The organism is Paraburkholderia sp. BR10882 (assembly GCF_040948855.1).
GTDB classification, from domain to species: domain Bacteria; phylum Pseudomonadota; class Gammaproteobacteria; order Burkholderiales; family Burkholderiaceae; genus Paraburkholderia; species Paraburkholderia nodosa_A.
In genome coordinates this window covers 56822-112067 of sequence record NZ_JBFPKP010000012.1, presented here as the reverse complement: position 1 = coordinate 112067, position 55246 = coordinate 56822, and the positions used below count along the sequence as shown (strand labels likewise).

Annotated in this window: 57 protein-coding genes (2 of these 57 cut by a window edge); 35 read left to right on the top strand and 22 right to left on the bottom strand. The window is 64.1% G+C overall.

Annotation, left to right across the window (positions count from 1 at the left end; all coding sequences use genetic code 11):
- The 3 genes in view from AB3X99_RS27135 to AB3X99_RS27125 are tightly spaced (at most 9 nt apart) and all read left to right on the top strand, a layout consistent with a single transcriptional unit that may run on beyond the window.
- Positions 1–293, top strand: the 3' portion of a protein-coding gene (locus tag AB3X99_RS27135) for a hypothetical protein (protein ID WP_256094619.1). It extends 193 nt beyond the left edge of the window; only the last 293 of its 486 coding nucleotides appear in the window; its start codon lies off the left edge, out of view; it ends in the stop codon at positions 291–293.
- 9 nt (positions 294–302) lie between these two features.
- Complete coding sequence (locus tag AB3X99_RS27130) at positions 303–995, top strand: P-loop NTPase (RefSeq protein WP_069263679.1); 693 nt, start codon at positions 303–305, stop codon at positions 993–995.
- Positions 988–1713: a hypothetical protein gene (locus AB3X99_RS27125; RefSeq protein ID WP_368618653.1), complete on the top strand. Its 726-nt coding sequence runs from the start codon at positions 988–990 to the stop codon at positions 1711–1713. The genes AB3X99_RS27130 and AB3X99_RS27125 overlap by 8 nt, the downstream gene beginning before the upstream one ends.
- Before the next feature lie 647 nt (positions 1714–2360).
- Here the strand turns inward: AB3X99_RS27125 and AB3X99_RS27120 are convergent.
- A complete protein-coding gene (locus AB3X99_RS27120) occupies positions 2361–2531 on the bottom strand; it encodes a hypothetical protein (RefSeq protein ID WP_368618652.1) in 171 nt (56 codons plus the stop codon).
- Positions 2532–2731: 200 nt separating this feature from the next.
- The gene (locus AB3X99_RS27115; protein WP_368618708.1) at positions 2732–3565 is read right to left on the bottom strand and encodes a DUF932 domain-containing protein; all 834 of its coding nucleotides are present in this window, start codon (positions 3563–3565) and stop codon (positions 2732–2734) included.
- 910 nt (positions 3566–4475) lie between these two features.
- On the opposite strand from AB3X99_RS27115, the gene AB3X99_RS27110 reads away from it, so the two are divergent.
- A complete protein-coding gene (locus AB3X99_RS27110; RefSeq protein WP_069263688.1) occupies positions 4476–4925 on the top strand; it encodes a hypothetical protein in 450 nt (149 codons plus the stop codon).
- 112 nt (positions 4926–5037) lie between these two features.
- On the opposite strand, the gene AB3X99_RS27105 is transcribed toward AB3X99_RS27110, so the two are convergent.
- From AB3X99_RS27105 to AB3X99_RS27095, 3 genes are read right to left on the bottom strand one after another with little or no spacing between them, the layout of a single operon-like run.
- Positions 5038–5265 (bottom strand): porin, encoded by a 228-nt coding sequence (locus tag AB3X99_RS27105; RefSeq protein ID WP_256094620.1) that lies wholly within the window; start codon positions 5263–5265, stop codon positions 5038–5040.
- A gap of 10 nt (positions 5266–5275) precedes the next feature.
- Positions 5276–5620, bottom strand: a complete 345-nt coding sequence (locus tag AB3X99_RS27100) for a porin (protein WP_256094621.1) — start codon at positions 5618–5620, stop codon at positions 5276–5278.
- The gene (locus AB3X99_RS27095) at positions 5502–6101 is read right to left on the bottom strand and encodes a porin (RefSeq protein ID WP_256094622.1); all 600 of its coding nucleotides are present in this window, start codon (positions 6099–6101) and stop codon (positions 5502–5504) included. The genes AB3X99_RS27100 and AB3X99_RS27095 overlap by 119 nt, the downstream gene beginning before the upstream one ends.
- Before the next feature lie 226 nt (positions 6102–6327).
- Between AB3X99_RS27095 and AB3X99_RS27090 the strand changes: the two genes are divergently transcribed.
- A complete protein-coding gene (locus tag AB3X99_RS27090; protein WP_368618651.1) occupies positions 6328–6999 on the top strand; it encodes a hypothetical protein in 672 nt (223 codons plus the stop codon).
- Here the strand turns inward: AB3X99_RS27090 and AB3X99_RS27085 are convergent.
- The 12 genes from AB3X99_RS27085 to AB3X99_RS27030 all read right to left on the bottom strand — a co-directional run bounded on the left by AB3X99_RS27085 (position 6972) and on the right by AB3X99_RS27030 (position 19224).
- Positions 6972–7772 (bottom strand): acyl-homoserine-lactone synthase, encoded by an 801-nt coding sequence (locus AB3X99_RS27085; protein WP_083245194.1) that lies wholly within the window; start codon positions 7770–7772, stop codon positions 6972–6974. The genes AB3X99_RS27090 and AB3X99_RS27085 overlap by 28 nt on opposite strands.
- Before the next feature lie 204 nt (positions 7773–7976).
- Positions 7977–8765 carry a LuxR family transcriptional regulator gene (locus AB3X99_RS27080; protein WP_368618650.1) on the bottom strand — a complete coding sequence of 263 codons (789 nt, stop codon included), beginning with the start codon at positions 8763–8765 and terminating at the stop codon, positions 7977–7979.
- A gap of 354 nt (positions 8766–9119) precedes the next feature.
- Positions 9120–10046 carry a 3-oxoacyl-[acyl-carrier-protein] synthase III C-terminal domain-containing protein gene (locus tag AB3X99_RS27075; protein ID WP_069263690.1) on the bottom strand — a complete coding sequence of 309 codons (927 nt, stop codon included), beginning with the start codon at positions 10044–10046 and terminating at the stop codon, positions 9120–9122.
- Positions 10043–11104, bottom strand: coding sequence for a 3-oxoacyl-[acyl-carrier-protein] synthase III C-terminal domain-containing protein (locus AB3X99_RS27070; RefSeq protein WP_368618649.1), 1062 nt, complete (start codon positions 11102–11104; stop codon positions 10043–10045). Before AB3X99_RS27070 ends, AB3X99_RS27075 begins: the two co-directional genes overlap by 4 nt.
- Positions 11101–11700 (bottom strand): GNAT family N-acetyltransferase, encoded by a 600-nt coding sequence (locus tag AB3X99_RS27065; RefSeq protein ID WP_368618648.1) that lies wholly within the window; start codon positions 11698–11700, stop codon positions 11101–11103. The genes AB3X99_RS27070 and AB3X99_RS27065 overlap by 4 nt, the downstream gene beginning before the upstream one ends.
- Positions 11697–12809 (bottom strand): acyl-CoA dehydrogenase family protein, encoded by a 1113-nt coding sequence (locus AB3X99_RS27060; RefSeq protein ID WP_368618647.1) that lies wholly within the window; start codon positions 12807–12809, stop codon positions 11697–11699. Before AB3X99_RS27060 ends, AB3X99_RS27065 begins: the two co-directional genes overlap by 4 nt.
- Positions 12810–12833: 24 nt before the next feature.
- Positions 12834–13994 (bottom strand): pyridoxal-dependent decarboxylase, exosortase A system-associated, encoded by a 1161-nt coding sequence (locus AB3X99_RS27055; protein ID WP_368618646.1) that lies wholly within the window; start codon positions 13992–13994, stop codon positions 12834–12836.
- A 44-nt stretch (positions 13995–14038) separates the two neighbouring features.
- Positions 14039–15649, bottom strand: a complete 1611-nt coding sequence (locus tag AB3X99_RS27050; RefSeq protein ID WP_368618645.1) for an acyl-CoA ligase (AMP-forming), exosortase A system-associated — start codon at positions 15647–15649, stop codon at positions 14039–14041.
- Between the two features lie 25 nt (positions 15650–15674).
- Entirely contained in the window at positions 15675–16622 is a 948-nt protein-coding gene (locus tag AB3X99_RS27045) for a 3-oxoacyl-[acyl-carrier-protein] synthase III C-terminal domain-containing protein (RefSeq protein WP_368618644.1), read from the bottom strand.
- A complete protein-coding gene (locus tag AB3X99_RS27040; protein WP_368618643.1) occupies positions 16619–17512 on the bottom strand; it encodes a 3-oxoacyl-[acyl-carrier-protein] synthase III C-terminal domain-containing protein in 894 nt (297 codons plus the stop codon). Before AB3X99_RS27040 ends, AB3X99_RS27045 begins: the two co-directional genes overlap by 4 nt.
- A 118-nt stretch (positions 17513–17630) precedes the next feature.
- Complete coding sequence (locus AB3X99_RS27035) at positions 17631–17912, bottom strand: acyl carrier protein (RefSeq protein ID WP_368618642.1); 282 nt, start codon at positions 17910–17912, stop codon at positions 17631–17633.
- Positions 17899–19224, bottom strand: coding sequence for an acyl-CoA dehydrogenase family protein (locus tag AB3X99_RS27030; RefSeq protein ID WP_368618641.1), 1326 nt, complete (start codon positions 19222–19224; stop codon positions 17899–17901). Before AB3X99_RS27030 ends, AB3X99_RS27035 begins: the two co-directional genes overlap by 14 nt.
- A gap of 235 nt (positions 19225–19459) precedes the next feature.
- On the opposite strand from AB3X99_RS27030, the gene AB3X99_RS27025 reads away from it, so the two are divergent.
- Positions 19460–20326 carry a FadR/GntR family transcriptional regulator gene (locus AB3X99_RS27025; RefSeq protein WP_368618640.1) on the top strand — a complete coding sequence of 289 codons (867 nt, stop codon included), beginning with the start codon at positions 19460–19462 and terminating at the stop codon, positions 20324–20326.
- 23 nt (positions 20327–20349) lie between these two features.
- Here AB3X99_RS27025 and AB3X99_RS27020 read toward each other — a convergent pair whose 3' ends face one another.
- Together AB3X99_RS27020 and AB3X99_RS27015 are read right to left on the bottom strand one after the other, a co-directional pair.
- Positions 20350–21774 carry an amidase family protein gene (locus tag AB3X99_RS27020; protein ID WP_368618639.1) on the bottom strand — a complete coding sequence of 475 codons (1425 nt, stop codon included), beginning with the start codon at positions 21772–21774 and terminating at the stop codon, positions 20350–20352.
- Between the two features lie 311 nt (positions 21775–22085).
- The gene (locus AB3X99_RS27015) at positions 22086–22325 is read right to left on the bottom strand and encodes a helix-turn-helix domain-containing protein (RefSeq protein WP_368618638.1); all 240 of its coding nucleotides are present in this window, start codon (positions 22323–22325) and stop codon (positions 22086–22088) included.
- Positions 22326–22571: 246 nt separating this feature from the next.
- Between AB3X99_RS27015 and AB3X99_RS27010 the strand changes: the two genes are divergently transcribed.
- From AB3X99_RS27010 to AB3X99_RS26875, 28 genes are all read left to right on the top strand, one after another.
- Positions 22572–23447, top strand: a complete 876-nt coding sequence (locus AB3X99_RS27010; RefSeq protein ID WP_368618637.1) for a branched-chain amino acid ABC transporter permease — start codon at positions 22572–22574, stop codon at positions 23445–23447.
- A 4-nt stretch (positions 23448–23451) separates the two neighbouring features.
- On the top strand, positions 23452–24522 hold the full coding sequence (locus tag AB3X99_RS27005; RefSeq protein WP_368618636.1) for a branched-chain amino acid ABC transporter permease: 1071 nt from the start codon (positions 23452–23454) through the stop codon (positions 24520–24522).
- Positions 24522–25256 (top strand): ABC transporter ATP-binding protein, encoded by a 735-nt coding sequence (locus AB3X99_RS27000; protein WP_368618635.1) that lies wholly within the window; start codon positions 24522–24524, stop codon positions 25254–25256. The genes AB3X99_RS27005 and AB3X99_RS27000 overlap by 1 nt, the downstream gene beginning before the upstream one ends.
- A complete protein-coding gene (locus tag AB3X99_RS26995) occupies positions 25243–25986 on the top strand; it encodes an ABC transporter ATP-binding protein (RefSeq protein WP_368618634.1) in 744 nt (247 codons plus the stop codon). Before AB3X99_RS27000 ends, AB3X99_RS26995 begins: the two co-directional genes overlap by 14 nt.
- A gap of 26 nt (positions 25987–26012) precedes the next feature.
- The gene (locus AB3X99_RS26990; RefSeq protein ID WP_368618633.1) at positions 26013–27191 is read left to right on the top strand and encodes an ABC transporter substrate-binding protein; all 1179 of its coding nucleotides are present in this window, start codon (positions 26013–26015) and stop codon (positions 27189–27191) included.
- Positions 27192–27244: 53 nt separating this feature from the next.
- Positions 27245–28657 (top strand): amidase family protein, encoded by a 1413-nt coding sequence (locus tag AB3X99_RS26985; protein WP_368618632.1) that lies wholly within the window; start codon positions 27245–27247, stop codon positions 28655–28657.
- Positions 28654–29199 carry an amino acid synthesis family protein gene (locus AB3X99_RS26980; RefSeq protein ID WP_368618631.1) on the top strand — a complete coding sequence of 182 codons (546 nt, stop codon included), beginning with the start codon at positions 28654–28656 and terminating at the stop codon, positions 29197–29199. The genes AB3X99_RS26985 and AB3X99_RS26980 overlap by 4 nt, the downstream gene beginning before the upstream one ends.
- A 72-nt stretch (positions 29200–29271) precedes the next feature.
- Complete coding sequence (locus AB3X99_RS26975; protein WP_368618630.1) at positions 29272–30324, top strand: porin; 1053 nt, start codon at positions 29272–29274, stop codon at positions 30322–30324.
- Positions 30325–31085: 761 nt separating this feature from the next.
- The gene (locus AB3X99_RS26970) at positions 31086–31328 is read left to right on the top strand and encodes a helix-turn-helix transcriptional regulator (protein WP_368618629.1); all 243 of its coding nucleotides are present in this window, start codon (positions 31086–31088) and stop codon (positions 31326–31328) included.
- Entirely contained in the window at positions 31325–31648 is a 324-nt protein-coding gene (locus tag AB3X99_RS26965) for a hypothetical protein (protein ID WP_368618628.1), read from the top strand. The genes AB3X99_RS26970 and AB3X99_RS26965 overlap by 4 nt, the downstream gene beginning before the upstream one ends.
- An 890-nt stretch (positions 31649–32538) precedes the next feature.
- A complete protein-coding gene (locus tag AB3X99_RS26960) occupies positions 32539–33117 on the top strand; it encodes a hypothetical protein (protein WP_368618707.1) in 579 nt (192 codons plus the stop codon).
- On the top strand, positions 33114–33761 hold the full coding sequence (locus AB3X99_RS26955) for a lytic transglycosylase domain-containing protein (protein WP_368618627.1): 648 nt from the start codon (positions 33114–33116) through the stop codon (positions 33759–33761). The genes AB3X99_RS26960 and AB3X99_RS26955 overlap by 4 nt, the downstream gene beginning before the upstream one ends.
- 36 nt (positions 33762–33797) lie before the next feature.
- Positions 33798–34139, top strand: coding sequence for a TrbC/VirB2 family protein (locus AB3X99_RS26950; RefSeq protein WP_368618626.1), 342 nt, complete (start codon positions 33798–33800; stop codon positions 34137–34139).
- 13 nt (positions 34140–34152) lie between these two features.
- The gene (locus AB3X99_RS26945; protein ID WP_368618625.1) at positions 34153–34473 is read left to right on the top strand and encodes a type IV secretion system protein VirB3; all 321 of its coding nucleotides are present in this window, start codon (positions 34153–34155) and stop codon (positions 34471–34473) included.
- A 1-nt stretch (position 34474) separates the two neighbouring features.
- Positions 34475–36946, top strand: coding sequence for a VirB4 family type IV secretion/conjugal transfer ATPase (locus AB3X99_RS26940; protein ID WP_368618624.1), 2472 nt, complete (start codon positions 34475–34477; stop codon positions 36944–36946).
- A complete protein-coding gene (locus AB3X99_RS26935) occupies positions 36943–38124 on the top strand; it encodes a type IV secretion system protein (protein WP_368618623.1) in 1182 nt (393 codons plus the stop codon). The genes AB3X99_RS26940 and AB3X99_RS26935 overlap by 4 nt, the downstream gene beginning before the upstream one ends.
- A gap of 59 nt (positions 38125–38183) precedes the next feature.
- Entirely contained in the window at positions 38184–38828 is a 645-nt protein-coding gene (locus AB3X99_RS26930) for a type IV secretion system protein (RefSeq protein WP_368618706.1), read from the top strand.
- A 190-nt stretch (positions 38829–39018) separates the two neighbouring features.
- Positions 39019–39732: a virB8 family protein gene (locus AB3X99_RS26925; RefSeq protein ID WP_368618622.1), complete on the top strand. Its 714-nt coding sequence runs from the start codon at positions 39019–39021 to the stop codon at positions 39730–39732.
- On the top strand, positions 39729–40565 hold the full coding sequence (locus tag AB3X99_RS26920) for a TrbG/VirB9 family P-type conjugative transfer protein (protein WP_368618621.1): 837 nt from the start codon (positions 39729–39731) through the stop codon (positions 40563–40565). Before AB3X99_RS26925 ends, AB3X99_RS26920 begins: the two co-directional genes overlap by 4 nt.
- Positions 40558–41775 carry a type IV secretion system protein VirB10 gene (virB10, locus tag AB3X99_RS26915; protein ID WP_368618620.1) on the top strand — a complete coding sequence of 406 codons (1218 nt, stop codon included), beginning with the start codon at positions 40558–40560 and terminating at the stop codon, positions 41773–41775. The genes AB3X99_RS26920 and virB10 overlap by 8 nt, the downstream gene beginning before the upstream one ends.
- Positions 41772–42899: a P-type DNA transfer ATPase VirB11 gene (virB11, locus tag AB3X99_RS26910; RefSeq protein WP_368618619.1), complete on the top strand. Its 1128-nt coding sequence runs from the start codon at positions 41772–41774 to the stop codon at positions 42897–42899. The genes virB10 and virB11 overlap by 4 nt, the downstream gene beginning before the upstream one ends.
- Before the next feature lie 14 nt (positions 42900–42913).
- Positions 42914–43309 (top strand): hypothetical protein, encoded by a 396-nt coding sequence (locus AB3X99_RS26905; protein WP_368618618.1) that lies wholly within the window; start codon positions 42914–42916, stop codon positions 43307–43309.
- A complete protein-coding gene (locus tag AB3X99_RS26900) occupies positions 43306–45087 on the top strand; it encodes a type IV secretory system conjugative DNA transfer family protein (RefSeq protein WP_368618617.1) in 1782 nt (593 codons plus the stop codon). Before AB3X99_RS26905 ends, AB3X99_RS26900 begins: the two co-directional genes overlap by 4 nt.
- Complete coding sequence (locus AB3X99_RS26895; RefSeq protein WP_368618616.1) at positions 45084–46949, top strand: PriCT-2 domain-containing protein; 1866 nt, start codon at positions 45084–45086, stop codon at positions 46947–46949. The genes AB3X99_RS26900 and AB3X99_RS26895 overlap by 4 nt, the downstream gene beginning before the upstream one ends.
- Positions 46950–47003: 54 nt before the next feature.
- Positions 47004–48518, top strand: a complete 1515-nt coding sequence (locus AB3X99_RS26890; protein WP_368618615.1) for an LPD7 domain-containing protein — start codon at positions 47004–47006, stop codon at positions 48516–48518.
- A 10-nt stretch (positions 48519–48528) separates the two neighbouring features.
- Positions 48529–49050, top strand: a complete 522-nt coding sequence (locus AB3X99_RS26885) for a plasmid stabilization protein (protein ID WP_368618614.1) — start codon at positions 48529–48531, stop codon at positions 49048–49050.
- 1 nt (position 49051) lies between these two features.
- The gene (locus AB3X99_RS26880; RefSeq protein WP_368618613.1) at positions 49052–50107 is read left to right on the top strand and encodes a relaxase/mobilization nuclease domain-containing protein; all 1056 of its coding nucleotides are present in this window, start codon (positions 49052–49054) and stop codon (positions 50105–50107) included.
- Positions 50108–50380: 273 nt separating this feature from the next.
- Entirely contained in the window at positions 50381–50542 is a 162-nt protein-coding gene (locus AB3X99_RS26875; protein ID WP_368618612.1) for a hypothetical protein, read from the top strand.
- A gap of 272 nt (positions 50543–50814) precedes the next feature.
- Here AB3X99_RS26875 and AB3X99_RS26870 read toward each other — a convergent pair whose 3' ends face one another.
- Positions 50815–52281: an MFS transporter gene (locus AB3X99_RS26870; RefSeq protein WP_069263694.1), complete on the bottom strand. Its 1467-nt coding sequence runs from the start codon at positions 52279–52281 to the stop codon at positions 50815–50817.
- A gap of 206 nt (positions 52282–52487) precedes the next feature.
- On the opposite strand from AB3X99_RS26870, the gene AB3X99_RS26865 reads away from it, so the two are divergent.
- Positions 52488–54092 carry an EAL domain-containing protein gene (locus tag AB3X99_RS26865; protein ID WP_069263696.1) on the top strand — a complete coding sequence of 535 codons (1605 nt, stop codon included), beginning with the start codon at positions 52488–52490 and terminating at the stop codon, positions 54090–54092.
- A gap of 168 nt (positions 54093–54260) precedes the next feature.
- Here AB3X99_RS26865 and AB3X99_RS26860 read toward each other — a convergent pair whose 3' ends face one another.
- Together AB3X99_RS26860 and AB3X99_RS26855 are read right to left on the bottom strand one after the other, a co-directional pair.
- On the bottom strand, positions 54261–54797 hold the full coding sequence (locus tag AB3X99_RS26860; RefSeq protein WP_069264152.1) for a hypothetical protein: 537 nt from the start codon (positions 54795–54797) through the stop codon (positions 54261–54263).
- A 347-nt stretch (positions 54798–55144) separates the two neighbouring features.
- On the bottom strand, positions 55145–55246 hold the final stretch of the coding sequence (locus AB3X99_RS26855) for a PLP-dependent aminotransferase family protein (RefSeq protein ID WP_368618611.1). Its footprint extends 1326 nt past the window's final position; 102 of the gene's 1428 nt are visible here — the last part of the coding sequence; the start codon falls outside the window, past its right edge; the stop codon is at positions 55145–55147.

The following is a 55246-nucleotide window of genomic DNA, read 5'->3' as shown; positions in this document are numbered from 1 at the left end:
CGCAGGCGAAGGGCTACACCCTGGAGCAGATTGCGGAGCAGGCAAAGCCGCACGGCATCGACATCACTGCAAGCACCATCCGTTACGCGTTGCGCGTGGCCGCGAAAGGAAGCGTATCTGCCAACGGTGCGCGCGCGCCTGGACAGACAGGCGGACCGACGGCGCGCGCACCGGATCCTGAGCCTCGCACGAATCAGGCCCGCAAGCAAGGGGGAAAGGCCGTACCGAGACAACCCATGCCGGTGCAGGGCGCGCTCGGATTTGCAATCCGGCCCGACACCGACGATCTGTAGGGAGTGGCAATGGACACGACAGTCAACCCCATCTATCTCGTCGGAGGTGGTAAGGGCGGTGTCGGCAAGAGCGTGGTCGCGCTTGCGCTCGTGGATCATCTGGAACGCCGGGGGTTGAATACCGTGCTGGTGGAAAGCGATACGTCGAACCCGGACGTGATGCGAGCGGTTCACGAGGAAATCGATTGTGCTTCATTCGATCTGGACAAAGCTGGTGGGTGGATCGACTTCGTGAACTACTGTGACGGGCACCGGGACGCCGTCGTGGTGGTCAGCACGGCGGCACGCAACCAGGATGGCGTCGCGCGGTACGGCGCGACACTCAGCAGTACGCTCGGTGAACTCGGACGGCGGCTCGTCGTATTCTGGGTCATCAACCGGCAGCGCGACAGTCTCGAATTGTTGCGACAGTTCAGTGAGACGTTCCCGGATGCAACGGTGCATGTCGTGCGCAACGGCTACTACGGCACGCCCGAGCGCTTCGTGCTCTATCAGGATTCGAAGCTGCGCAAAAGCGTTGAGGCAAAAGGCCGGTCACTTGATTTTCCGGAACTTGCCGACCGGGTCGCCGATGACCTGCGCAGCCAGCGTCTGTCGGTACGCAAGGCGGTCGAGACGCTGCCCATCGGCCAGCGCGCGGAACTGCTGCGCTGGCGAGCATGCTACGACGCGATGTTCACGCAGGTGACGGGCGATGCGTGAGCGGCGCTCGCAGCGTGCCGGCTCGCCAGATCCGCTCGCACGGCTTTTTCTCGAAGTAAGCGGCGAGCCACCCGACGACGGGAGCCTGCTGCGCATGCGCCGTGTGTCGACGGCGCTGAATCTGCGTGACAACGATGCCCTCTGGTCGGTGCTGGCGGTACTCGAATACTACTTGCGACTTTATGAAGCGATGCCTGAGCGCATCCGGGCGGCAGGCGCGGGCGGCGTCGATACGGTGCGGGCAGAGGCGCACGCGGCGACACAGGCTCTGATGATGCAGCATCGCGACGCGCTCACGCGTTGCAAGGAGACGATCAGGCTGGCGGAGAAAATGACCACCGAGCACGAGATGCGCTACCGGGCGGCGCTTGCGGCGCTAAACGACGAAGCACTGGCGGCGCTCACACAACGGGCGGCGAGCCGCATCGCGCGTGTTGCCGGAAACCGGCTCGTAGGGGCGATGCTGGTGACAGCGCGTGAACAGCGGCAACGGCTCGATGCGGCGCTCACATCGTTCGAGCAGTCCATCATGCGGCGGCTGATGCGAGCGTGCTACGGGCTGTTGGCGTGCGGACTGCTTGTGATACTGCCGGCGGCGGGCGCCGGCGGCGTGGTCGGTTGGTGGGCCTGTGCCCATTGGGGGGCGGCAGGGCGATCGTCGTCGTTCGGGCGCACGAACCATACCTCGATGGTATCGTCCTCGACCGCGGCGCGGTAAATCGCGAAGCACGTCTGCGGCCCACGCGGCCCAGGCGGGCCAAACTGCTGTGTCGTGGTGCTCCAGCCCGTCGGCATGCCAGGTCTCAACGGTGTCCACGCCGCGTGTGCTCGCGGCAACGCCGGCGAGCTGCTGGCTTGCGACACCTCTGTGGACCGGTGTGATCTTCGGGGTCGCCGACGACAGTGACTGCGCGGCTTCGCCTTCGGAAAAACCGGTGACGTTGCCACCATTCGCGTCGAGTCCGGCGCTGGTCGTGCGGCGCGCGATCGAGCCTGCGGGCAATGACGAGATGGCCTTGGGCCCGAGGATCACGAATGCGCCCGCCTCGGCCATCTGCTGCGAGTCCATGCCGCTGCGGCGCTGTCGAGCGCGATGAGGGCCGCATTGACGTGCCCGATTTTGTCGTTGAACCGGTCGCTTTCTTCCCAGGCGTTACTGTGGTCCTCCGGGAGCGCCACCAGCTTATCCGCCAGTGAGTCCTGCTCGCAGTGAGGGCGTCCGTCTGCTGCCGCACGTCGTCGGTGTACGGGGGCTGTATCGGGCGCAAGCTGCAGTAGCGGTCCAGTTCCGGAAAATCGCGCCTCGCACGTGTTTCTGATCCAGCTCCACCCTTCGGCGCGCACTTCCTCTGCGGCAGCGTTGAGCTACTGCGCGACGAGACGCGGCAACAGTTCGGCGTCGGCAATGGAACCGGTGTTTTTATCGTCGCTTGGCAGGTCGCGTCGCACGTACCCACCCACCGCTTCATAGGCTGCGAGGCCGATCAAGCGTACGAGGCGGCTGCGGCTCGGGTCGAACCGGATGTGTTCCTTCACGCTCAACCAGCTTGCCGCCCTGGCGCTCCTGGATCAGCCTGAAACGCAGCTGGCGAGCTTCATGGGCCGTTTGACTGTGAGCGGGGAGGTGGAAAAGAGTGCGGCGATGTAATCGACGCTGCAGCTCTCTTCGGCTGCCATCCGGAAAGGAATCCTGGACGAATGCAAGGGGGGCGGCGCAGGACGCCGCCCGTAGGTGGCTACGCCTTCATCTGGCGCATGGCGTCGGCGAGCATCCACAGCGAGCGGTTGAGTTTCACGTTCTGGTCGATGCCGGTGATGGGCCGGGTGGACATAGAGCGGCCACTGCGCGAGCGCCCGTGCAGACCGCCTCTGGTCAAGTTTTCCTGAACGCGGTTAAAGATCGTCCAGAGGTCGTCATGACGATCCTCGAAGCGGCGCGGAGCGAGCAACTGGCTTTCCGTCACCGGAGCGGGTGCTTCGGCGTCGGTCGGGTCATAGCGCAGCGCGAGTGCGGAGCGTGCAAACGCGTGCTGTTCTTCGCGGTTCAGTTCAACGGCGCGCATGCCGTCCTTCTGCTCGCGGATCAGCTCGAAGCCGTCGAGCACGTCGAACGCGCCGTCGATGACATTGCGCACAATGTTGCCCTTGTGGGGGATGCGGATATCGCGCACGTTGTCGCCGGCTACCATGCCGTTCTGGCAGACAAAGCGCAGCACGCCCGCGAGCATCTGATAGCTGCTTGTGCCATCGTGTGAATTGAGCAGCACGATTTCGTTAGCTTCGTCGCCGACGATCTGGTCGGCGTGGCGAAGGCGGAGCATGTGCTTCGTGTGCATGCGCTTGCCCTCGTCGCGCACGCGGGTCTGGCACACCATGAAGGGGTGGAAGCCTTCTTTGCGCAGGCCGCGCAGCACGTCAATGGTCGGAATGCAGGTGTAGCGTTCGGAGCGGCTTTCGTGCTTGCTGTCTGCGAAGATCGAAGGGGCGACGCGGCGGATCTGGTCGTCCTGGAGGGGCGAATCGGAACGGAGAATCGGCGAGCCGTAACGGAAGGAGGAAGCGAGTTGCATGATACTCTCCACAGCGAACGAGTTGAGGGGGTTGTGCTGACCGGGCTCCAAGATTCCGCCCGTCCCGTAGGGGGTGGGCTTGTCCCGGTGGAACCCGGTGCTGGCTGTGCTGCCGCCAGTCTCCTGAGTTCGCGCCCGTGCGACTGAAGGAGCCGGTGGCAGGCAGACGTCAAGGAAAAAGGCGAGGGAGGGGTGCGGGCAACACGGTCCCTTGCCCCTTGATGTCTGCCTGCCACCGGCTACGGTCGCGTGTTGGGCGGGAACCCAGGTGACTGGCGGATGAGAAGCGTCGGGTGTGACCGGGATGAGCCGCCGCGCGGCGAGCGCGATCGTGGAGGCCGTGAGCGGCCTCCACCTGACCGGGGTGTTAAGGGGTTCAGGTTTGTGCGTGGGGGGTTGACGCCCGCGGGGGGCGAGACGCGTCACGCGGCTCGACGCGAAGCGCGAAAGCCCGGTGCGCAGCGTCAGCGCAGGGGACCTGTCACATCGTTTTTCATCGGCCAGAACGTTATGCGTGGCGTGCCACACCGTCAGACGTGTTGCGGATGGAACTGTCACCGCTCAAGCGCAAGCCGCAGCTCATTTCATGTGATGGCGTTGCACCCGCGCGTTACGCTGTTATGGTGCTCGATCGTGGCGCCGTAGCGGCCAGTGAAAAGGCGAGCCGCTGGGCGACGACCGGTTCGTCCGTGAACGGGACCGCTGTTACAAAAATGTCCCAAGTTCCCGTGCGCGTCCTGTTGGCTGAGGAGATAACGATCGGGACAGGAAATGACTGGAAACTTCGAAATTGTGTCACGGCTGCTGATCGCGGCGCTGCCCGGCAGTGTGACCGGCTTCGAGCGTGAGAGACTGGGCTGGGCGGCTGAAGTACGTACGCCCATGCTCGTCTGTGTCGCATGCCGCGCTCATGATGCTGGTGTCGGTAATTGGCTTTGCCGATGCGCTGGGCAAGAAGAAGGTCGTACCTGTTCCATCGTGTCGGGGAGCGGCTTTCCCGGTGCGGGATCCATCCTCCTTCGTGGCGAAGTGCGTGCGTGGTATCACGACAGCTGCGGGACTTTGGTCAGTGGCCGGCAGCGGACTGGCAGAGAGTGGCGGCATTTACACCGTAGCGATCGGTGCCACTGCGATCATCCTGGCAGGCGTGAGGCCGCCGGAGCGACACTTTATCCCGGTGCGCCAGCAGCGCAATATCGAGCTCCTGGTCAAACGCAGTAGTGTCTCGCTTGATACCGTTCATCGTGCACCTCTCGCGGGTAGCGTACGGGCCGGGCAGGTCATCGTGCTGCAGTCCGAGGATGATGCCGATCGTGATGACGTGCAGATGGCTGCCCCGCTCCCAGAGATACTCACCTGAACCTACGAAGAGGAAGGACTCGACGCATGAGACTGACGTTCTGGCACATCACGGATGGGGAAACTTTAGGTGAAAAAGTGATAAGGATGCCGTGCAAATCAATAGTCCGCACTCAAAACTTGTGCGTCATGCCGATGATGCCGCGAGCGGTCGCACCCGGCGTGACCGGTACACCGGAGTATTGCGCACCGTTCAGCGAGAAGTCGGTCCGATTTCGGTTATCGAGCAGACCGGCCGCCACATAAATGCCCGAGCGTTTCGACAGGAAATACGAATAGGCGAGGCCGATCTGCTGCGCGTTGTTGCCGTTACCGCTACGGTCATGCAAATTGCCGTACATCACCGCGATTTCATTCGCCGGGTTGAACAGACGATGCCGACGCCGTGTACATCGCCACGTTCTGGCTATGGTCGGACCGCGTTTCCGTATGGTAGACGAGATAGAAGCGTGCAGCGCTCAGCCGCAGCGACGTCGCGACCGTGAACACCTTCTGCGTCGAGGTGCCTGTCGCATTGTCCTGCTGCTCGTAACCTGCGGCGAGGTGCCACGGGCCGTTGATGTACTTGAACACCGCGTTATAGAACTGAAGACCGTTGGAAGGTTTGGTGGTCGCATCGCGCATGCCGACCATGAATTGCACGGGAAGGCCGCGATAGGTCGGCGTGAAATAGGCGATTGCATTGTTCGAGCGCACGCTGACGTCGGAGAGATCGCTGCACGACGAAGCGATCGATTTGCCCGCAGGCGGATCGAGTTTCGCCGTCGATAAACAGATACTGCGGCTTCTTCTGCCGCCCGATCCGAAATTCGCCGAAGCTGCCCGACATGCCAACCCACGCGAGGCGATTGAACGCGTAGCCCGCGACTTGCGCGGCGCCGTTCACTGCGGAAAAGCCCTGTTCCAGCTGGAAGTTAACGTGGACGCCACCGCCTATGTCCTCGTGACCGATGAGTCCATAGACGGTCGCGAACATGCCACCTGATGACGTTCGCACCACGCCGCCTGAACCACCGTTCTGATATTCGATGCCGTTATCGATGACGCCGTAAAGCGTGACCGACGTTTGCGCCTGAGCACGCCACCCGACGTGATGCCGAAGTCCTTGGAAACCAGTTCGTTCACGGCGTCGTGCGCTTGCGCGACGTCCGAACCTGCCGCCGAAAATGAACGACAACCTCGATTGAGTTCCGCTTACCCAACTCTATACCCCTGGTGCTATGTGCCTTGATGCATCCCGGGATCTCCGAATCACCAGCATATCCGGTGCGAAGTCTCACACATGAAACGATCCTGGGGCGCCAGGAGGGACCCTACGTCATTTGGCAGTTGATGGATTGTCTGGGAAAAACGAAAAAGGAGACATGATCCGATTCCGAAACAGGTCGCCGCGGGGAGCCGTCATGAGCGAACTGTGGGGGAGTCACCCGATGCCTGACGCGTCGCGGTATCGCGGGAAAACACGGGGCTGGATCGACACCCGCACGTACATTGGGGCAGGGAACATGATGAAAGAACTCGATCCATCGACGGCGGGCGGCGGCAACAGCGCTCCCCTGGCGCCATCTCCCCTGGCAGATCCAGACCCGCGATTGCAGCGTGCCGAAACCGAAGTCCGTCGGCTGACCCGATGTATGGAGATCAGGGACCGGCAGCTCGGTGAGTTGCGCAAGGCGCTTGCGCATTCGGCGACCGTGCACTACCGGGTTGAGGACCGCCTGCAGCGCGAACTGGATTGCCTGCGGATCATGATGCCGGCCGAAGCGTTCCGGATGCCGTCCGGCGAGTCAGGTAGCGGGCGGTCGGACCATGGCATCGCAGTGCGACTGCCCTATGTGACGTCAATACTGTCAGTGCTGTTCGATGCGATGTGCGTGTTCTGGGCAGACTGCGATCACGATCATCCCCCGAAGTCAGCGACCGTCGCGCACGCGATCGATGAGCGGCTGGGCCTGAGCTCGCAACCGAATGGCGAGGCCTCACGCAGTGCCCAGGCCTATGCGTCTGCGATCCGGCCGGACTGGATGAAGGAGGCCGACAACCGGCATCACAGTCGGCCGGCGATGATGCGCTGATGTGAAGAGGCAGTCATCTGGATTAAACCTTGCGTGCGCCCTGCGCCATTGTCGCAAACCAGGGTGGGCGCTTCGGTCGTGACCTCTGCAGGGCGCACACGCGCTGTTTCAGACGCATCTGGAAAACCCGGGGCGTCAGCAGCGGGGAGTGGGAACTGTCCGAAGCGGATGATTGAGTTCTGCAGCGTGTCGGGATCGCACTGGAGTTTCTGAAACGTAGCAGAATCCAGATCGATTGCACACGCAACGACGTCGGCATGGCCCCGGGGCGCTTCTCTGCCGATATTGTGCAGCTCGAGGCCGAAGCGGCGGTACAGGCGCGCAACGGCGTGCGAGACGACGCCGATCACGCGTGTCGCGCCACATGAGAGGGCGAGCGAGATGACGAAGGGAAACAACGACATGCCTGAGGTCGAGCCGGTGCGGTGGTCCGGCAGCCCGGATCCCGCAAAGCGCGACATCTCCCATATCGAGGATGAAGATGGCAGGATATCGCCCGGGCGTGCCAGTTCCGGGAAGACGTCACGGAGCAGGTAAGGTCCTGTGGTGGGCATCAGTCGGGCGCATCCACAGACTTCGCCGTCTGGCGAGAATGCGACCAGATGCAGCGTAGGGTTTCCATCGAAATTATCCCACTCGCTCGTGGCGTCGTGGGCCACGCCAGGTATTTCCCAGTGCAGGCGCTGCACGAAGACTCGGTGGCGGAAGGTTCCGAGGCGGCGACGAATATGGGGTGGCAGGTCGTCGAGTCTGCCCGCAACGATATATGGCACGGTTTCCTCCTGGCATTGGGCATTGGGCGTTGGGCTTTGGCCGTTGAGCGTTGAACGCGAAGCTATCAGCGGGTCGGCGGTTCTGAAACCCGGAACTTTGGGAGGGTGCAGTGGCCGGCGCGCGGGCAGGCAAGTGCCGGTGGCCCTCGTCGCATATGCGCGGCGAGGGGTCGTCTGTGTGGTTGTGCCGGGTGAAGGGACAGCTCAGGGCTCTACGAGCCCCTGCACGGTGGCATTGACGGCGGCGGCCGTCCTGCCGTAGCAGTTGAGGGCTTTCATCGCTTCTTCGAGGTGGTAGTTCACGGTGTAGTGAGAGATGCCAAGAATGGTGGCGATTTCAGCCGAGGTTTTTCCGCGTGCAACCCAGGTCAGGCATTCACGCTGACGCGGTGTCAGGAAGTGCGATGCCTTGATTGATGGCCTGAGCGTGAGTCGATGCAGTTCGAAGTGAAACTGTGTGCTGGCAAGGTACGCCAGCCGCGAGTTAGCCACGTCGTTCACGCAGTGCAGGGGCCCCGAGAGGTTGAACACCAGAATGCTGCCGCCGGGCTGGTGAACGGGAATGCTGAGTCCGCCGGCCAGTCCGGCCTCCCGTGCTTCGTCGAGCACACGGCGCTCGGCCTTGCTCAGACCGATGATGTCATGCCACCGGTAGGGGGCCGAGTGGGTAAAGGCGGCCCGGTGCACGGGATCGGTGGACGCGTAGTCGCGGCGCTGGTAGTGACGGACCCATTCGTCGGGGTAGTGGGCGTGCACCATCTCGAGTGCGGTTCGCTGGTGACAGGCTGAACGGCTTCGGGCAACGCGGCTGATGACGTAATAGGGGAATCCGAGCGTATCGACCGCGTTGCCGAAGGAGTCGACGAGGGTGGGTATGTCGGCGGCATATGCCAGACACATCAACGGTGCAGGCGTGGCAGCCTGAGCGCGGTCAGGCGTTGCGACGGGATGACGTGCGAGCCCGTTCGAGCGGCGTCGGGAGAGACGTTTCATGTTTGCTACCTCGGCGCCGCCCCACGGAGTCCGGAACACCAGGCGCGACATGAGAACGAAACCGCCGCACAACGACAGCGCGGTTCATCCGACGTGCGTTTCCGGGAGGGAGGGTCCAGTCAGAGGTCCGCATACGATAGCCGGGATGCGGCATCCGGCGCGGCTAACCGGGCAGCATCCGCAGATGTTACCGTTAACCGTTTCGTACATATTATAGTCAGCCAGTTAAAAATTCCACGGGCAATGACGTCGATCGTGATCGGCGCTTCGTTCCAGGGGACCTTCCCCGTTGCGTTGCGGCGGCGGCTACGTGCAAGGCCTGCTGTTGCCCTCGCAGTCAGACTCACGGTGACCTCAGGGGCACAGGAGTGCCGCTGCGGAAAACCCGCCCACGCCCCGTGCAAAGAGCAGGAGCGGCCTGCCGGGAACCAGCCCATCGCACTGCGCGAGATTGATGAACGCATCGCTGACGGTGACGTGACCGATCCGGCTGAAATTCTGCGCGAACAAGCGGTTGCGCGGGATCCGAAGCGAATCGAGCAGGCGATACCACGCAGGCAGATCCAGATGGTGGGGCAGGACAAGCTGGATATCGTCCAGTGACCGGTGCGCCTGCTGGAGCACATGACGGATCAGCTTGCGTGCCGTAAGGAAGGACTGCGCGGCCAGACGGGGATCGTTGTTTGCCAGCACGCCTGGCCATCCCAGGCCGCTGGCATGTGTCGCGATCGCAAGCAGTCGGTTCGCCACACCGCCGCGCTCGATGAATGCAGCAAAGGCACCATCACCGAGAATCCCCTCGTCCTGCATTAACCTTTCCGACTCGATTGGCATCGCATCGGCGCCGACAAGCAGCACCCGCTCCATATGCGGGCGGGCGATGAACATCGCGCGGATGATACGCAGTGCGCCAAGGGCGGATGCACAATGCTGCTGCGCGAACGAGAAGGCGTCGGCGTTGGCGAAACCGAACCGGTCACAGAGCAGGCCAGGCAGGGACTGCGGCGGCGGCGCAATGCTGCCCTGAAGCGTGTGCACGTAGACGAGGCCGTCCACTGTCTCGGGTGCGGCGCCGGAGGCGAGCAGGAGCCGCTGGATTGCACTGGCGGCGAGCCCGATTGCGGTTTGCCCATCCGCGTTGCGGAAGTGGCGCATCCCCGCGTGCTCCAGGTTCCGCGCGGTCGCGGTTTTCTGCCGGGTCCGCTTTGCCCAGCTGCGGACTTCGTCGACGCGATCGGGAAGATGAAAGGCGACGTGCGGTATGCCGAGATCGGGGATCATGGCACGCACCGGATGTCGTCCTGCTGATGGAGAGTCGGTGCGCTGTGCGCCTTCAGCAACGCTGTGCCCACAAACCCCCCCATCCCGTAGCCCCACAGCAATATGCGGTGCGTGCAGCAGTGGTTCGCATGCCTCAATGCCTGTGCAAGGCGTGCGAAAGATTCGGCTGCGCCGAGATGAACGCAATCCTGATGGGGTGCTTCGGTCCCCGGCCGGCCGAGCCGCTCGCAGACTGCGGTCGTGAGCGATGAGATTGCCGGGTGCCCCACAACCGTGTCGATTTCATCGCGGTGAAGGCCGTGTTGCGCGAGGAGGCAATCGATCATCGACAGCAGGGTGGACGCCAGCGCATCGGCGGCGCCTGCCGCAGGGCGCCTGATGTGAGCGGGAACGTGCCGGGTTGCAGCGTCGAGTAGCTGCAAGCCCGCGGTTTCGTGGCGGGTTCTCTCCACGAGGAGTGCAGCAGCGGCATCGCCGTGCACGATGTCAGCTCCGCATATTCTGGAAAACGGTGGACACCACTTTTCCGCCGCGACGATCAGTATCGTGTGCACCTCCGGTTCAGCGACGATCAGGTCAGCCGCAAGCCGCAATGCAGTGAAGGGTGTCACGCCGTGCTGCTGGGACACGGAAAAGGCAAGGCACGGGGTGCCGATTTCCGCGCGCAGCCGTCCGGCAATCGTGGTCGAAACGTGTTCATCCAGACTGCTGTGGCAGAACATCACGACGTCGACCGGACGTGCGTCCCACGCACGTGCGGCACCGATCGCCTTCGCCACTTTTGCGGCGAGCCCGGAAAGGTCGGTACCGGTTTCGACCGGCACCATACAGGTCATGTCCGGCGCTGCCAGACCGGGATTGGCAAGGCACGTACCAGCGATTTGCTCACCCGGTGATGCCTCCAGCCAGTGTGCGTGGTCGGGATGCCAGGATCTCACCCAGGCGTCCCACCCGGCATGCCCGCTTGCATGCAGTGCTGACTCCATCATCGTCCATTGCGCCAGCGGTATGGCCTCTGGCACCCACGCCGTAACCGCGGTGATGACTGGCAGGTTCATGCATCACCCCCAGGTGGGACGGGACCGCTGGCGAGATCGGCGGGCAGCAGATCATGGAGGACACGCCCAAACCGTGAACCATGCACAACGTGGCAATCCCGCTGCAGCCCGATTGGCTGAAAGCCGATGCGCTCGAGCAGGCGCCGCGAGCGCACGTTGCATTCCACGGCCCACGCCGTGACGCAGTGCAGCCGGTCCGTGTCGAATGCTTCGCGCAGCAGCCCGATCGAGGCGAGAAACGTCATGTCGCGACAAGCGGGCCGCCGGCTGTCCCGCAGCACCCAGAACGAGCCTGTGCCAAAGGCAGGTGCCAGATCGCTGAGCGCCACAAGGCCACTTGCCGCTTGATGGCCGCCCGGCCCGAACACACGCAGGCGGTGCCGCTCACTTTGCATCATGAGCCGTACGGTCAGCACGGGAAGCGTCTGGCGGCCCTGCCCAAAATCAAACCACTGGTTGATTTCCGGTTCGGCGAGCCAGGTTGCGACATCGTTCACGTCGTCGCTGTCAGGTTCACGAAGCCAGCAAGCACCGAAGTGTGTGCCGGTCTGGTCGGCGCCTTCAAGTCCGTGCGAGGCCGGCACTTCGCTGCTCACCGGGAAACTCCCGCTGGCAAATGGCCCGGGCCAGATGCGGTGAAATTGCGCAGCGCAGCCTCGACCTTCATTAGCAGCGCCGCAAACCAGTGCATCGTCTGGAACCGTGCCGCAGGTGGCAGACCTTCCACAAAGCCGTGGCCGCCGCACAGCTGGACAAGCTCTCGCACAACATCCATGGCTTCCGCGCACACGTGGCGAGCCATCTGTGGCACGAGCGCGGTCTGCGCGCGCATATCCTGCGTTGTCACTGACCGGAGAAAGAGATGGGCGGTGTGTGCGGACACGAGCATGTCGGCGAGGCGGGCCGCGACAAGCTGATGGGCGATGATTGGCTTGCGGAACGTCTGTCGGGTCACGCTGTAGGCAAGGGCGAAGTTCACGCTCTGCTGCACGGCGCCGCAAAGCAGCGTGCAGAGGTAGATGGCGGTGTCGATGAGCCACTGTCTTGCCGGATCACCGCCCGGGTTCACGCCCCAGGGCGCCACCAGGATCGGGGTATCACCTGCAGGCCGGGCTGGGTACCGCTCGATGGACAGCGCACCGAGTACGGCAACAGGCGCAACCCCATGGCTATGCTGCCCGGCAGGCAGCGTGGCGAGGCAGAGCCGCGGCCCCTCGTCGTCCATACGGATCATCATGACCGGCGAGACGGGGTGGTGACGCAATACCCAGAGGCTCGACGCATCGACGTCAGGGATACCCAGTGCGATCGATATCGTGCCGTCAAGGTAGTGCCGGATATCCCGATGAGGTAGCCGATCCAATGCATGGGACTTGCGCAGTGTCATCAGCGCGGGGCTGCTAAGGGTGAGCTCGGCGGCGCGCTCCAGCGGACCGGCTGCGAACTGTTCAATGACGAGTGACAGGTCGTGCTGGCTGACTTCCATGCCGCCCATCTCCTGCGGCAGGATCATGGTCGCGAGGTCGAGCGTCGCGGCGAGCCTGACCGTTTCGTTCCACCGGCAAGGCTCTGGCTGTTGCCCGAACAGTGGCTCGAGGCGTTCGTGCGCAAACTGGCGTGCGGCCGCACGCAACCCGCACTGATCGTCGTCGAGGGCCCACGACGCGGGTGTGAGACCCGCCGTGATGGATTCACGCGATGGCATGCTGTTTCTCCATGTCTCGTAGCGTCATACGAGTATTTCGACGGGTTCGGGGTGACTCAGGAAATGCAGCGGACTCGCTGAGCGTCCATATGCGCCGGACTGTTTCACCACGACGAAATCGCCGATGTGGACTTCGGGAAGTTCAATGTCGTCCGCCAGACGGTCGAGCGGCGTGCACAGGCAGCCCACCACGTGGCAGCGTTTGCGTGTCGCACCGTCGGGGCGATTTCCGATGACGACCGGAAAGTTACGGCGAAGGATCTGACCGAAGTTGCCGGAGGCCGCGAGGTGATGGTGCAGCCCGCCATCTGTGATGACGAACGTTCTGCCGCGCGAGATCTTGTGGTCGATCACGCGGCACACGTAGATGCCCGCTTCCCCGACCAGGTAGCGCCCGAGTTCCAGGATGGGCGTGACTCCAGGCAGATGCTCGTACAGCTGTGGCAGCCAGTCGTGCATCGCCTCGCAGACCGCCTTGATATCGAGCGATGTTTCGCCCGGGAAGTAAGGGATGCCGAAGCCGCCGCCAAGGTTCACGAACTGCGGTGGTTTGGTCAACCCGCCCGCCAGCCGCAGGACGAGCTCAACGCTGTGTCGCTGGGCTTCGATGACCGTTGCTGCGTGCAGACACTGCGAGCCCCAGAAGATGTGAAAGCCGGCGAGTGCAACCTCCCGCGCCTGGAGTTCATGCAGCAGCGCGGGCACCTGGTCAACATCGACGCCGAACGGCGCTGCACCGCCGCCCATGCGCATGCCGCTTTGTCCGACCTGGAAGTCGGGGTTGACGCGGATGGCCACGCTGGGCTGCACGCCGAGCTCCCAGCCGAGTGCGGTGACGAGCCGCAACTGGGTTTCCGATTCCACGTGCACGTTCACGCCGCAGGCGACGGCGCGCCGCAGGTCGTCATGCGACTTGCCTGGCCCGGCGAAGCCGATTGCGGCCGGCCTCGCGCCCGCATCGAGCGCGAGGGCCATCTCCTGTGCCGAGGCGACATCGAAGCCGTCGACCCGCGCGGCGAGGCAGTGAACCACGGCGGGCATCGGATTCGCCTTGATCGAATAGTGCAGGGATACGCCGCAGGGCAGCAGGTTGCGCACTTCCCGGATGCGGGCGTCGATTGCGCAGCGGTCGTACGCAAAAAAAGGTGTGCTCCCGGCGCGATCGGCCAGCTGTCTGACATCCATGTCACCGAACTGCATCCCGGGAGGCCGTCGATTGAGAGGCAAGCTCACGATGCCTTCTCCCCTGAATGGTGCGCGAGCGAGGCGAATCCAGACACGGCAACCGTACTGCGCAGCGCCACCCGGTCAAACTTGCCGTTGGGATTGCGCGGAATCCCGGGACAACTGATGATCTCCCGCAGAGCCATGTAACGTGGCAGGCGCTGCGCGCACCAGTGGCGCAGGTCATCGATATCCGAGTCACCGGCCAGGACCACGAGCAGCGCCACTGCTTCGCCTAGCGCGTCATCGGGGATGCCCAGCGCGACGGCTTCGATGACGAGGCCGCTTGCGTGAGCCGTTTCCTCGATTTCCTCCGGACTGATCCGGTAGCCGGAACTCTTGATCTGGGCGTCGTTGCGGGCAATGAAGTACAGAAAACCTTCGCTGTCGCACCGCACGAGGTCGCCGGACCAGACCGCCATGTCACGCGGCGCACCGCCCGGCTTCACTTCGGGCGAGGGGCGATAGCGTTGCGCAGTCCGCATGGCATCGTTCCAGTAACCGAGTGTGACGCACGCGCCCACGTGTACCAGCTCGCCGGGTTCGTCGGGCGCGCAAGGCGTACCATCCGCACGGACCACCAGGATCCGCGCATTGGGCACGGCCCTGCCGATCGAGTCTGGCCGCCGGTCGATCTGGACGGGATCGAGCCAGGTGGAGCGGAATGCCTCGGTCAGCCCGTACATCAGGTACGGCGCGGCACGGGGGAAGAGCGCCCTGAGCTTTTGCAGCACGGGCAACGGGAGGTGACCGCCAGTATTTGCGAAGTAGCGCACTGCATGGCGCGGCCCGTCTGGCCACGTTGCGCCCGCGAGCTGCATCCACAGCGGCGGTACACCGGTGATGGCCGTGATGCTTTCGCGCTCGCATGCGAGCACGGCATCCTGCGCTGTGAGGTAGTTCAGCAGGACAGCTGTTGCGCCAGCGGACCAGGCCGAGGTGAGCTGGCTCAGGCCGGCATCGAAGCTCAGTGGGAGCAGCGCAAGGATGCGGTCGGACGGCGTGTGACGCAGATACTGCGCGACGCTCCAGGCACCCTCAAGCAGGTTCCGGTGACTGAGCATTACGCCCTTGGGCAGCCCTGTCGAGCCGGAGGTGTAGAGCAGGGCAGCAAGGTCGGTGTCAATGCCGGGCGTGGACGACGCCGGCATCGAGGCGTTGCCGGGCGCGATGTCGTGATGCGGCCAGCGATGCAACCTGAGCGTTCCCGGGGCGCAGAACGCTGGCGGCTCGTCTACCACGATCAGGTCGGATACTGGCGCAAGGCCTTCTGCAGCCTGCGAGCGGGCGCGCAAGGCCGAGGTGACGAGACACCGCGCACCGCTGTCGTGTAGCACGTGGGCCACCTGTGTGGGTTTCAGTAGTGGATTGACCGGGACGAACACGCAGCCTGCTGCGCAGGCACCGAGCATCGAGACGACGGTCTCGATTCGCTTGTCGAGAAAGATCGCGACGCGTTCTCCCGGAGCGATGCCGAGTGAGGACAGGGCGCACCCGAACGCACGGCTGCGTTTTAGCAGTTCGAGATAGGACAGGCGGCTATCGCCGCACACGAGCGCCTGCGCGTCAGGTGTGCGGCAGGCTACGGACTGCACAAGGTCAAGGAGGTTTCTCATGGGCGGATTGCGACGAGGATGAGAGTCAATGGCGGATCACCATCGCGCCAAAGCAGCCGGCGAGTCCGCTAGAGAACAGCAGGGAGTGTGAGCCCGGTTGTGCGCGCGGCGCGGTGTGCAGGTTGATGAACGGATCGGCGCCGAACACGTGGCCAAGGCGTGCGAAATTTGCCGTGAAAAGCCGCTCCTGCGGCACGCCCAGCATGGCCATGAGACGTTGCCAGCCGCAGAGGTTGACGTGGTGAGGCAGCACATGGATGAGTTCACCGGCCGCAACGTCTGCCTGTCGCAGCGCCGTACGCATCGTCGTGAATGCCGACCAGTAGTAGCGCTCATCCGGCACGGGCTGCAGGTCATCGTCTGTGCCGCGAAAGTAACGGCCGTCCGTATACAGGTGTAGGCCCACGATGGCGTTGCAGCCTGCGCCGCGCTCGAGCAGGATTGCGCATGCGCCGTCGCTATGCAGCGCGAGGTCCTCGATAGCGCGTAGCGGGTCGCAGCCGGAGCCCACCACGTCCGAACAGACGACGATTGCCCGCTGGATGGGGCGACCTGCCACGGTGAGCACGCGAAGGACGCGGATTGCGGCCATCGGCGAGACACAGTTCTGCTGCATCACCGAGAACGCGAGCGCATGATCCAGTCCCATGCGGGACTGGATGAATGCCGCGGTACCGGCAGGCGGTGCCAGGACGCTGCTCTGGATGGTATGGGTGTAGACGAGCGCATCGATGCTTGCCGGTGTTGCGCCGGTGTCCTCGAGCAGGGCAGCAACCGCCTCACACGCGAAGGTCACGGGGGATGCCGACGCAGCGTCGTGGAACTGCTGCACACCGTTGCGCAGCAGCGCGCTCGCGCGTGCCTCGGGAAATCCGCAGCGACAGGCCCAGGTATTGGCATCAACCGTGCGCGCGGGCAGGCTGAACGCGATGCCGGACAGTGAGAGCCAGGAGCGGGTTGCCGGCCCGGTCATGACTGGCTCGCGCGGTACTGGAGGATCGCGCAGCCGGCCTGTCCCTGAAAGCCGGCTGACCACAGCAGGATGTGCTGTCCGTCTGACACAGCGGCCGAGCGCAGCAGTGCGTCGAGCTGTGCGGGTGTGTCGGCGGCACACAGGTATCCGGTGTCGTCCAGGCCCGGATACCACATCGGCTCGGGCAGGCGGGCCTGCGCGCTGACCCTGCGTGCGAGCGTCAGGTCGATGTGCGCAGGAACAATCCAGTCGATTACCCCGGCTGTCACGCCTGCCTGCATACACGTCAGCCCGATGAGTTCGGCCACGCGAGATTCATCGACACAGGCATCGTGGGGTGCCACGGGAGCCGAAGGCGTCTGCACGTTGACCGCGAGCACATCCCAGGCGGGACGAAGGCGTCGCCTGACGAGTACGGCAGCCGCACCGTCAGCCAATGCGGTTAGCGATCCGGCCAGCCGGGAAAACGGTGGCAGCCAGCGTTCGGCGCCCACGATCAGTGCACAGCGCATGTGCTCATCGCCGGCCATCATGTCGCACACCATCTGCAGCGCAAGAAAGAAGGAAACGCCCTGCAGCTGTCCAACCGCGAACGGTACACCCGTCGAACCCAGTTCGCCATGCAAGCGACCCGCACACGAAAGCGCAAGGTCCTGCTCGAAACTTGTCGCACAGACGATGACCTGGTCCGGAGCGACGGTCTTGCTGCCTGGACACTGCCCGAGCGCTTCGGCGGCTACCCTGGATGCCATTTCCGAGAGGAGCAGGTGGGGTTCGCAGGCGACATGCAGCGGCATTGCGGTGCGCGCTGTCGCCGACAAGTGTGCGACGGGACCTGGATCCGTCACCTCGCGGCTCCAGCGCAGCGTATCGGCATACACCGATTGCATGACGGTCTCCCGTGCGGATGAATGTGTGGCCGGCGGCTGCAACGCGAGATCGGGCCGAACGCGCGTCTGTGGGACATACCGTGCCGTGGCCGCGATGCATGCCTGCCCGCGGACGGTGTCAGTTACGGCGGACATGGGATTCCACGAAGGACACGAGGTTGCCAAAACGCAGGAACAGGTCGGCAGAGAGATCCTCCGGCGCGAGCGTGAAGGCGAAGCGCTGCTCGAGCTGCAGAAGCAGGTCTGTCATGTTCATGGAGTCGACACCAACGTCGAAGAGGTTCGTGTCGTCCGCGATCAACTCGGCAGGCATGGTGCTGCCGATAGCCGACAGCAGGCATGACCGGATAGTGGCGGCGAGTGCCTCGCGTGCGGGACCTTGCGTGTCAGACGTCGTCATGAGGTGTCTCCTGCCCGGATCGGTGGGCGGTGGCTTTGTCAGGCGAGAAGCCCGGTGATGAGTCGGGCGCGGTGCGGCACTCGCAAGTCGCGTTTGCGATGTCCCAGGGGCGAGCCGTTGATCGTTGCGCTGCCCGCGCGATCATGAGCCGCTGCAGATCGCCGGTACCTTCCATGATGTCGAATGCCCTGGCGTCCCGGTAACCCTGCTCTAGTGACGGACAGGCAGCGATACCCTCGATGCCGGCGAGATCCATCGCCGCGCGCGTCACCCGCGCGGCCACGCGCGAGGCAAACGCCTTGGTCATGGATGAATCCAGCGAGGTTGCAATGCCACGATCCGCTTTCCACGCCGTGCAGTGGCAGAGCAGCCACGCGGCCGCAATCTGGCGGTCGATGTCGAGCAGGCACCTTTCCACGCTCGCCACGCGGTGATGCCTGTTCGCGGGCGTGCCGCCTGCACCGAGCCAGGCGGCGAGCTCCGCGCGTACGCGCCGGCAGGTGCCGACCATGACCGCGGAAAGCAGTGGCCTGAAGTAGTCCCAGGCGCGCTGTGCACCGGCGAATGCGTCGTCGAGTGGCTTTTCGTCGCCACGGGCAAGCAGTGCGTCGTCGGTTACCTCGCAGTCCGTGTAGGAGAGGACGGCGAGCTGCGTGGCGCGCAAGCCCGCCATCCGATCAATGCGCGATACCGTGAATCCCGGCGAATCGCAGTCCACAACGAAGGCACGGATACCGTAGCGGCCCATCTGCCGGTTGATCGTCGCAAACGTGATCACGCAGTCGGCGCGTGCGCCGTTCGTGATGAAGCATTTTGTGCCGTTCAGGACCCAGCCGCGGCCTGTCTTGCGCGCACTGGTACGCATGGCGCTCGCGTCGGAGCCACTGTCCGGCTCGGTGATGGCGAACGCGCCCCAACGCGGCGCGTCCGACTGGAATCGCTGGAAAAACCGGGTCTGCTGTTGCGTCGAGGCGAGCGCAGCGACAGGTGGCATGGCGAGGCCTGGGCCCGGCAGCGCAAGGGCGAGGCTTGCATCGGCTTCGCCGAGACAGGCCATCAACGTTGCCTGCGCCACCAGGGACTGCAGAATCGGACAACCGCCGTAGCGTGTGGGCACGAGATTCATGTTCAGGGCGCTGACGTCAGCCGCACGCCAGGGCGGGCCGGCGATCTGGCCGGTCGCGTCCGATTCGGGGCTGAGGGCGCGCATGCGCCTGGCGAGCAGTTCGAGATCGAGTCCGCGATCTGCCAGCGCCGCACCGATGTCGTCGATGGTGTGAGGCTGCTGCGACGTCTGCTCAAGGCTGGTCATGACATGTCCTTCAGGCGGGCGCACCTGCGCCTGGTCGCTGCGATCACCAACCCGCAGGTCAGGTTCGCGCATCGTGTGGCAATGAGCGTAGGCACCGCGATGAGCGTCGTCACCTCCGAACACTGGGAGGTGTTGCATCGGGGGGCGTTCGCGGGGATGTCATCGCGACTGCGTGACGCGGATGACCGATAATGGCGTTCAGACGAACGATGAAGGCCAACTGCAGGTGTGACGTATGGCAGCGCGAAAACAGACGACAGGAGAAGAACCGGTGCCGCAACGGGATAAAGGGGGCCCCCGAACGACCAAGCGCGGAGACCAGGTGGCTGAGCTCATCAAGAGCTGGATTACCGATGGAAAGCTGCGGCCGGGAATGCGGTTGAACAAGGAGGCCGAGCTGCAGGACATATTCAATGTCAGCCGGGGATCGATACGCGATGCACTCAAGTCACTGGAGGTGCAGGGCCTTGTGCGGCTGAGCACGGGACCGGACGGGGGAGCAACGATTACGCGTGTACCCCTTGTGCGGGCGTTCCAGTCATTGCAGAACTACCTGTTTTTCGAGAGCGTCAGCCTTGAGGACATCTACGCCGTGCGGCGCGTGCTGGAGCCGAAACTGGCGTCAGGCGCAGTCGAGCACCTGACGCAGGCGGACCTGGACGCACTCGAGCGCAGTGTGGCGGTGTGCGAGCCGTTCACCGCGAGCCATGAACGTGCGCTTGACCAGCGCCATGAGGACATCCGCTTTCATGATGTGCTGGCTGCAGCCAATCCGAACGCGTTTCTTCGGAGCACCTGCCAGATCATCAACCAGATGCTGCATAGCCTGGTCATTGTGGCAGGTAACGTGACACACGACGATTACCAGGCGTTTGGGCGACAGACGGTCGCAGCTCACCGCGCAATCCTTGAGGCGGCACGGCGTCGGGATGCAGGGTCCGTAGAGAGGCTCATGGCAGCGCATATGGACGAAGCGGAAGGGCAGCTTCGGACAGTGCACGCAGCCTTGCGGCAAAAGCTGGTGCTGGACTCAGATCTTGATCTGCACACCAGGAAGCGAGCCATCGCGGATAAATCCAGACCCCGTACGCGCAAGTCGTAAGCCTTGCCGGGGACCTACCCGATTCAGGGTCCCTTACGACCTTCGATGGACCAGGATAGTCGGTGTACCAGATCGGTCAGGGGCGCCCTTCCGAGCGCGAGCTCCAGCATGTGGCTTGCCCAGAGCACGAGCGCGTCGGCGTGACGGCCGCCGACGATCTGTATGCCGACCGGCATGCCTTCCGAAGTGGTGCCTGCGTAAATGCTCGCCGCAGGAAGCCCGAGCTGGTTGCACCATGCAGTGAAGTGAGGAAACAGCTCGTCGACGGCTGAAAGCTCGTCAAACCGCATGGCGACGCGCGGATAGACAGGGCAGACGACGAGGTCATGTCGCTCGAAGAACGTATTGACAGCGGCGCCCAGTTCGCCCCTCTCGATCAACGCGCCGAGCAGTGCTTCGCGCGATATCGCGGCGCCTCCATTGGCGTAAGCCTGCAGCGACGGATCGAGTGCCGCGCCGCCGTCAGCCATGCCCGCGGTGAGCTGGCGGCAGCAGGCCGGCCACAAGATCGAGTGAATGGCATTGCAGCGGGCTACGCCCGGCGGATCCCCCCTCTGCACGCGCGCGCCGAGCTCGCGAAAGGTGCTGGCCGCCCGTGCGAGTGCTTCGCGCACATCCGGGTCCGGCATGACGTCCAGTCCAAGAGACGGGCTGTGCGCGATACGGATGCCGCCAGGCGTCGGCTTGCACTTCAGGCCAAGCTCATAGTCGTTGGGCTCGAACGGTAACGCGTACCAGTCGCGGTTATCCGGACGGCTGATGACCGTCAGAACGCGGGCGGCATCCGCGACGCAGCGGGTCAACGGGCCAACGTGGCTCAACAGCCCGAATGGCCCGCGTGGCGCATGGGGCACGCGCCCGAAGCTCGGCTTGAAGCCGAAGGTGCCCGTAAATGCGGCCGGAATCCGGATCGATCCACCGCCATCCGTGCCGATCGCCGCTGGTGCCATGCCAAGTGAGACGGCTGCCGCGGCCCCTCCGCTACTGCCGCCGGGGGTGCGGGTTGTGTCCCAGGGGTTGCGCGTGACGCCCGTGAGGGGGCTGTCGGTGACGATCTTGTGGGCGAATTCGGGCAGGGTGGTCTTCGCGAAGCAGATGGCGCCAGACTCGCGAAGTCTCGCAACGCACGGGCTGTCGTCTGGCGCTGAGGTGTCGTCCGTGACACGTGAACCGTGGCGCGTAGCTAGCCCTGAAACCGCCACATTGTCCTTGATGCTGACCGGCACCCCGTCGAGAGCGCTGAGAGGACGTTTGCGTTGCCATCGTGCTTCTGATGCGCGGGCCATGTCGAGCGCGTCTGGCGCTATCTGGCAGAACGCGTTGACGGTGGAATCGACCCGTTCGATCCGGTGGAGTACCGCCGTCATAACCTCTACGGGTGACGCCCTGCCTGAGTGGTAAAGCTCGTGGAGCTGCTGCGCTGTGAGTTCGCAAAGATCGTCCGACATGTCGTCCCCAATTAATTATAACAAATAGACGATATTGCTCAACGAGTGTGATGTCAACTTGAGATCGACATGGCCTGCATAGGGTTTACACTCCACAAGGATCGGTTGACACTCTCATCTTGCAGCGATAACTTAATTGCAATAAATTAGGCGTGCGACGGCCCGAAGGAACGAGACACTAGTAGTCTCGTCGCGGGGCATGGCAGAAATTTGTCGCGAGATGCAGTCGCGGCGGGCAGGCCACAATGAGCGGTCGCACGGAGCCGCTAATGATTGTGGTCTTGCGAGGGATTGTGAAGTGCCGCGGATAATCAGCGGGCACTGGCGCGATCTTCCGCGGCCTTGATCAGTTGTGACAACGGCACACCGAGTGCATCGGCGATGTCGATCAGGGCGTCGAATCCAGCGATCGTTTTCGCGCGCTCGACGAGTGAGATGGTGTTTGGGTGAACGTTGGCGCGCAGCGCCAGGCCCGCCTGCGTCAGCTTTTTCAGCTTGCGGCGCGCGCGGATCTCTTTCCCGACAGCCTTGATAAGTGCTTCCTTGGTCATGCGGACTCGATTGAACTGGGCAAATCGAGTATCGGGGAACGAACGAATAGAAATTCACAATAAATTGTGTAAACGGGTGTTTGTCGACCAAAAATTCACAATATACTGTGAAAAGAATGGTGTGCTGCCTTGGACAGCGGTACTTGAACGGTAGGGGTGTCTCGTAACGTAGCATGCGGCAGCTCGAGAGGGCTGCCGCAGGGGGAAGAGGCTACCTGTTGGATTTACTCCATATGTGAGAGGGTGATGATAGGACTACTAAATATTTTGACGTATGTGTGTCTTCTCGCGATGATCGCGCTTGGCCTGGCAGTGGTGTTCGGCATGATGGACGTCGTGAACCTTGCACATGCCGAGTGGGTCACGATCGGTGCATACGCGCTGGCGGTCGCACAGGCGGTGGGTGGGAAAGATGCCTTCTGGCTCGGCTTGCTGGCGGCCCCGGTTGTCGGGGCGCTACTCGGATGGTGCCTTGAGCGGTTCATTATCCGGCGGCTCTATGACCGACCACTGGACACGCTGCTCGCCACCTATGCGATCAGTCTGATCGTGCAGAAGGCACTGGAGCTCATCTTCGGGACCCAGCCAATGCTTGTGTATGCACCGTTCGACGGCGCGGTGCCAGTGCCCGGCGGAAGTTACCCGGCCTACCGGTTGTTCGTGATCGGTGTCGCCCTGTCCGTGACGGCAGCCTGCTGGCTGCTCTTTGCCCGTACGCACTTCGGTACGCAGTTGCGTGCCGTGATCCAGCACCCGGCGATGGCCGAAGCCGCAGGCATCGACACCCGGCGCCTGAACCGCATCGCATTCTGTGGTGGTGCCGCGCTCGCCTCGCTCGCAGGCGTGCTCGTCGCGCCCATGGTTTCGGTGGAATCACACCTGGGTGTCGCTTATCTCGCCAAGGCCTTCTTCGTGATCGTGCTCGGCGGTATCGGCTCAATCGCGGGAAGCATCCTGGGCAGTGCGGTCATCGGTGCAACCGAAACGCTGCTGGGCTATCGCGTTGATCCCTCCCTGGCGTCGGCAATTGTGCTGGTCCTTGCCATTGTGATGATCCGGTTCAGGCCACAGGGGCTGATTCCGGGATTCAGTGCGGCGCATCAGCTTCTCGGTAAAGGATAAAAGTATGTCTGGAAAATATGCAGGCCGCCTGCGGCCATGGTTCTCACAGCCGCCTTTAGGGCCTAAAGACGTCGCGCCGATACTGATGTGGAGCGCAGCCCTGGCTGCTGTGGTGATCGCTCCTTTTGTTGCGGGTCCGTGGCTGCTCTCGACTGTCCGCGACGCGCTGGTAATGGGCATTCTCGCGCTGAGCTATGACCTGCTCTGGGGCCGGGCCGGAGTGCTCACACTGGGGCACACGACGTTCCTGGGGCTGGGCGCATATGGCTTTGCCGTCGCGACCGTCCAGTTCGGACATGCGCCTGTGACGGGGCTGGCTATGGGCGTGTTCAGCGCTGCGGCGGTTGCCGCAGTGATCGGCTATTTCCTGCTTTTTGCGGGGGTGAGGCTTCACTTCTTTGCCATTATCAGCCTGGCCGTGCTGATCGTCGCACAGCAGCTCGCCGTCAGCTGGCAGTCGGTCACAGGAGGGGATACGGGCATCCTCGGCATCCCCGGTCTGTCGTTCAGCATTGGCAATTACACATTCGATCTGGCCGGAACGAACGCCTCCTGGTACGCCGTGGCCCTTGTTCTGCTTACCGCGACAGGTCTGCTATGGCTCATGTGCCGCGGTTGCTACGGCAAGGTGCTCGATGCGATCGCAACCAATGAATGGCGGGCAAAGGCATGCGGCTATCACACCTCGTGTCACCTGCTGTTCGTTTTCGTCATGTCCGCCGCGCTTGCGGCCGTCGCCGGCGCCTTGATGGCGGCCTGTTCGGGGGTGGTGGCCCCTGACGTGTTTTCGCCGGTTTTCGCGACGGAGGTCATTCTGTGGGTGGCCATCGGCGGCCGGGGGAGGACCGGCGGTCCCGTCGTCGCCGCCGTCGTCCTGACGCTGCTCAGGCAGACCGTTTCCAGCTATAGCACGGACGGCTGGCCGCTGATCCTGGGTGGCCTGTTTCTCGGATGTGTGCTCTTTGTGCCAAACGGACTGCGACTCGATGGACTGGTAGAGGCCGTGCGCCGCGTTGGTCGCATGCGATGGAGCCGGCCACCGGTTCATGCAGCCCACGCGCAGGAGGACCGGTAATGGACGGTCAGTTTCTCCAAGGCACGGGCCTCTCGCGCGCGTTCGGCGGAATCAACGCTGTGGCGGGCGTCGACATCACTATCGCGCCTCGCGACCTGCTGTGCGTGATCGGACCGAACGGCGCGGGCAAAAGCACGCTTGTCGGCCTGCTTTCAGGCGCGATTGCGCCCGGGTCTGGCGACCTGTATCTCGATGGCGAGCGCGTGACGGGGCGCCCGATGCACGCCTTCTGCCAGCGGGGGGTGGTGCGCAAGTTTCAGGGGACCAATACCTTCCTCACGATGACAGTGCGCGAGAACCTTGTGGTGGCGGGCCTTGGCGTCGCGGCCCACCGCGCTTCGCCGATGCCCGATCCCGACGCGGTGCTCGAAGAGGTGGGCCTGTCCGGGCGCGCGAGAGAGCTCGCCTCGCATCTGCCGCACGGCGAGCGCCAGTGGCTCGAAATCGGCATGGCGATCATGTGCCAGCCTGCATTGCTGCTGCTTGACGAGCCTGCAGCCGGTCTGTCCGCGAAGGACGCGCAGCGGCTGGTGCGCCTCATCCACCGGCTACGGGAGCGGTGCGCGGTACTTGCCATCGAACATGACCTGGGCTTCGTGCAGTCTCTCGCATGCGAAACATGGGTGATGCACCGCGGGGAGGTGGTTCGACGCGGATCGTATGCGGAGATCGCGAACGACGAGGAGATCCGTCGTATCTATCTGGGGCGGGGAGCGGCACATGTTGCGCATTGAAAACCTGTGCGCTGGATACGGCGACGTGGATGTGGTCCATAACCTGACGCTGGAAGTGCTGCCCGACGAGGTGCTCGGCGTGCTGGGCTGTAACGGCGCGGGCAAGACAACCCTGGTGAAGGCGATCATGGGTTTGCTGCCACGTGTGAGCGGGCAGGTGGTTTTTATGGAACAGCCGGTGACGGGGCTGCGCACGCACGAGATCGCGCGACGCGGCATCGGCCTGGTTCCGCAGGGGCGCTGGATTTTTCCGAAACTGACCGTGCGCGAGAACCTGCTGATGGGTACGCGGGCCGCCGGTGGGGCGGACATCCTCGACGACGTATTCGATTACTTCCCGGTGCTCAAGTCGCGACTGTCACAGCAGGGCGGCACGCTCTCAGGCGGCGAGCAGCAGGTTCTCGCCATCGCACGCGCCCTGTGTGGCCGCCCAAAACTGCTGTTGCTGGATGAGCCGTCCGATGGCGTGCAGCCCAACCTGGTTGAGCGTATCGGCGAAGTCATCCCGGAACTGTGTCGTCGCTCGAAGCTCTCGGTGCTCCTTGTCGAACAGAACCTCGATCTCGTACTTCAGAGCGCACGGCGCTGCATTGTGCTCAGTAACGGTCGCCTCGTGCACGCCGGCGTCGTCGAACCGCAACCAGGTGGGAGTGGCGAACACCCGCTCGCGCACTACCTCTCCCCGGCGGCAGAACCTGCCGCGGATTTCCGTCAGGAACACATCAAGTGAAGCCAGTGACCTTTTGTGAGAATTGCATGAACCGTCGTGATTTTTCCCGAAGTATGCTGCTTGGCGCAGCCGCATCCCTTGCTGCATCGGCTGTCTCTCCGTTCGCGCGTGCCGCCGCTCCGTTGAGGATCGGGCTGCTCGCACCCCTTAGCGGTCCCCTGACGCGGGTGGGACAGACTAACCGCAACTGTGCCGAGCTGGCGGTGGACGAGATCAACGCAGCGGGCGGACTGCTTGGCCGGCCGCTTCAGCTGAGCGTCGAAGACACGCAGATGTCCACGGCGGTCACACTCGAGAAGGCGCGACAGCTTTTCATGCGTGACGACGTCGCGATGATCACGGGCATGGTGCTGCCGTCCGAGCGCGAAGCGGCGCTGCAGGCGGCGAGGGCAGCACGAAAGCTCATCGTCTATCCGAACTTCGACGAAGGGCGGTGCGACCCTCAACTGCTCACGACTGGTCTGGCGGTAAACCAGCGCATCGAGCCGCTCATTGCGTGGCTCATGCGTAGCGGAGGAAGATCAGTCTGCGCTGTCGTCTCGGACATCGGCAGCAACCGCAAGGTGCTGATTCCGCAACTGCAGGCGGCGGTGGCCCGGCATGGCGGGACGTTTCTCGAAGTCTACTGGCTACCCTTCGGCACGCGCGACTATGGTGCCGTCCTGCAGCGCGTTGCCAGTGCGAATGCGCAGATCGTATGGCACAGCATCGGAGACGACCCGGTGACCTTCGTGAAGCAGTACCGGTCGTTCGCAATGAAGCCGCAGCTTGTGACGGATATTGCGCACGAATCCCTCTCGATTGCCACCACGGGCGCGTCGACTGGAACAATCGGCGTGTCGTCGTACTTCATGAGCATCGATAACCCGCAAAACCAGGCATTTCTCGCGCGCTATACGGAGCACTACGCCGATGCACACGATCCGCGACTGGGGCGCTATGCCGTCGTGCTGCCGCATGGCGAAAACACGTATGCGGGTATTCGGCTGTTCGCCGAGGCCGTCCGGTCGGCAGGTGGTGTGGATGCCGATCGCATCAGGGCCGCGCTGCCCGGTGTTTCCGTTGCCCTGCCACGTGGCCAGACCGGAGTGAGCCACGACGGAGCTCACATGCTCTGCCAGACACGGATTGGCCAGGCCCTTGCCGATAACCGCTTTTCCATTCTCGAATCCACGGGGCCGGTGACGCCGGTTTGTGAAGGATAGACGCATGGCACAGCATCCTGGAAAAGGTCGAGCCAATTGATAAGGACTACAAAATGAGTGAAATTGTCATGTTGAGTGCGAGCCAGCTGGCTGTCGCGTTCCGGCAGCACACGCTCTCACCCGTAGAGGTCATGTGCGCGGTACTGGACCGCATCACTAAGCTCGATCCGGTTGTCAACGCCTTCTGTGCCCTCGACGAGGAAAGGGCAATGTCGGCTGCCTGCGAGGCGGAGCGCCGATGGATGCGCGGCGAGCCCTGCGGTTCGCTTGATGGTGTACCGGTATCGGTCAAGGATCTTGTCGCCGTGTCCCGTCTTCCGACACGGCATGGGTCCCGGACCACTTCGCCGGATCGCGAAATCACCGATGCGCCGGCGGTGGCGCGATTGCGGCGCGCGGGCGCCATACCGTTTGGCAAGACAACGACTTCCGAGTTCGGCAACAAGATTGTCACCGACGGTCCGCTCACCGGCGCGACGCGCAATCCCTGGGATACACGGCTCTCGTCGGGAGGCAGCAGCGGCGGATCGGCCGTCGCGGTCGCGCTGGGCATGGGGCCGTTGTCGCTTGCGACCGATGGCGGCGGCTCCATCCGGGTTCCGGCCTGCTGGAGCGGTGTGGTTGGGTTCAAACCGACGTTCGGGCTCGTCCCTGCGGGTTCAGCAACTTCATGGACGGCGCTGTCCACATTGGGGCCGATGACGCGCGATGTCCGCGACGCGGCGTTGATGCTTGATGCGATGACGCACGAAGGGGGTGAACGTTCGGCAAAGGGAGCCGTGTCCAGATACGCAGGCACGCTCGACGACAGCATCGGGGGGCTGCGCATCGGCTACTGTGCCGCCCCGGCCGGCATATCGGTGGCACCGAACATCGCGGATTGTGTCGGCAGGCAAGCCCGGACATTCCCTGCGCTCGGTGCGCGGCTGGCCGAGACCGAAGTCGCACCGCTTGCGGACTTCTACCAGGACGGTCGCATGCATTCGATCCAGTGGTCCGTGTTTTTTGCACAGCGTGTGCGGCACATGGAAGAGGCAGACCGGTCACTGCTGGATCCGGATCTCAAGTCATTGGCGGAAGCGGGCGCACAGGTGGACACCGCGACGCTCGCCGATGCGCTGTTTGCCCGTCACGCGCTCACGACGTCCATGGAGGCGTTCTTCCAGCAGTACGACCTGCTGCTCACACCGACGTTTCATTGCGGGCCGCCACCGGTTACCGGGTTGCGAGCCCATTCGCGTCAGGCGCCTGTGCTGACGGCATGGTGCAACCAGACCGGACTGCCCGCGATATCCGTACCTTGCGGATTCGCTGGTGATCTGCCAGTCGGGCTGCAGATTATCGGGCCCCGGGGCAGCGATGCGCTCGTGCTGCGGGCCGCTCGCGCTTACGAGCGCGCGAGGGGAGCCTTTCCTGCACCGCCAGAGGAATTGCGCTTTCCTGATGACATGGGAATCGCGCCATGAACGTCCAGATTGTGCGGATCGTGATCCATCTCGTCGAGCGGTGCGCGGAACTCGGCACGGTCGTGACCCCAGCGCATCGTCAGATCGTCGCCGCGGCCGTGCTGAAGCCGACCGACCTGGATGTCGCGGGTGAACTCGAGGCGTTGTATGCGACGGGCGCCGAGCTCGGCCAGTTGCTCACCGGACGGGCGCTGCTTGCGCTCGGTTGTGCCGGGCAAGACATCGAGGGGTACGGAAAAGCGGTACTCGTGGGCACGGGCGTGCCGCTTGAGTGGGGCGCAGCGCTACTGCATCCGCAACTCGGCAAGGCCGTGCGTGGCTGTCTGCCCGGCGCGTCGTCGATCATGCCGTCCGTAACGAAGCGAGGGCCAGCGGGGGCGTGCATCGACATTCCCCTGCACAACGTCACGGACATATGGAGCTTCGACCACTTCGACACGATATCGCTGTGCGTACCCGATTCGCCGGCACCGGATGAACTGCTCGTTGCCGTTGCATTGGCCGAGCGCGGCAGGCCGCTCGCGCGTGTCAGGTCGGGATGACGCGCGCGACACACCGTGCCGCTCGGGCACGTGCGCACCAGAAGAATACTCACAAACAATGAAGGAGTGGCCATGCGCAGGGATATACGGGGTAGATGGGGTAGATGGGGTAGATGGGGTAGAGGTCTGGTTGTGCTCGGGGTGTGCGCCACAGCCGGGATGGCGCACGCGCAGTCGTCGTTGTCCCTTTACGGGCTCGCCGATGCGTTTGCCGGGGTGGTGCGTACGCCTGGCTCGGCGGGCAACGCGTGGGAGGTCGGTTCGGGCGGACTGTCAACATCGTACTGGGGCATGTCGGGTGCCGAGGACCTGGGCGGCGCCATGAAGGCGATCTTCACGCTCGAGAGTTTTTTCCGGATCAACAACGGCGAGTCCGGTGCCTTCAACGGGCAGTCATTTTTCGGGCGCAGGGCGTTCGTCGGTTTGAGCGGGCCGTTCGGTCAGTTGACCCTTGGGCGTAATGATTCCCTGCTGTTCGTTTCCACGCTGCTTTTCAACCCGTTTGGCAACTCCTTCGTCTTCTCGCCCATGGTGGTCCACTCGTTTCTCGGTTCCGCGATGGGCGCAGCATCGGTGCAAAGCGATACGGCGATTGACGACTCGATCATCTACCAGACACCGGAGGTTGCTGGCTTCACGGGAAGCGTGCAGTACAGCAATGCGGGTATCGCGGGCCACGCAGGGCAGGCGAACTATAGCGCGAACGTGATCTATTTCTCGGGGGCATTCTCCGCAACAGCTGCAGTCCAGAACCTTCGCACGGCGTCGCTCTTCCTGAACGGGGCGACAGAGCAGACGGCGTGGCTCGCGGGTGCGGCGTATCGCCTTCAGGCGGTGAAGCTCTACTGGCAGTACGAACGGGTGACCAACAACAACGCGCTCACCGACGATACCGTTCAGGTAGGGTCGAGCGTACAGGTTGGCACGGGCAGCGTACTGGCCTCCTGGGCGGGCACGTTGCGACGTCCCCAGCAGGGCAGCGATCTCCGCTGGTCGACAGTGGTGCTGGGATACGACCAGCCACTCTCGAAACGCACGGACGTCTATGCGGCATGGCGATACGACACCATGACCAGCGCGTCGTCAGGCAACAGTCTGGGCGTCGGTATCCGGACGAAGTTCTAACCGGCTGGATCCAGCAGGCTGGACCGCCTGACCAGCCTGCCGGATGGCGATATACGTGTGATGACATCAGCTCCAGATCGTGCTGCCAGCACGTCGGAAGCCAGCGTGCCCGGCAGGACGTCACGGGCAATTTCCATCGAGGTGTGCCTGAGCCGTCTCGAGCCAACGCGTCTCAGCAGCCGCGAATCCAGCGACGCAGGCCCGCATGCGGCCGTATGGCGGATTTCATGCGGGGGTGTTCGTTCGCCTGACAGGATCGCAACGCTTCAGGCGTCGTTCCCTTCGTTGATGCCTCGCGGTACACCTGCGACCAGGCAAAACACGGTCAGGCAATTCGTAGCCGCAGTTTTCGCACCGCGTACTCGTGGTAGTTCATGCAGGCGCCTACCGCGCAAGCTCCGATCGTCGCGTTCTGCGAGTCGCAGGACGGACAAGGCATCTCGCCACCCTCAACGGTGCGCCTTTTCCACTCATCCGAAGACAGCGTGGCCGTCACTCGTCGTTGAAGCGACGGTTACCCCCTTTGTCTGCAAGACTATTTTCCGTCTTGTGTTGACTATTCCATGCGTTGTGCCCGTGAAACTGTTCAGGACAAACCCGTCGTCCGGGACTGAAACGTTGTGCGTCGTCGGCACGTCGTTCGGCCGGTCCGACGGGCGCTTCCGTCGATAAGACGGGTTTGGAAGACGGACCTGACCGCTGCTTGAATGCCCCCATGTACCGGCAACACCCGGCCGGTCACTTTTCTGGGGGGGAAGGCCATGTCAACCGGGCACAGCGACGCGCACAGCATCTTGCGCCGCCGGCAGGTCGAAGAGAGAACAGGGCTGTCGCGCTCAACGATTTACCGTCGCATGCAAGCGGGAACATTTCCTCTGGCTGTACCACTGGGCGGTCGGCTGGTGGGATGGCGTGTGGCCGACATCGAACAGTTTCTGGAGAGTCCCGCCCGTTACCGGGCACCAGTGCCAGCACGTGACAATCGAGAGGGAGACGCGCCATGAGTCGCGATCTTGCTCGCGCACCGCTGCACCGGCGGCTCGAGAATTGGGGCAATGCATCGCGCGGTGCGTACGATCCCGTCGATGCGGCGAGGATCATGAACGCATGGCAAACCCTGCAACCGCGGCATCGTGAGATCTTGCGTATGGTCTACGTCTGGCATGCCACCCACGAAGTCGTCTGTCGGCGGCTGCACATTCCGCGCCGGCCCGCGCAAGGGTTCGAACTCGCGCTGGCAGCCGCACGCGCGGCACTCGCGCGCGCCCTGAAGACGGAGGACCAGGACAGTGGCGGCTGGCATCCGTCGGACGAGAGCGCATGATGGTGCGCAGTAACTGGCTGGGCGATTCGTTCCAGTGCGTGACGTGCCTGGTCCGCTTCCGCCCACGTTGGCGCGCGGCGAACAACGGGCTGAAGGTTTCGGATCACAGAATATATTCTGGGAGCACGTGGGAACAACTGGGAACACGTGGGTAAAGAGAAGGGCGGCACGGTGCGTGAGGCCCCTTGCATTGGGTTGCGCATCCGTCTAGAGTCAAGTCAACAATCTGATCCGGTCAACGTGCCCTGCACGACCGAGTACGCGTTAGCGGCCCCGCAGTTCGATTCTGTGCGACGACGTGGTGTGCCTTGGCGCAATCGCAAAAAAGCCTGCATCTGCAGGCTTTTCTGTTTTCTGGCGTTGATGCAATGGTCCCCCGTTGAGCCCGCGGTCAGCCTCCCCGGCGCCGCGGGTTCCTTTTTTGTTGCAGGTTCATCGACCGCGGGCGCGGCTGAGGAAGATGAGCCATGAGAATGCTTCTGATCACTTCGGCAAATGACAATCCGGACCGGACGGTGTTCATCTGTCTGCTTGGCCGTCGCCTGATTCGCGCTACGCACAGGCGGTTGTTGACACTGGAGCTTGCCGTGCCGCCGCACTGCGCACAGGTGCCCGCCAGCACGCCACATCATGGGAGCGCGTCCCGCAACCCGGTTCGGGTCCTCGTGGGGAGGGCCGGCTCAGCCAGTGGCCGCGTTTGCCTGCTCATTGCGGGTGTCGCCGAAGGTCTGCTGTCGATTAATGATGATCCTCGCCGCACGCGCTACTACGCCAACCTTCGTCATCTGCTGTCCAGGGCGGTGTGGTTGCTTGCCTGGATGTGCTCACACGCCGCATCGATTCGGTCCGGAACGGCGCAGTGGCTGGCCTGTGCGACGCGGGGATGTTCAATGCTTGACGTCGCCGTCGCAGTGGATTGTGCCGTCCCAGGTCGCGCACCGCTGCGAGCGTTGCGCCGCTGCGCGATCGTTCTCAACGCATTCGTCGGTGCCGCTATCTTTGCGCCCGGTACGGCCCGTGCCGATGACTGGGGTTGCCAGGTCATCCTTTGCCTCGCCAATCCAGGTGGTCCCGAGCAGTACGGAGAATGCGTCCCGCCGATCGAGAGATTGTGGGCAGCCCTTCGCCATGGCGATCCTTTTCCGAGCTGTGACTTCGGAGCGGGTGGATCACGGGGAACGTCGGCGGTGAATGTCTTTGCAGGCACCGGTTACTGTCGGGAGGACCTGCTGTACTGGGGAGGCCCCGAGCAGAGCGAGCTGCTGTGCGATGCGCGCGGCGCGATCAACGTTGAGATCGACGGCGCGCTGTACACGCGGGTATGGTGGGGCGCAAGCGGCGCAGACCACACAATCACCGAGTTCTACGGAGCGGGCAGCACACAGCTTCCCTACGATCCCACGCAGGCAACGCGCCGGTTCCTCGAGCGCCAGGAAGAAAGCGCGGGCGGACAGAGAGGTGGCGAATGATTCCGCTCGCGGCATTCCTGATCCTGACGCAACAGTGCGCGCCGGGCGTGGCGCCCGCCACGATGGCAGCCATCGTGCGGGTCGAATCGGGTTTTAACCCGTATGCGATCGGGGTCGTTCATGGCCGCCTCGAGCGGCAGCCGGCGACGCTCGATGAGGCTGTTGCGACAGCGCGAGCACTGGATGCCGCCGGGTGGAACTACAGCGTGGGTCTCGCGCAGCTCAACCGGTCGAACTGGGCCCGATCCGGCCTGACGTCCGGCACGGTCTTCGATCCATGCCGCAACCTTTCCGCCGGCGCGGCAATCCTTCAGGGCTGCTTCGAGCGGGCGCGACACTCACGCGAACGGGCGCAGGACGCACTGCGTGCGGGGCTGTCGTGCTACGCGAGCGGCGATTTTTTCACAGGTTTTCGTACGGGCTATGTGCAACGGGTCCTCGCGCAGCTCGTACAGACGGATCCCGGCGTTCCGGCCACAGGCGCTGACGTTCCGCCAGTTCGCGTCATCCCCGCAAGACCGGGAGGTCCGCATCCGGACACATCACGTGCCTCGCCGGGAGCGGACGCTTCCTCGGACCACGGACGCAATCACCAGACTGATGAGCCCGGCGGCATGACACAGCAGAGCGCGGTCGTCTTCTGATCCGGGCAAGACCGACATGAGTGAGAGGAGCAATTCATGAAATCAGGATCACTAATCAATCGGGAATCGAAGGCATCGGGATCGATATTGTCCCGATCGGCGCGGGCCGTGCTGCGCGGCCGTACAGTCGTGCTCCTGCTCGCACTGAGCGTCACGCCGGCATACGCCCAGCTCTCGCAGGTCAACACGCTTCTCACGACGATCCAGACCACGCTGCTTAGCGTGGGCGCAGTGGTGTGTTCGATCTCCATCATCTGGGCAGGCTTCAAGATGATGTTCCAGCACGCGCGCTTTGGCGACGTCGCCAGCGTCTTCATCGGTGGCGTGTTCGTGGGCTGTGCCACGGTGATCGCGGCGATGCTGATCCCCGCGAGCTGATCCGGAGGCGCGCATGGACTCGTTCAGGGATTCCGTTTTCAAGGGCTGCACGCGACCCGCGATGCTCTGGGGCGTGCCGCTTGTGCCGTTCCTGATGGCAGGCGGCAGCATCCTGATTCCCGCCATCTGGGTGCTGCTTGCGAGCCCGCCGGTGGGCGTCGGCATTGTGCTGCTCCTCATCCCGGTGTTTGTGACGATGCGTGCTGTTACGCGGCACGACGACCAGCGCCTCACGCAGTACGTGCTGCGCGTTCGCATGGGGCTTCGCCAGCGTAACCGTCGCTTCTGGGGCGCGCACGCCTACGTGCCAGTTCGCATCAAGAGGAGAGGCTGAGATGGTCACCCGATCTGATCTCATCGACGTGGCCGAACGCGAGGTCGTGCTCGCGGATTTCGTGCCGTTTTCATCGCACCTCGACAACCACGTGATCCGCACGCGCGAAGGCGACTATCTGCGCGTGTGGAAGATCGCCGGGATTGCCTTCGAGGCGGCTGATCCCGGCGATATTCTGGTGCGTCACGAAGGGTTCAACCAGCTCGTGCGCAGCCTGCCGGGCGGCCATGTGGGACTCTGGTTGCATCGGATTCGCCGGCGCGTGAAGGACCACTTCGCCACGCCGTACGGCAACCCGTTCTGCCAGGCACTCGCCACGCGCTACTACGCGAGCTTTGCTGGCTACCGGATGATGGCCAACGAGCTGTACCTGACGGTCGTGTACCGGCCGCATCGCACGCGCCTGGGGCGTCTTTTCAGCCAGGCGGCGCGGCGCACACCAGACGACATCCGGCGCGACGAGCAGGAGGCGCTGAAAGTGATGGCCGGGATTGCTGCCCAGGTCGAATCGGGCCTCAAGTCGTGGGATCCGGTGGCCCTTGGCGTCTACAGGAAGCCGGCCCTATGCACGCAGCGCCCCGTGCGCCTTTCGGCGGCACTCGAGTTTCTGGGTTACCTCGTCAATGCAGTGTGGGAGCCGGTGCCGATTCCGTCTGCGCGTATCGCCGAGGCACTGCCGACGTCGCGACTATTCTTCCACACCGAGAAGGTGGAGATCCGCATGCCGGGCGCGACGCGCTACGCCGCGCTGCTCGACCTGAAGGACTACCCGGAGGAAACGGAGCCCGGGATGCTTGACGGTCTGCTGTACGGCGACTTCGAGTACATCGAGACACAGAGCTTCACGATTCTCGATCGTCCCACGGCGAAGGCGGCACTTGAGCGCCAGCGCAACCAGCTGATTGCGGGCGAGGACGTGGCCGTGTCGCAGGTCAAGGCGATGGACTGCGCACTGGACGACCTGATCAATGGGGACTTCGTGCTTGGCGAATATCACTATTCGCTGGCCGTGCTCGGCGACCGGCCGGACGAGGTGACGCAGCACGTGGCGAAGGCGCGCACGCAGCTCGCTGACGTGGGCTTTCAGACCGCGCTCGTTGATCTGGTGGCGGACGCTGCGTGGTTCGCGCAGCAGCCGGGCAACTGGCGCTACCGGCCACGCGAGGCGAAGCTCACGTCGCGCAACTTCTGTGGACTCGCGAGCCTGCACAACTTCGCGACGGGCAAGCGCGACGGCAACCCGTGGGGCGAGGCGATCACGATCGTCAAGACGCCAAGCGGTCAGCCACTGTATCTGAACTTCCACGCGACCCCGGACAAGAAGGATTCCGGCGACGAGAAGGCGCTGGCCAATACCCAGATCATCGGGCAGGCCGGCGCCGGCAAGACGGTGCTCGAACTGTTCCTGCTCGCCATGGCGATGAAGTATGGCGTCACGGGTGTCGTCTACGACAAGGACCGTGGCACCGAAATCGGCGTGCGCGCGATGGGTGGCCACTACACGGTCTTTCGCCGGGGCGTCCCGACGGGACTCAATCCATTCCAGCTCGATCCCGACGAGGCCGTGCTGGACTTCTGGGAGCGGCTCGTTCGCCGGCTTGTCGATGGCGGTGTGCCGCTTTCGGCCAGGGACGAACTCGACGTTTCACGCGCCGTAAGGGAGGTCGCCCGTATGGCGCGGCCGCTGCGGCGCCTGTCGATGGTACGGCAGCTGATGCCGGCCGTGGGCGAAAACAGCCTGCACGCACGACTCACCAGATGGTGTGCGGGTGGACGGCTTGGCTGGGTACTGGACAACCCGTCGGACCAGCTGGATTTCAGCCACAACCAGCTGTTCGGTTTCGACGATACCGAACTGCTGGACGATCCCGAGGTGTCGACGCCGGTGACGATGTATCTGTTGCACCTGACCGAAAGCCTGATCGACGGGCGGCGTTTCATCTATGTAATGACCGAGTTCTGGAAGCGTCTGCGCGACCCTGTATTCACCGACTTCGCAAACAACAGGCAGAAAACGATTCGCAAGCAGAACGGTCTGGGCATCTTTGACACGCAGTCACCCGCGGACGTCCTGCGCAGCCCCATCGCTCGGGCGCTCATCGAGCAGACCGCGACGTTCTTCTTCCTGCCGAACCCGCGCGCGGACTACGACGACTATGTGCAGGGCTTCAAGCTGACCGAGGCGGAGTTCAACATCGTGCGCACCCTCGGGGAGAACAGCCGCCTGTTTCTCGTCAAGCAGGGGCACCGGTCCGCGATCGGCCGGCTGGATCTTGCGGGGCTCGGCGACGTGCTCGACGTGCTGTCTGGGACGACCGACAACGTCGAACTGCTCGACGGCATCCGCGCTGAGCTCGGCGACGAACCGGCTGCCTGGCTGCCGGTGTTTCATGAGCGGCTGGCAAGGCGACGTGCGACCGGCGTCGCGCGCAGCCCTCTGGTTTCACACGTACCGGGACGAGGTGCGCGATGAGCGGCCTGTTCACGGCGGTCGGCGGCACGCTGGAGAACGGCATGTCGACGTATGTCACAAGCGTGTCCTCCGCGCTCTCGAGCGCGCTGGTGCCCGTCGTCACGACCGCTCTGACCATCTGGGTGATCGCGTATGGGTTTGCCGTGGTGCGTGGCGAGGCCCACGAGTCGGTCCCCGCCTTTGCGTGGCGCGCAATGAAGGTGGCGATCATGCTCGCTTTCGCGCTCGGCGCGGGCATCTACCAGTCACAGGTGGTTACCGCCGTGAACGGCGCCACGACTGGTCTCGCGCAGACCATCCAGACTGCGGCTGCGAACGCAGGCGCAGGCAACGCGGGGTGCGGGACGGTGAGCGGCAGCGAAGTGGCAGGCACGAGTGCGTCCTCCATTTACCAGACCCTGGACTGCTACGACCGGCAGATCGACATCGTGATGGATGCGTACTTTGACAGGGCGACACACGAAGGCTTGAGTGTCAGCGGCCTTGTTGCAGGCTTCGGTGATCTGGCTGGCGGCTTGATCGTGGGGCTGGGTGGGGCCATTTTCCTGTTGGTCCTCGCCTTCGAGGTCACGATGGCGAGGATGCTGCTGGATCTGGTGCTGGGGTTGGGTCCCGTGTTCATCGCCTGTGGCGCGTTCGGGCCGACGGCACGCTTTTTCGAGGCGTGGACCGCCAAGGTCGCGAACTATGCGCTGCTGCAGATTCTCATCGCGGCCTTCCTTGGCATGGCACTGACGGCGTTTTCCGCCGACCTCGCGCCGTTCAACGTCACCACGACACCGCCGGACGCGAACGCATCCGCACTTTCGGCGGCGGGTCAGGCGGTGCTCACCGCCGTTGCGCCGTGGGGTGCCGCATTCGGTCTGCTCACCACGTCACTGTTCCTGGCCATGATCGGCTGGCAGTTGCCGGCCGTCGCCTCGGGGCTCGCCGGGGGCGCCACGGTGTCCGGATTCGGTGCCTTCGTTGCAGGATTTGCGTCGCGCGGCGCGGTCAAGGGACTGGGCACCCTCGCTCGGCTCGGGCACGGCCCGCGTCAGCCCGGTGGCCGGATTGATAACGGCGGGCAAGCCAGCCGCGCGAAGGCGGCCAGCGGTGCCGCCCAGATCCCGGCGTACCAGCGCGCGGCGCGCGAGCACCTGGGCGACCAGGATAACACGGGAAGGGCATCGCCATGATCAGGTCAATCATCCATATCTGTGTGGCACTTACAGCGGTGGCATCGATCGTCTTCGCGATGCCGTCGGCTCGCGCCCAGGGCATCCCGGTCTACGACGCGCAGAACGTCGTGCAGGCCATCGCCACCGTAGGGCAACTGAAGCAGGAGGTACAGCAGGAGCTCCAGCTGTACCAGTCGCTCAGTGGGACACGTGGATTCGGCTCGCTCATGAGCAATCCGGTCCTGTCGAACTCGCTGCCAGCGAACTGGCAGTCCGTCTATACGGCAATCCAGAACGGCGGATATGCGGGTCTCTCGGGCAGTGCACAGACACTGCGCTCGGCGAGCGAAATCTACAACTGCGAGGACCAGAGTGGCATTGACCAGCAGGTCTGCCAGCGCGCCCTGAACAAGCCGTTCCAGGACAAGGCGTTTGGCACCCAGGCGTACCAGACTGAACTCCAGGAGCTCGACCAGATCCAGGGCTTGATGCAGCAGATCGATGTGACGCAGGACCAGAAGGGCATCTCGGAGCTGCAGGCGCGTATCCAGATCGAGAGCACGGCGGTCAGCAACGAGATGACGAAGCTGCAGCTCTTCAGAATGCTGGCCGATTCGGAGGGCCGGCTGATCGTGGAACAGCAGCAGGAGCTCGTACTTGAGCGCGCTGGCAATACCGTACGGCTGCAGGACCAGATGGTGCCTGCGAGCTTTGGCAACTGAGCTCGCCTGCCGGGTTCGGAAACTGAGGAGACAGACATGATCCGGGCTTTCGTGGTGATCGCGGTCATGCATTTAGTCATGCTGATTAATGGATGCTCGGACAGTCCACCCAAACCTGTCCTGCCGGATGGCTCGCACCGCGTTCCGGTGAACCGTGTTGCACCCGTGCCACCCTCGGTCGGAGGCGCTCATGAGCAGTGACGACGATTATCGGCGGGCACTCGATTTCGAGGTGTCGGTCACACATCTGCAGGAGCGCTCGGAGCGCCGCGCATGGTACGTGGCCGCAGCTTGCGTGGTGGTGGCCATCCTGTGCGCTGTGGCGCTGGCCGTGATGGTCCCGTTCTACCGGGTCGTGCCGTTGCCGATCGAGGTCGATCGTCTGACCGGTGAGGCACAGGTGATCGACGTGCTCGGCGCGAAGCAGGTGCCGATGCGCGAGGTCGAGGACAAGCACTGGGTCGAAGTGTATGTGCGCTCGCGCGAACGTTACGACTGGGGTCTGCTGCAGATGGACTATGACCGCGTGCTCGACATGAGCGACGAGCGGGTTGCGCGGGACTACCGGGCGATCTACGCCGGACCGGACGCGCTGGACCGGCGGCTCGGAGCCGGCACACAGCGTCGTGTGCGTATCCTTTCGACCACACTCGTGCCGGACGAGCCGGGGCACGCCGTCGTGCATATCGAGCAGAGGACGTGGAAAAACGGGATCGATGACGCGCAGCCGCAGCGCTTCGTCATCACGCTTGCGTTCAGCTATCGGCCCACCGTCTTCGCGCGGGAGCGCACGGCGATCGAGAATCCGTTTGGCTTCAAGGTGACGGCATACAGCCGCGATCCTGAATACACGCCTGCGGCTGCCTCTCCGGCGCAACAGCCAGCCAGGGGAGGTACGTCATGAAACCGGCCATCTGCCTGAGAACCGTCACACTGGCTGTCGGGCTCGCAGCGGTATGCAGCGCAGCGCGCGCCTACGACGTACCGGGCTGGTCGGGCGACTCGCGCGTGCGACAGGTCGTGTACCGGCAGGACGAGGTGGTGCGGATCATCGCGCAGCGCGGCTTTGCCACGCACATCGCGCTCGATCCCACCGAGCACATTCTCGTCGTGGCCCCGGGTGACCGGGATGGATGGCAGGTGCTCGCCAGCCGGGGCGACCACGATGTCTATCTCAAGCCGGAGCTCGCCGCGCACGACACGAACCTCGAAATCCGCACGGACCGGCACAGCTACAGCTTCGACCTCGTGGTGCTGCCGCTGAATGCCCGCTTCGACAACGACGATGAGATGTATCGCATCACGTTCGTCTATCCCGATGAAGAGGCAGCGAGGACGAAAGCCGCCGATGCTGCTGCTCTTGTGCGCGCGCGCCTCGCGCAGGCGCCGGTGGTGCGCAATACCGCCTACTCGATGCAGGTGATGCCACATTCGGAGGATATCGCGCCGAGCGCAGCGTGGGATGACGGGCGCTTTACCTATATCCGCATTCCCAACAACCGGCGTATCCCCGCGATCTTCCGTGTTGCCGATGGCGACCGCGAGAGCGTCGTTGACCGGCATATGGAAGATGACGTTATCGTCGTGCACGAGGTGGCTCGACGTTTCGTGCTGCGTCTTGGCGACGAAGTGGTTGGCCTGTGGAACGACGCGTTCGACGTGGACGGCGTACCACCCGTGAATGGCACGACGGCGACGGGTGTCAAGCGTGTCCTGCGGAGCGGCGGCCATGAATGAGCAATCGCCACGCAGTGTGATTGCGCCCGGGTGTCCAGACGAGGGCGACCCCGCAAAGGTTGCGGAAATGTCAAACGGTGACCCCGGGAGGCAGCCCGCCGAGCGCGGCATGCCGGAACTGGGGCAGCAGGGAGGGCGGCCGCGGGCATGGTGGTTCGCGCCGCTGCTGGTCGCCGCCGCCGTGGTCGGTGCGGCGGTCTGGACGATCCACGGGTTTCTTGAGCGGCACGAAGCGGCCGAGAAGGCGAGGCGTGATGCCGTGCAGGAACAGCTGTCGCAGGGGCGCGTGTTCGGCGATGGGCCCACTGCGGCGTCATCGGCGACGGGTGTGGCAAGCGCGGCCGTGGCAGCCGGTGCGGCTGCGTCCGTCGCCGTTGCCGCAGTGCCGCGCCAGGTGCCTGTGCATAGCGCACCGGTTCGCAGTTACTACGATGCGCCGCTGCTTGCGACAGGCGGTAACGGTGCTGCCGGTGGCGAGGCTGATACGGCCGCATCAAGCTCCGCGGCTTCTCGCGGCCTGCAACCGAACGTGACGGTGGTGTCCGGCAGCCAGTCACAGGGTAGCAGCCCGCTTGCCCAGGCGCTCACGCCGACCGAGACGCCGATGGTGCGCGCGCGGTTTCTGGGCAACCGCAGCCTCATTCTCGCAGAAGGCGCCAAGATCGACTGCGCGGGCGACACCGCTTTCGACTCGACCCAGGCCGGGATCTCGAGCTGCACGGTGACGAAAAACGTGTATTCGGATGACGGCCATGTCGTGCTGATCGAAGGTGGTTCGCAGATCAACAGCGAATACCGCTCGAACCTCGCGCCCGGCCAGAAGCGCGTGTTCATCCTGTCTGCGCGAATCAGGACGCCCGACGGCGTGACGGTCGAGATCGATTCGCCAGCCGCGGATGCGCTCGGACGCATGGGCGTGGGCGGGTACGTGAACAACCACTGGGGCGAGCGCATCGGTGCCGCCATGCTGCTCGGCATGACGCAGGATGCGATCGGCTATCTCGCCACACGCGGCGGCAACAGCAACGGTTCGGTCGTCTTCGAAAACACGCAGCAGCAGGGCAATGACATGGCCTCGCGCGTGCTGGACAGCACGATCAACATCCCGCCCACGCTTTCGCAGAACCAGGGGGCGGAGTTCACGATTGTTGTTGCGCGGGACCTGGACTTCAGTCCGGTCTACGCGCTCGAGCCGGAGGGCACGCGATGAACTTCCCGGTCCACGCCCTGGGCGAAGCCACGATCCTCGCGGATGCCCCGCTGCCGAGGCTGGCAGAGGACGCGTCGGTGCGCGAGCTGATGCGACCGTTCGCGGGCCTCCTCGATGACCCTGCCGTCACGGAGCTGGTGATCAACCGCCCGCAACGCGTGCTGACGGAGACGCATCTAGGATGGCACGCGCATGACTGCGCGGAGCTCGACTTCGAGCGTCTGATGTCGTTCGCGGTCGCGATCGCCACGCTCACGAACCAGGAAGTCTCAGCGCTGCATCCGGTGCTCTCCGCACTGTTGCCGGGCGATGCGCGCATCCAGATCGTGATCCCGCCGGTGGTGCCTGCACGTACCGTGTCGGTGACGATCCGCCGCCCGTCCTCGCGCGAGAAGACGCTCGCTGCCTACGAAAGCGAGGGCCTGTTCGCCCGGACAACGTGGCACCGTCCGGCCGGACTCGATGAGGCGATGCCTGCGTTGCGTGAGCTCGATCGCGAGCTCGTCAGGTGCCTCGAAGCCTGCGAATTTCCGGCGTTCTTCGAACTGGCAGTGCGCGGCCGGCTGAACCTCGCAATTGTGGGCAATACGGGTTCGGGCAAGACGAGTTTCATGAAGGTGCTGTGCCGGTACATCCCCGATACCGAGCGCATCGTGACGATCGAGGATGTGCGCGAACTCTTCATGCGTCACATCGAGAACTGCGTTCACCTGATCTACAGCAAGGGCGGTCACGCTCAGGCACGCGTGACGCCTGCGGACCTGATCGCCAGCACGATGCGCATGCGGCCAGACCGCGTTCTGCTCGCCGAGCTTCGGGGCAGCGAGGCGTACGACTTCCTGAAGTTGCTGACGACGGGGCATTCGGGTTCCATCACGAGCTATCACGCGTCGAGCGCCGCGGTGGCTATCGACCGGTTCGCGCTGATGGCGAAGGAACATCCGGAAGCGGCGACGTGGGACGACGCGGCACTGCGCCGGCTGCTGTTCATGACCATAGACGGGGTGGCGCACATGGAATCCAGGGCGCTTTTCGATGGGGCAGGCGAGCAGACCGGCCGGCACTGGTCGATGACGGAAGTCCGGTTCGATCCGCTGCGCCGCCATCAGGCGGATTATCAGTGAAAGGAGGGCAAGCCATGGACGCCGCAAAGGCAGCCGGAACGGCACAGTCAACCATCGCGTATCACGCCGTGCGCGCGCTGGTGATGCTCGCGATTGTGGCCGCAGCTGCTGGTGTTCTGGTACTCGCTCTATGGCTCGCCTCTTTTTTCTTCGTCGCGAGCCAGCATCTCAATGCGCTTCATGCCGGGTTACATGCCTGGGTCGATGCAGCGCTGGCGTGGTACGACGGTCGTTTGCCAAAGCAGGAGCGCGCGAAGCTCGCCGGTGCGGCGCTGTTTGGCCTTGGGCTCGCGTTTGGCGCGCCCGCGGCTGGCGTGTATGCGCTTCTGGAGCGCTCCGGTCGTCGGCGTCTGCATGGCAGCGCGCGATTTGCCAACGAGGCGGACATCCGCCGGGCAGGGCTGCTATGAGTGCGGCAGCGATTTCAGACGCGTATGGCGGGCCGCCGCTGGTCGTAGGCGTGTGGCGTGGCCGCTACCTGAAGTTCGCTGGACAGCAGTTCGTGCTGCTCGCGGCACCGGCGCGTTCGGGCAAGGGCGTGGGTATCGTCGTGCCCAACCTGTTGAGCTATCCGGATTCGGTCGTCGTGCTCGACATCAAGCAGGAGAACTTCAATCTCACGTCGGGCTTCCGGCGAGCGCATGGGCATGAGGTCTATCTGTTCAATCCGTTTGCAGAGGACGGACGTACGCACCGGTATAACCCACTGTCGGCGATCCCGGACGGCGTATTGCGCGTCGGCGACATTCTCGCTATCGGATACGCGCTATATCCGTCCGGTGGTCACGACGACTTCTGGAAGGACCAGGCTCGCAACCTCTTTCTCGGCATCGTATTGCTGCTGTGCGAATGGCACGATGCGCGCCGGGCCGGCAACACCGATGTGCCCCATTTTCCGGTGACGATGGGAGAAGTGTTGCGGCAGTCGTCGGGCAATGGCGTGCCGGTCAAGGCGTACCTGCAGCAGGCCCTGGTGCAGAACCGGCGCCTGCTCAGTGGTGCGTGTACGGACGCCTTGAACCGCTTTCTTGCGAACGATGACAAGGTCCTCGCGAGCATTCTCGCGACGTTCAATGCGCCGCTCACGATCTGGGCCAATCCCGTCGTTGACGCCGCAACAAGCGCGAACGACTTCGATTTGCGTGACGTACGCAGGCGGCGCATGTCGGTCTATGTCGGCATTACGCCGGACCACCTGAGCGAGGCTGCCTTGCTCGTCAACCTCGTGTTCTCGCAACTCGTCAATCTGAACACACGCCAGCTGCCCCAGGACAACCCTGAGCTGAAGGTGCAGTGCCTCCTGCTGATGGACGAATTCACTTCAGTGGGGAAGATCCATATCATTGCCCGCGCAGTCGCCTACATGGCGGGATACAACCTGCGGCTGCTTTCGATCGTGCAGTCGGTGTCGCAGCTCGAGTCGGTCTATGGTCGAGCGGACGCGAGGACCTTCGTCACGAATCACGCGATGCAGATCATCTACGCGCCACGTGAGCAGAAGGATGCGAACGAATACTCGGAGATGCTCGGCACCTTCACGGAGCGCTCGCGCAGTGTGAGCCGCTCGAACGGGATTTTCGGCGGCCGGAGTAGCTCGAGCGAGAGCTTCTCCGAACAGCGCCGTGCGTTGCTGCTGCCGCAGGAGCTGAAGGAACTCGGGCGCGAGAAGGAAATCATCCTGCTCGAAAACACGAAGCCGATCCTGGCTGAACGGATCTGTTACTGGCGCGACCCGGTGTTTACCAGCCGACTGCGCGCGGCTTTGCCCGTTCCGGGCATGGACCTCGTGCGTTTCGTGGCCCAGGTGGAGCGCCGCGTGAGGGACGTGCAACCGGACGACGTGGATGAGGCCGGCGTGATGCGTTTTCCCCCGGAGTATCTGGAAGTGCTCCAGGCCTGGGATCCGCGCGACCTGCCACGCCATCTGAACGATGTGAGCGACGAAGAGGCGGCGGCCTACGTCGAGCGACATTTCACGCTGCTCGGGGTGCCGGCCGCGCATGTTGCCGTGGCCGCGCGCCGGCTATCGCCGTCTGATCTGGACGTGGCCGAATTGCGCCCCGCTGATGGCTTTGCCGGGCGCAGGTCTGCGCGCACTGCGGGCGCGCCTCGCTCCCTGCGCGGGCGAACTGCATCGCGCGCGGGCGACGTCTCTGGCGTCGCAGCGCATCGCGGAGCACGCCGATGAATACCCGGTTCCTGAATGAAGAGGAGCGTGCGCGCGCGGCGCTGGCCATGATACCTGCCGGGGACTACGGGACGTGGGTCGATATGGCGTTCGCGCTCAAGCAGGGATTCGGTGAGGCGGGGTTCGATATCTGGGACGCGTGGAGTCGTACCGCCCACAACTACAGTGAGCGCGCGGCGCGGGTGACGTGGCGCTCGGCTGGACAGACGGGCGGCAAGACGCTCGCGTCGCTCTTCTGGCTCGCGCAGCAGCATGGCTTCGATGTCAGGGCGTCCCGTAGCGCGACGGACCAGGCGGAGCGACCGCGCGTGTCTGCAGCCAGCCCGCCGGTTGACCCGTCACGACTCGATGCACGTATTCGCGCGCGACAGGCGATGGTTGCGCGCGAGGCGCTCGCCATCTGGAAGTGGGCAAGACCGGTGGGTCCCGGCCATCCCTATCTCGAACGCAAGCAGGTCAGGGCGGTCCCCACGCTGCGCGAACTCGAAGCCGAGGAGTTGCACGCGTTGCTCGGTTACGCTCCGCGAAGTGTCGAAGAGCCGCTGACGGGACGTGTGCTGGTGGTGCCGGTGTGCATCGGCGAGACGCTGTCAACCCTGGAACTGATCGATGCGCAGGGACGCAAGTCTGCGCTCGCGGGCGGTGCGAAGTCAGGCGGCCACTGGGTGGTTGAACCGGGCCAGTTTCGCGAGGGCGCAGCCACACCCATCCTGATTGCTGAAGGGGTGGCAACGGCACTTTCGGTGTGGCAGGCGACCGGCTGGTTCAGCGTCGCCGCCCTGTCGAGTGGCAATCTTCGTCCGGCGGCAGCCATGTGGCGCGACCGTTACCCGCAAGCGCAGATCGCGGTGCTGGCGGACCTTGGTGCCGGGTATGAGCACGCGAGGCAGGCCGCGCTGGGTACGTCGTCGTTGCTGGCGCAGCCGCGCTTTGTGCCGGGAGCCCGCATCGATAACGGGACCCCGACCGACTTCAATGACATGGCCGTGCTCTCGGGATCGCGAGCCGTTGGTGAGCTTTTACGGGAGTCAATTTACGAGGCGGCGGCGCGGGATGTCGTGGATGCGCAAGGCGACATAAAGATGGTGGGTGTGGACGGATCGGTCGATGCACTGAAGGAGGGTGAAGTGGGTAATGTCAAAGAGAAACTCGTAGGCGACGCGCAGGCACCGGGCCAGCGTCCTATCTCGCGCCGGCGCTCCGGCATTGCGCACGCACCGGAACCGGTGTCGCAGGCAAACCCGGCGCCGGCGGTCCTTCAGGAGCAGCCACAGCTGCCGCAGCCGGATAGGCGTGAGGACGAAACGCAGAAGGCGCACGCACCACCCGCGCGTGAAGTCGAGGCACCGGCGCGCCGTCAGGCGGGCGAGCCGCTGTATGCACTCGACGAGGTGCCCGGCGAGATCAAGGCCCTGGCCCAGCATCGCTTCGGCGCGCAGATCCGCATGGCGACGCCTCGCGGCAACGGTGGTCCGTACCGTGGCGAGGTGTTCAACACCGAGCACTACCTGATCCAGGAGGTATCGACGCGCAGCGTGGTATTCCACGCGAAGGCGAACGTCGAGTTCATCTCGGACCGGCTACGGTGGATGGACGAGAACCAGCGCCTCAATGGTGCGGAGCTCCAGATCGGGTACGACGGCAATCGCGCGAAGGTGTATCCGTGGGACCGTGCGCGCGATCTGCTCGAGCGCACGGTTGCCTCGCTCAAGAAGTCGGCACGCGAGGTGGGTTTCGGCAATGAACTCGACGCGACACTCGACCAGTTGCAGGGCGTGTCATGGACGCGTATCAGGCAAGCGCGGGCGGCGGCTCTCGCGCAGTCGAAGGAGCGTGCCGGCCGCGAAGAGGGCGAAAGGTAGCAATGCTGATTGCTACGCACGCTGTATCGGACAGCCCGCAGAAGGAGGTTCAGGATGGATGAAACCGCAACCCCTACTACTCCCGCCGGCATACCCGCCGATGATCCGGTTGCCAACGTGATCGAGCCGGAGCCGCCGCCTTTGCCGGATCCACGGGGCCGTGCTGCTGGCGCGGAGCGTTCTGACCAGGCGACGGCAGACGCATTGGCCGCACGCCGGCGCCGCGAGATCGATGCGGTGCGGGAGCGGCTGCGCGATCAGGCGATCCAGGTGGATACGCCGCAGCAGGCAGCGGCGCAGCAACCCGCATCGCAGCAGGGCGCGACCATGAGCAGCGAGGCGGCGGCCGCGCTGCGGTGGCTGCCGCTGGCCAATCCACCGGAGATTGTGCGAAAGCGGTACCTGCGGGCCGGCAACCAGTATTTCCTGAAGGATGCGCCGCATCAGCTTGCGTTCGAGGATATCGGCCCGTGTCTGGTGACGGAACATAACCGCGCCGACGTCGTTGAGTCGATGGTGGATATGGTTCGCGCCAAGTCGTGGGCTCGTGTGCGGGTGTCGGGCCATGAGCAGTTTCGCCGGGAGGTGTGGGTCCAGGCAATGCTGCTGGGCATCGAGGTGACCGGGTACGAGCCGAAGGCTGTCGATCTTGCGTGCCTGGCCGAAGGCCGTCGCGCCCGGATGACGAACCGCGTCGATGTGATGGAAGCGACTGCATCCGCGGCGGCGCCTCACGCTGCGCAAACTCCGAGGGCGCAAACGGCGACGCCCGACGCTTCCCGACAGCCTGAGATGGCTTCGGCGCCGCCGCAGCCATTTGCTCCCGCCTCTGAACCGGCGCCACGCGTTGCAGCGTCCGGGAGCGAGGAACGGCAGCGCTACGCTGGCGAGCTGGTTGAGCACGGCGCGGCGCCGTACCAGCACAACCCCGCGCGCGGTGACTCGTATTACGTTGTCTACCGCGAGGCGCGCGGTGCTGAACACGTCGTGTGGGGGGCGGATCTCGGAAGGGCTGTTGCGCAATCCGGCGCGCTCGCTGGACAGCAGGTCACGCTTGAAAATCTTGGCCGGCGCCTGGTGAGCGTGGCGGTGCCCGTTATCGATACGAGGGGAAACATGACCGGTGAAGAGAAAAAGGACGTCTATCGCAATATCTGGCGCGTCGATGTGGTGGGCCAGGAGCGCACGCACGCTCGCCCCGGCGCGGCGGGGAAAAAGGGTGAGCCCGAATGGGCGGCGGCGCAGCCGCTCGAATCGGAGCCCGTACACGCCGCGCCCAGGCGCAAGCCTCCCCGCGCTTGCCCCGAGGAACTTGCCGTGCAGATGGCGGTGCTGACTGCGGCGATGCGCGAGCATGGTCTGAGCGAGCGATCGATCACGCGGGTGCAGCAGCATGCGCGCCGGCTGCTGGAAGCCTTCGTGGCCGAGGGCGTCACCGTGCCGGCGCCGCGCGTGTTCGATCCGCTGGCGCCTTCCACCCGAAACCGTCGCACCCGCGCGGTGGCGGAGCGCGTTGCGGGCCGTGAGGTTGAACGTGCCCGGGAAGAACCCGCGCCGCCTTCGCGGTAGGAGCGCACACATGACCACGCGGGCGCGACTGTGTGTGGATCTCGGGCCGGCGAAGCCACGGTGGGAGGCGTGGTGCGCCCTTCATGGCGTGGCAGCCGCCGATGGTGTGCGGCTACTGGTCCACGATTTGCTGAGCCAGGCTGAGCCGCAAGGCACAGCGTCCAGGCATGAACGACATCATCTTGTGGCCAGCGGGCATCGCGAACGCCTCGAAATCCGTCTCACGCAGGCCGAACTCGAAGCGGTCAGGCAGCGTGCGTGGGCGGCTGGCCTGAACGTCAACCGCTGGGTGGTTGCAATGGTCCGCTCGCAGCTCGTGCATGAACCGCAGCTGGGCGAGCGCGAGATGCGGCTGCTTGCGGATTCGAACCAGCAACTGGCGACCATCGTGACGCTGCTGGGCCGGTTGCAGGCGCACGACGATGCGTATCGCATGACGGGCATGCCCGACGCAGTCCGTGCCATGATTGAAACGCACCTGCGCGCAGTCGCGCAGGTGCTGCGCGCCAACCTCGATCGCTGGAGCCGGTAGCATGCCGTTCCCGATGACCTGGGTCGACCAGATGCTGCTGGACTGGGGAGACCGGCTCTTTCACGAACCGTTACGGCATGTGCGCGCGCCGCGTATGTCGCGCGGTGAGCTTGGGCGGGAAGGGCGACGCATGCGCGAGAAACTTGCACGCACGCTCAGGCGGACCCCTGAGGTGATGGTCAAGATCACGAACAAGGCGTCGGGCGCGCAGGGTATGGGCGCGGTGCGTCGTCATCTGCGCTACATCTCGCGCAACGGGAAGGTGGAACTCGAGGACCAGGACGGGATGGTCGTACTCGGGCGCGAAGCGCTGCGCGATCTCACGCACGCCTGGCACCTCGGTGGCTGGGGCATTCCGGAGGAAAGCCGCAGGCGCGAGGTATTCAATGTGCTGCTTTCGATGCCGCCAGGCACGAACAGACAGGCGGTGCGCGACGCCGCGCGTGCGTTTGCCGCTGGGGAATTCGGCGACGGCAGACGGTATGTCTTCGCCGCGCACGACGACGAAGCGCACCCGCACGTGCACCTGAGTGTGCAGGTACGCGGGCCGGATGGCAGGCGGCTCAACCCGCGCAAACAGGATCTGCAACGCTGGCGTGAACGGTTTGCGGGGCAACTACGCGAGCTCGGGGTTGAGGCCAATGCCACGCCACGGCACGCCCGTGGCGAAACCCGACGCTATTCGAAGCAGGCCGTCGTTCAGATGATGGCGCGTGGAGAAACGCCGCGCTACTGGCGAGAGGAGCTGGACGGGCCAACGCGCCTTGCCTCGTGGTATGCCCACGCCGGGACGTTCGAAGCATGGCGAGGTATGGCTCACGCAGTGGCTGGCTCACCGAGCCCCGATGACCGGAGCCTGGCGGATGTGATCACCGACTTCGTGCACACGATGCCAGTCCAGCGAGGTCGACCCGGGCCCAGGCCTAGGCTGGGTGACCGCGCAGAAGGTGGGCATCATCGTCACTCGATGCGGGAGCGCGGATTTCATCGCACTGAACGCGATGAGCCCCAGCGCGAGCTGTTTCCAGACGATCCGGATGCCCGCCTGGAGCGGTGAGCCGAGGAGCGATGCATGGCAATGCCGATCCTTCCGTGGCCAGGCGACACGTTCAGATCAACGTTGATTGACGTAGAGAGAGTGCAACCGGGCAGACACAGGCAGTGTCAGGCGGTTGACCAGCGCGGGTTGTAGTTGCGTGCTCATACTTTCATAAACCAGGAAACGCAAGGCGGCTGATGGCCGGCATGATTCCGATGGCCATCGATCCCATTGCTTGGGGAACGCCGGTCTGTGGGGGGCCGGCTTGCGTGCTCCTGGCACGTGTCACGTGTGGTGTTCTACAAGAAGGTCAAGGTGCTTAATGTCGATCTGGCCGCGCGTCAGGCATTGAATCCGGCTGATGCCGGCCGTCCAACTTCGGTCGCCGTGCGCTTCTATCAGTTCAGGGACCTCGAGATCGTCGATGGCGCCTCGTGCGACTATCGGCTATAGACGATCGCACCGTCCTCGCGCAGGACCTGCAGGCCAGCATGGCGGCCACGCTGAACCCCGGGGCTTGCGCAGGCCTGACACAGGCGTTGAAGGGCGATACGCTATACGTAGCGATCGTCGCGTTTTATCGTAATCCCGGTAGTGGCAATGGGAGGAAGTACGTGATCGAAAAAAAACCGATCCGGACAAACCGCTGAAGCTCGAACTTGTGAACCAGCTGCTGCTCGCGGCCGACGCACCTTCACAGAAGGCAACGCAGTAACGCAGCGAACCTACTCCTTCCCCACGGCCGAAAGCGGCGCGGCCACATGTTCGAGCGACTTGCGCTCCGCGTCCACGCCCCAGATCGCGGCTACGAGTGCAGCCGCGATCATGAGCGCCGATCCCACCGCATAGCCCGTGAACACTTCGCTGCGCTGGTGTGTATCGATCAGTCGTCCGAAGAACGCCGGGCCGATGATGCCGCCCAGCGCCGTGCCGAACGCATAGAACACGGCGATGGCAAGCGCCCGGATCTCCAGCGGAAACGATTCGCTCACGGTCAGATAGGCGGAACTCGCCGCCGCCGAGGCGAAAAAGAAAATCACCATCCACGCGCCGGTTTGCATCGTCGCCGTGAGCATGCCGTGCTCGAACATCCAGCCGCTCGCCGTGAGCAGCACGCCCGAGAGCGCATAGGTCGCGGCGATCATCGTGCGCCGGCCAATCACGTCGAAGAGCCGCCCCAGCACGATCGGCCCGAGGAAGTTGCCGAGCGCGAACGGCAGCAGATAGAGGCCCACGTCGCCACCGGGCACGTGATAGAACTCGGTGAGTACGAGCGCGTAGGTGAAGAAAATCGCGTTGTAGAAGAAGGCCTGCGCGGTCATGAGCGATAGGCCCACCAGCGCGCGACGGCGGTGCCGCACGAATATGGCATGAAACACCGCGCCCAGCGGGGTATGGCCGCGCGCATGCAGACGCAGCGGGTCGTCAGGCGGGTCTTCCAGCGTATGGCCCGCATCACGAAAACGCGTCTCGATGCCTTCCACGATGTGCTTCGCCTCGTCGTGCTCGCCGTGCGTGAGCAGCCACCGCGGGCTTTCGGGAATCCAGCGGCGCATGGGCAAAATGATGAGCGCGAGTACCGCGCCAATGAAAAAGCACACGCGCCAGCCCCAGTCCGCGGGCAGCAGGTGCGGATCGAGCAGCACGAGCGAGCCCGCCGCGCCGATGGCCGCGCCCACCCAGAACGTGCCGTTGATGCTGAGGTCGGTCCATCCGCGCACGCGCGCGGGCGTGAACTCCTGGATCGTCGAATTGATGGCGGCGTACTCGCCGCCGATGCCCGCGCCCGTGATCGCGCGAAACGCGACGAAGCTCGCGAAGCTCCATGAAAACGCTGTTGCGGCGGTGGCCAGCAGATACACGGCGAGCGTGATGAAAAAGAGCTTGCGGCGGCCCAACCGGTCCGTGAGCCAGCCGAAGCCGAGCGCACCGCACACCGCGCCGGCAATATACGCGCTACCGGCCAGGCCCACCTGCGCATTGTCGAGATGCAGCACCGGGCTTGTTTTCAGCGCACTCGCTACCGCACCGGCCAGCGTGACTTCGAGACCGTCGAGCAGCCAGGTGACGCCCAGCGCCACGACGATGAGCACGTGAAAGCGGCCCCACGGCAAGCGATCGAGGCGCGCGGGCAGCGTGGTTGCGATGATGGCGGGCTTATCAGTCGTCTCGGTCGTATTGGGAGGATTCATCGGGCAAGGCCGGGTTCAGCACGCGATGCGTAGTAGCATGCGCCGTTCCCGGAATGCGGGGTGCGCGTGAAAACAGAAAAATCAACATGTAAGGAAGCGGTTGACGTAACGTATCGTCTGTTCATACAAAAAGCGGGTGACGTGCAGGGAGCCTATGCCCGGATCATGTCCGGAACGGGGCACGCCATCCATGCACAGGTGTGCCCATGACAAAACCAGCTACGTGGTCTTCGATTCGCAAGTCCCTTTGGTCGGGCCTCACGCCCACGCTCGCCGCCATCGTCACGTTCGTGTGCGCCGCAAGTCTGCTGTTGCTCGCGGCGGCCGCCGGCGTGAGGGAAGGCGACAAGTCGATCCGCAAGCATGAAGGTCTGATCGCGCAGGATATGGTGTCCGCGATCGAGCACATTCTCGATAGCGTGCTCACCGCACAAAGTGCCGCGTTCGCCGCACTTCCGGGGCAGCCCTGCGAGCGTGTGGCGCGGCAGTTCGCCGAGCTGAGAACGCACGTCAACTACGTGCGCGGCATCAATCTCGTGGCGAACGGGCGGCTCTACTGTTCGTCTGCGCTCGGCCCCTACGACCTGCCGCTCGCTCCGTTCTTCGCGCATGTACCTGCGAGCACTGCGGTCACGCTGATCGGCGGCTCGCCCTGGCAGGCCCACGTGCCGGTCATGCCGCTCTATGTACCCACCGGCGAGAACGTTGGCCTGCTTTACGTGATCGAGTCGGCGTATCTGACCGATGCGCTCGCGCACGCCGTGCGCTACGGCGCGGGCCGCGTCACGCTCTCCGTGCCGGGCGCTGCGGCGATAGACGACCGTGGCGCGCTGCTCGCCGCCGTCGACGCGGCGCGCCACGCGGGTGCGGGTGCCACGTCTTCGCGCTGGGGCTTCGCCGTCGACGTGGCGTTCGCGGCAAGCGCGCATCGCGACGCACGCTGGAAATACGGTCTGCGCTTTGGCGCGGCGGCGCTGCTCGTCGATCTGCTGATCGGCGCGGCCTGGCTCATCGCATTCGCGCCGCGCCGGCTGCTGCTCTCGGCGGTGCGCCGCGGCCTGCGGCACGGCCAGTTTCATGTGGTCTACCAGCCCGTGGTCGAACTGGCGACCGGCCGCGTGAGCGGCGCAGAGGCGCTCATTCGCTGGACCCATCCGAAATTCGGCGCAGTGAGTCCCGCCGTGTTCATGGCCGACGTAGAGGGTAGCCGCCTGCTCGGACCGGTCACGCGCTTCGTGCTCGAACGCGCAACCACAGAGATGGTGCGCGCGACGAGCGAGCGTCCGTTTCACCTCGCCGTCAACGTTGCGCCGCTGGACTTCGAACGCAAGGATTTCGTGGCGGACGTGCTCGGCGCAGTCGAGCACCTGCCGCCGGACATCATCCTGATTCTCGAAGTGACCGAGCGTTTCCTGCTCGAACAGCGCGCTCGCACCGAGGCGGTGTTCGAGACGCTGAAGGCGCGCGGCGTGAAATTCGCTATCGACGACTTCGGCACGCATCACAGCAACCTCGACACGCTCGGGCGCTTTCCGTTCGACTACGTGAAGATCGACGGGCAGTTCGTACGACAACTCGAGCGGCGCGGCGATCAGCTTGTCAAGGGGATCGTGGCGCTGGCCAGTCACTTCGGAATGGAAATCATTGCAGAGGGTGTCGAGACCGAGGCGCAACACGAGATGTTGCAACGTCTGGGCATTCGCTATGGGCAGGGGTATTTCTACCGGCGGCCGGGCTCCGCTGCGAGTATTGCCGAAATGCAGCGCGACGCGAGGCTCGTGCGTTATGCGGTGTCGTCGCCGGTGCGCTAGCGCGAATACGTATGAACGGTCTTGAATAACGAATTCCGTAAGCCGAAGTTGCGAAGTCTGCAATCCTTACCGAGGGTTGTCTGCAAAAGCGCACGTGCTTCCGGTTGCGCCATTTCCTGTTTCGATTATTGTCTTTCTCGATTCGACAGTTAAATCAGATACGCGGACCTAGAAGCCGCGCCGAACGGTAACCGTTGCGCCTGTGCTATGCGAATGAAGAATGGCGACGCGTGCGGTGGCGGAAAACACCCACTCGTCGACGGTCAGCGAGAGCCTGCGCTGAGGCTGCGCGCCGATGTTCAGCGTGCTGTCCGGCACCTGAAGAATCGAGATTTGCGGCGCTGTGGAAGGGCCCATCTGCAGATAATCGGCACTCGACCGTGCAGCCTGCTGCTCACCGTAACGGCTTCCGGGCGCGGATTTCACGAAGTCGTAATGGTATTTGTCCTGTGCCACCGGCGCGCTATAAAAGCTTTCGACTTCCGCGTAAAACGGCTTTGACTGATTCGCGTGATATTCCATTTCGTACCGGTGGAGGTACGCCTGGGGTTCCGGTGGCAGCGCTGGAACCACTTCCATCGGCATTGACGGGATATTGGCGACCGTCATGGTTTCGGGAATGTTCAAACCGGTGCTCTGAGCGAATGCGTAACCGCTCAGCATAAAAAAGGCTGCACCGACAATCTTTTCGTTCAGGCACGTCATGAGCATGCCTCCAATGACGAACTCGAAACATCAAACTGTCGAACGTTCCTGCCGAACTGACTGCCTTTGCATCACTTGCACCAATGCATTCTAGTACCTGATTTGCTTCCTGCCAGCCGAATGTGTGCGTACGCGATGCAGATGGATGCGAAGTCCACCAGAGCGCGGTTGACGTGCACCGTCGTTGCCTAACATCGCGGACGTTATGACCGATTCGAGCTGCGCGAGGCGCACTCGCAGCGGAAGAAATTGCGCATGGACGTGCGCATGCTCGATGGGCTCACGCAGCAGGCGAGCCCATCGACGCCACATCGACGCCAACCCATTGGGGAAAATCCGGGTGCGGCCTAGATCGTGCCGAAGAGCGCGCGCGGCCGGTCCTGCAGTGTGCGAGCGAGAACCTTCAGTGCGCGCGCGAGTTGCTCCCGCGAGGTTGCACACGCGAGGTT

What these genes read in the sequence shown, in the direction of transcription:
- AB3X99_RS27130 (WP_069263679.1), top strand. Translation starts at nt 303, where the DNA reads ATGGACACGACAGTCAACCCCATCTATCTCGTCGGAGGTGGTAAGGGC.
- AB3X99_RS27125 (WP_368618653.1), top strand. Translation starts at nt 988, where the DNA reads ATGCGTGAGCGGCGCTCGCAGCGTGCCGGCTCGCCAGATCCGCTCGCA.
- AB3X99_RS27115 (WP_368618708.1), bottom strand. Translation starts at nt 3,565, where the DNA reads ATGCAACTCGCTTCCTCCTTCCGTTACGGCTCGCCGATTCTCCGTTCC.
- AB3X99_RS27110 (WP_069263688.1), top strand. Translation starts at nt 4,476, where the DNA reads ATGATGCTGGTGTCGGTAATTGGCTTTGCCGATGCGCTGGGCAAGAAG.
- AB3X99_RS27105 (WP_256094620.1), bottom strand. Translation starts at nt 5,265, where the DNA reads ATGTACGGCAATTTGCATGACCGTAGCGGTAACGGCAACAACGCGCAG.
- AB3X99_RS27090 (WP_368618651.1), top strand. Translation starts at nt 6,328, where the DNA reads ATGAGCGAACTGTGGGGGAGTCACCCGATGCCTGACGCGTCGCGGTAT.
- AB3X99_RS27080 (WP_368618650.1), bottom strand. Translation starts at nt 8,765, where the DNA reads ATGAAACGTCTCTCCCGACGCCGCTCGAACGGGCTCGCACGTCATCCC.
- AB3X99_RS27075 (WP_069263690.1), bottom strand. Translation starts at nt 10,046, where the DNA reads ATGATCCCCGATCTCGGCATACCGCACGTCGCCTTTCATCTTCCCGAT.
- AB3X99_RS27070 (WP_368618649.1), bottom strand. Translation starts at nt 11,104, where the DNA reads ATGAACCTGCCAGTCATCACCGCGGTTACGGCGTGGGTGCCAGAGGCC.
- AB3X99_RS27060 (WP_368618647.1), bottom strand. Translation starts at nt 12,809, where the DNA reads ATGCCATCGCGTGAATCCATCACGGCGGGTCTCACACCCGCGTCGTGG.
- AB3X99_RS27055 (WP_368618646.1), bottom strand. Translation starts at nt 13,994, where the DNA reads ATGGATGTCAGACAGCTGGCCGATCGCGCCGGGAGCACACCTTTTTTT.
- AB3X99_RS27050 (WP_368618645.1), bottom strand. Translation starts at nt 15,649, where the DNA reads ATGAGAAACCTCCTTGACCTTGTGCAGTCCGTAGCCTGCCGCACACCT.
- AB3X99_RS27045 (WP_368618644.1), bottom strand. Translation starts at nt 16,622, where the DNA reads ATGACCGGGCCGGCAACCCGCTCCTGGCTCTCACTGTCCGGCATCGCG.
- AB3X99_RS27040 (WP_368618643.1), bottom strand. Translation starts at nt 17,512, where the DNA reads ATGCAATCGGTGTATGCCGATACGCTGCGCTGGAGCCGCGAGGTGACG.
- AB3X99_RS27035 (WP_368618642.1), bottom strand. Translation starts at nt 17,912, where the DNA reads ATGACGACGTCTGACACGCAAGGTCCCGCACGCGAGGCACTCGCCGCC.
- AB3X99_RS27030 (WP_368618641.1), bottom strand. Translation starts at nt 19,224, where the DNA reads ATGACCAGCCTTGAGCAGACGTCGCAGCAGCCTCACACCATCGACGAC.
- AB3X99_RS27025 (WP_368618640.1), top strand. Translation starts at nt 19,460, where the DNA reads ATGGCAGCGCGAAAACAGACGACAGGAGAAGAACCGGTGCCGCAACGG.
- AB3X99_RS27020 (WP_368618639.1), bottom strand. Translation starts at nt 21,774, where the DNA reads ATGTCGGACGATCTTTGCGAACTCACAGCGCAGCAGCTCCACGAGCTT.
- AB3X99_RS27015 (WP_368618638.1), bottom strand. Translation starts at nt 22,325, where the DNA reads ATGACCAAGGAAGCACTTATCAAGGCTGTCGGGAAAGAGATCCGCGCG.
- AB3X99_RS27010 (WP_368618637.1), top strand. Translation starts at nt 22,572, where the DNA reads ATGATAGGACTACTAAATATTTTGACGTATGTGTGTCTTCTCGCGATG.
- AB3X99_RS27005 (WP_368618636.1), top strand. Translation starts at nt 23,452, where the DNA reads ATGTCTGGAAAATATGCAGGCCGCCTGCGGCCATGGTTCTCACAGCCG.
- AB3X99_RS27000 (WP_368618635.1), top strand. Translation starts at nt 24,522, where the DNA reads ATGGACGGTCAGTTTCTCCAAGGCACGGGCCTCTCGCGCGCGTTCGGC.
- AB3X99_RS26995 (WP_368618634.1), top strand. Translation starts at nt 25,243, where the DNA reads ATGTTGCGCATTGAAAACCTGTGCGCTGGATACGGCGACGTGGATGTG.
- AB3X99_RS26990 (WP_368618633.1), top strand. Translation starts at nt 26,013, where the DNA reads ATGAACCGTCGTGATTTTTCCCGAAGTATGCTGCTTGGCGCAGCCGCA.
- AB3X99_RS26985 (WP_368618632.1), top strand. Translation starts at nt 27,245, where the DNA reads ATGAGTGAAATTGTCATGTTGAGTGCGAGCCAGCTGGCTGTCGCGTTC.
- AB3X99_RS26980 (WP_368618631.1), top strand. Translation starts at nt 28,654, where the DNA reads ATGAACGTCCAGATTGTGCGGATCGTGATCCATCTCGTCGAGCGGTGC.
- AB3X99_RS26975 (WP_368618630.1), top strand. Translation starts at nt 29,272, where the DNA reads ATGCGCAGGGATATACGGGGTAGATGGGGTAGATGGGGTAGATGGGGT.
- AB3X99_RS26970 (WP_368618629.1), top strand. Translation starts at nt 31,086, where the DNA reads ATGTCAACCGGGCACAGCGACGCGCACAGCATCTTGCGCCGCCGGCAG.
- AB3X99_RS26965 (WP_368618628.1), top strand. Translation starts at nt 31,325, where the DNA reads ATGAGTCGCGATCTTGCTCGCGCACCGCTGCACCGGCGGCTCGAGAAT.
- AB3X99_RS26960 (WP_368618707.1), top strand. Translation starts at nt 32,539, where the DNA reads ATGCTTGACGTCGCCGTCGCAGTGGATTGTGCCGTCCCAGGTCGCGCA.
- AB3X99_RS26955 (WP_368618627.1), top strand. Translation starts at nt 33,114, where the DNA reads ATGATTCCGCTCGCGGCATTCCTGATCCTGACGCAACAGTGCGCGCCG.
- AB3X99_RS26950 (WP_368618626.1), top strand. Translation starts at nt 33,798, where the DNA reads ATGAAATCAGGATCACTAATCAATCGGGAATCGAAGGCATCGGGATCG.
- AB3X99_RS26945 (WP_368618625.1), top strand. Translation starts at nt 34,153, where the DNA reads ATGGACTCGTTCAGGGATTCCGTTTTCAAGGGCTGCACGCGACCCGCG.
- AB3X99_RS26940 (WP_368618624.1), top strand. Translation starts at nt 34,475, where the DNA reads ATGGTCACCCGATCTGATCTCATCGACGTGGCCGAACGCGAGGTCGTG.
- AB3X99_RS26935 (WP_368618623.1), top strand. Translation starts at nt 36,943, where the DNA reads ATGAGCGGCCTGTTCACGGCGGTCGGCGGCACGCTGGAGAACGGCATG.
- AB3X99_RS26930 (WP_368618706.1), top strand. Translation starts at nt 38,184, where the DNA reads ATGCCGTCGGCTCGCGCCCAGGGCATCCCGGTCTACGACGCGCAGAAC.
- AB3X99_RS26925 (WP_368618622.1), top strand. Translation starts at nt 39,019, where the DNA reads ATGAGCAGTGACGACGATTATCGGCGGGCACTCGATTTCGAGGTGTCG.
- AB3X99_RS26920 (WP_368618621.1), top strand. Translation starts at nt 39,729, where the DNA reads ATGAAACCGGCCATCTGCCTGAGAACCGTCACACTGGCTGTCGGGCTC.
- virB10 (WP_368618620.1), top strand. Translation starts at nt 40,558, where the DNA reads ATGAATGAGCAATCGCCACGCAGTGTGATTGCGCCCGGGTGTCCAGAC.
- virB11 (WP_368618619.1), top strand. Translation starts at nt 41,772, where the DNA reads ATGAACTTCCCGGTCCACGCCCTGGGCGAAGCCACGATCCTCGCGGAT.
- AB3X99_RS26905 (WP_368618618.1), top strand. Translation starts at nt 42,914, where the DNA reads ATGGACGCCGCAAAGGCAGCCGGAACGGCACAGTCAACCATCGCGTAT.
- AB3X99_RS26900 (WP_368618617.1), top strand. Translation starts at nt 43,306, where the DNA reads ATGAGTGCGGCAGCGATTTCAGACGCGTATGGCGGGCCGCCGCTGGTC.
- AB3X99_RS26895 (WP_368618616.1), top strand. Translation starts at nt 45,084, where the DNA reads ATGAATACCCGGTTCCTGAATGAAGAGGAGCGTGCGCGCGCGGCGCTG.
- AB3X99_RS26890 (WP_368618615.1), top strand. Translation starts at nt 47,004, where the DNA reads ATGGATGAAACCGCAACCCCTACTACTCCCGCCGGCATACCCGCCGAT.
- AB3X99_RS26885 (WP_368618614.1), top strand. Translation starts at nt 48,529, where the DNA reads ATGACCACGCGGGCGCGACTGTGTGTGGATCTCGGGCCGGCGAAGCCA.
- AB3X99_RS26880 (WP_368618613.1), top strand. Translation starts at nt 49,052, where the DNA reads ATGCCGTTCCCGATGACCTGGGTCGACCAGATGCTGCTGGACTGGGGA.
- AB3X99_RS26870 (WP_069263694.1), bottom strand. Translation starts at nt 52,281, where the DNA reads ATGAATCCTCCCAATACGACCGAGACGACTGATAAGCCCGCCATCATC.
- AB3X99_RS26865 (WP_069263696.1), top strand. Translation starts at nt 52,488, where the DNA reads ATGACAAAACCAGCTACGTGGTCTTCGATTCGCAAGTCCCTTTGGTCG.
- AB3X99_RS26860 (WP_069264152.1), bottom strand. Translation starts at nt 54,797, where the DNA reads ATGACGTGCCTGAACGAAAAGATTGTCGGTGCAGCCTTTTTTATGCTG.